The 56,443-nt window shown below is 73.0% G+C and carries 52 protein-coding genes and 1 riboswitch (2 of these 53 only partly in view); of the genes, 27 read left to right on the top strand and 25 right to left on the bottom strand.

Annotated elements, in window-relative coordinates; genetic code table 11:
- Positions 1-104: the end of a carboxylesterase/lipase family protein gene (locus OG294_RS08830; RefSeq protein ID WP_327065878.1), read on the top strand. 1,264 nt of this gene lie to the left of the window's left edge; the window shows 104 of its 1,368 coding nt (coding positions 1,265-1,368); its start codon lies beyond the left edge, outside the window; it ends in the stop codon at positions 102-104.
- Between the two features lie 61 nt (positions 105-165).
- Here the strand turns inward: OG294_RS08830 and OG294_RS08825 are convergent, their stop codons facing one another.
- Positions 166-1,023 carry an NAD-dependent epimerase/dehydratase family protein gene (locus OG294_RS08825; protein ID WP_327065877.1) on the bottom strand — a complete coding sequence of 286 codons (858 nt, stop codon included), beginning with the start codon at positions 1,021-1,023 and terminating at the stop codon, positions 166-168.
- Between the two features lie 45 nt (positions 1,024-1,068).
- On the bottom strand, positions 1,069-2,304 hold the full coding sequence (locus OG294_RS08820; protein ID WP_327065876.1) for an MFS transporter: 1,236 nt from the start codon (positions 2,302-2,304) through the stop codon (positions 1,069-1,071).
- A gap of 100 nt (positions 2,305-2,404) precedes the next feature.
- On the opposite strand from OG294_RS08820, the gene pdxR reads away from it, so the two are divergent.
- From pdxR to OG294_RS08800, 4 genes are all read left to right on the top strand, one after another.
- A complete protein-coding gene (pdxR, locus tag OG294_RS08815) occupies positions 2,405-3,862 on the top strand; it encodes a MocR-like pyridoxine biosynthesis transcription factor PdxR (RefSeq protein WP_327065875.1) in 1,458 nt (485 codons plus the stop codon).
- A gap of 360 nt (positions 3,863-4,222) precedes the next feature.
- A complete protein-coding gene (locus tag OG294_RS08810; RefSeq protein ID WP_327065874.1) occupies positions 4,223-4,801 on the top strand; it encodes a DUF4865 family protein in 579 nt (192 codons plus the stop codon).
- A 49-nt stretch (positions 4,802-4,850) separates the two neighbouring features.
- Positions 4,851-5,285 carry a carboxymuconolactone decarboxylase family protein gene (locus OG294_RS08805; RefSeq protein WP_327065873.1) on the top strand — a complete coding sequence of 145 codons (435 nt, stop codon included), beginning with the start codon at positions 4,851-4,853 and terminating at the stop codon, positions 5,283-5,285.
- Positions 5,282-6,226: a phosphotriesterase family protein gene (locus tag OG294_RS08800; protein ID WP_327065872.1), complete on the top strand. Its 945-nt coding sequence runs from the start codon at positions 5,282-5,284 to the stop codon at positions 6,224-6,226. Before OG294_RS08805 ends, OG294_RS08800 begins: the two co-directional genes overlap by 4 nt.
- A gap of 28 nt (positions 6,227-6,254) precedes the next feature.
- On the opposite strand, the gene OG294_RS08795 is transcribed toward OG294_RS08800, so the two are convergent.
- Positions 6,255-7,019, bottom strand: a complete 765-nt coding sequence (locus OG294_RS08795) for an SDR family NAD(P)-dependent oxidoreductase (protein WP_327065871.1) — start codon at positions 7,017-7,019, stop codon at positions 6,255-6,257.
- Positions 7,020-7,158: 139 nt separating this feature from the next.
- Between OG294_RS08795 and OG294_RS08790 the strand changes: the two genes are divergently transcribed.
- Positions 7,159-7,818, top strand: a complete 660-nt coding sequence (locus OG294_RS08790) for a TetR family transcriptional regulator (RefSeq protein WP_327065870.1) — start codon at positions 7,159-7,161, stop codon at positions 7,816-7,818.
- Between the two features lie 198 nt (positions 7,819-8,016).
- Here OG294_RS08790 and OG294_RS08785 read toward each other — a convergent pair whose 3' ends face one another.
- Complete coding sequence (locus OG294_RS08785) at positions 8,017-8,352, bottom strand: MoaF-related domain-containing protein (protein WP_327065869.1); 336 nt, start codon at positions 8,350-8,352, stop codon at positions 8,017-8,019.
- A 189-nt stretch (positions 8,353-8,541) separates the two neighbouring features.
- On the opposite strand from OG294_RS08785, the gene OG294_RS08780 reads away from it, so the two are divergent.
- The 3 genes from OG294_RS08780 to OG294_RS08770 all read left to right on the top strand — a co-directional run bounded on the left by OG294_RS08780 (position 8,542) and on the right by OG294_RS08770 (position 10,768).
- On the top strand, positions 8,542-8,736 hold the full coding sequence (locus OG294_RS08780; protein WP_327065868.1) for a DUF1059 domain-containing protein: 195 nt from the start codon (positions 8,542-8,544) through the stop codon (positions 8,734-8,736).
- A 127-nt stretch (positions 8,737-8,863) separates the two neighbouring features.
- Positions 8,864-9,922: a class I SAM-dependent methyltransferase gene (locus OG294_RS08775; RefSeq protein ID WP_327065867.1), complete on the top strand. Its 1,059-nt coding sequence runs from the start codon at positions 8,864-8,866 to the stop codon at positions 9,920-9,922.
- Positions 9,923-10,039: 117 nt separating this feature from the next.
- On the top strand, positions 10,040-10,768 hold the full coding sequence (locus OG294_RS08770) for a helix-turn-helix transcriptional regulator (protein ID WP_327065866.1): 729 nt from the start codon (positions 10,040-10,042) through the stop codon (positions 10,766-10,768).
- Between the two features lie 89 nt (positions 10,769-10,857).
- Here OG294_RS08770 and OG294_RS08765 read toward each other — a convergent pair whose 3' ends face one another.
- Entirely contained in the window at positions 10,858-11,250 is a 393-nt protein-coding gene (locus tag OG294_RS08765) for a ribonuclease domain-containing protein (RefSeq protein ID WP_442789125.1), read from the bottom strand.
- Between the two features lie 303 nt (positions 11,251-11,553).
- A riboswitch (cyclic di-AMP (ydaO/yuaA leader) is annotated at positions 11,554-11,685 on the top strand.
- Between the two features lie 3 nt (positions 11,686-11,688).
- Between OG294_RS08765 and OG294_RS08760 the strand changes: the two genes are divergently transcribed.
- Positions 11,689-12,888, top strand: a complete 1,200-nt coding sequence (locus OG294_RS08760; protein WP_327065865.1) for a glycoside hydrolase family 16 protein — start codon at positions 11,689-11,691, stop codon at positions 12,886-12,888.
- Here the strand turns inward: OG294_RS08760 and OG294_RS08755 are convergent.
- Together OG294_RS08755 and OG294_RS08750 are read right to left on the bottom strand one after the other, a co-directional pair.
- Complete coding sequence (locus OG294_RS08755) at positions 12,885-14,417, bottom strand: MFS transporter (protein WP_327065864.1); 1,533 nt, start codon at positions 14,415-14,417, stop codon at positions 12,885-12,887. The genes OG294_RS08760 and OG294_RS08755 overlap by 4 nt on opposite strands.
- A 148-nt stretch (positions 14,418-14,565) precedes the next feature.
- Entirely contained in the window at positions 14,566-15,018 is a 453-nt protein-coding gene (locus OG294_RS08750; RefSeq protein WP_327065863.1) for a MarR family winged helix-turn-helix transcriptional regulator, read from the bottom strand.
- Between the two features lie 121 nt (positions 15,019-15,139).
- Between OG294_RS08750 and OG294_RS08745 the strand changes: the two genes are divergently transcribed.
- Positions 15,140-16,045 (top strand): alpha/beta hydrolase, encoded by a 906-nt coding sequence (locus OG294_RS08745; RefSeq protein ID WP_327065862.1) that lies wholly within the window; start codon positions 15,140-15,142, stop codon positions 16,043-16,045.
- Positions 16,046-16,113: 68 nt separating this feature from the next.
- The gene (locus OG294_RS08740) at positions 16,114-17,637 is read left to right on the top strand and encodes an MFS transporter (RefSeq protein ID WP_327065861.1); all 1,524 of its coding nucleotides are present in this window, start codon (positions 16,114-16,116) and stop codon (positions 17,635-17,637) included.
- 28 nt (positions 17,638-17,665) lie between these two features.
- Here OG294_RS08740 and OG294_RS08735 read toward each other — a convergent pair whose 3' ends face one another.
- Complete coding sequence (locus OG294_RS08735) at positions 17,666-18,463, bottom strand: IclR family transcriptional regulator (RefSeq protein ID WP_327065860.1); 798 nt, start codon at positions 18,461-18,463, stop codon at positions 17,666-17,668.
- Between the two features lie 193 nt (positions 18,464-18,656).
- Between OG294_RS08735 and aceB the strand changes: the two genes are divergently transcribed.
- The 3 genes from aceB to gcl all read left to right on the top strand — a co-directional run bounded on the left by aceB (position 18,657) and on the right by gcl (position 22,817).
- Positions 18,657-20,333 (top strand): malate synthase A, encoded by a 1,677-nt coding sequence (gene aceB / locus OG294_RS08730; RefSeq protein ID WP_327065859.1) that lies wholly within the window; start codon positions 18,657-18,659, stop codon positions 20,331-20,333.
- Between the two features lie 79 nt (positions 20,334-20,412).
- Positions 20,413-20,802, top strand: coding sequence for an allophanate hydrolase-related protein (locus OG294_RS08725; RefSeq protein ID WP_327065858.1), 390 nt, complete (start codon positions 20,413-20,415; stop codon positions 20,800-20,802).
- A 227-nt stretch (positions 20,803-21,029) separates the two neighbouring features.
- Complete coding sequence (gcl, locus tag OG294_RS08720; protein WP_327065857.1) at positions 21,030-22,817, top strand: glyoxylate carboligase; 1,788 nt, start codon at positions 21,030-21,032, stop codon at positions 22,815-22,817.
- A gap of 80 nt (positions 22,818-22,897) precedes the next feature.
- Here gcl and OG294_RS08715 read toward each other — a convergent pair whose 3' ends face one another.
- The 8 genes from OG294_RS08715 to OG294_RS08680 all read right to left on the bottom strand — a co-directional run bounded on the left by OG294_RS08715 (position 22,898) and on the right by OG294_RS08680 (position 30,595).
- The gene (locus tag OG294_RS08715) at positions 22,898-24,544 is read right to left on the bottom strand and encodes an MFS transporter (protein ID WP_327065856.1); all 1,647 of its coding nucleotides are present in this window, start codon (positions 24,542-24,544) and stop codon (positions 22,898-22,900) included.
- Between the two features lie 243 nt (positions 24,545-24,787).
- Positions 24,788-26,170: an 8-oxoguanine deaminase gene (locus tag OG294_RS08710; protein WP_327065855.1), complete on the bottom strand. Its 1,383-nt coding sequence runs from the start codon at positions 26,168-26,170 to the stop codon at positions 24,788-24,790.
- Between the two features lie 8 nt (positions 26,171-26,178).
- Positions 26,179-27,573, bottom strand: coding sequence for a nucleobase:cation symporter-2 family protein (locus OG294_RS08705; protein WP_327065854.1), 1,395 nt, complete (start codon positions 27,571-27,573; stop codon positions 26,179-26,181).
- 269 nt (positions 27,574-27,842) lie between these two features.
- Positions 27,843-28,763 (bottom strand): factor-independent urate hydroxylase, encoded by a 921-nt coding sequence (gene pucL, locus OG294_RS08700; RefSeq protein WP_327065853.1) that lies wholly within the window; start codon positions 28,761-28,763, stop codon positions 27,843-27,845.
- 17 nt (positions 28,764-28,780) lie between these two features.
- Positions 28,781-29,116: a hydroxyisourate hydrolase gene (gene uraH, locus OG294_RS08695; protein WP_327065852.1), complete on the bottom strand. Its 336-nt coding sequence runs from the start codon at positions 29,114-29,116 to the stop codon at positions 28,781-28,783.
- Between the two features lie 96 nt (positions 29,117-29,212).
- Positions 29,213-29,743 (bottom strand): 2-oxo-4-hydroxy-4-carboxy-5-ureidoimidazoline decarboxylase, encoded by a 531-nt coding sequence (gene uraD / locus OG294_RS08690; protein WP_327065851.1) that lies wholly within the window; start codon positions 29,741-29,743, stop codon positions 29,213-29,215.
- A 190-nt stretch (positions 29,744-29,933) separates the two neighbouring features.
- Positions 29,934-30,317, bottom strand: coding sequence for a helix-turn-helix domain-containing protein (locus OG294_RS08685; RefSeq protein ID WP_327065850.1), 384 nt, complete (start codon positions 30,315-30,317; stop codon positions 29,934-29,936).
- Positions 30,314-30,595 (bottom strand): thiamine-binding protein, encoded by a 282-nt coding sequence (locus tag OG294_RS08680; RefSeq protein ID WP_327065849.1) that lies wholly within the window; start codon positions 30,593-30,595, stop codon positions 30,314-30,316. Before OG294_RS08680 ends, OG294_RS08685 begins: the two co-directional genes overlap by 4 nt.
- Positions 30,596-30,810: 215 nt before the next feature.
- Between OG294_RS08680 and OG294_RS08675 the strand changes: the two genes are divergently transcribed.
- From OG294_RS08675 to OG294_RS08620, 12 genes are all read left to right on the top strand, one after another.
- Positions 30,811-31,653: a hydroxypyruvate isomerase family protein gene (locus tag OG294_RS08675; RefSeq protein WP_327065848.1), complete on the top strand. Its 843-nt coding sequence runs from the start codon at positions 30,811-30,813 to the stop codon at positions 31,651-31,653.
- A 69-nt stretch (positions 31,654-31,722) separates the two neighbouring features.
- The gene (locus OG294_RS08670; RefSeq protein ID WP_327065847.1) at positions 31,723-32,616 is read left to right on the top strand and encodes a 2-hydroxy-3-oxopropionate reductase; all 894 of its coding nucleotides are present in this window, start codon (positions 31,723-31,725) and stop codon (positions 32,614-32,616) included.
- Between the two features lie 311 nt (positions 32,617-32,927).
- Positions 32,928-34,067 (top strand): glycerate kinase, encoded by a 1,140-nt coding sequence (locus OG294_RS08665; protein ID WP_327065846.1) that lies wholly within the window; start codon positions 32,928-32,930, stop codon positions 34,065-34,067.
- Between the two features lie 133 nt (positions 34,068-34,200).
- Positions 34,201-35,571: an allantoinase AllB gene (gene allB, locus OG294_RS08660; RefSeq protein WP_327065845.1), complete on the top strand. Its 1,371-nt coding sequence runs from the start codon at positions 34,201-34,203 to the stop codon at positions 35,569-35,571.
- A 30-nt stretch (positions 35,572-35,601) separates the two neighbouring features.
- Positions 35,602-36,882, top strand: coding sequence for an allantoicase (gene alc / locus OG294_RS08655; protein WP_327065844.1), 1,281 nt, complete (start codon positions 35,602-35,604; stop codon positions 36,880-36,882).
- Positions 36,883-36,963: 81 nt separating this feature from the next.
- Positions 36,964-38,424 carry a catalase gene (locus OG294_RS08650; protein WP_327065843.1) on the top strand — a complete coding sequence of 487 codons (1,461 nt, stop codon included), beginning with the start codon at positions 36,964-36,966 and terminating at the stop codon, positions 38,422-38,424.
- A 281-nt stretch (positions 38,425-38,705) separates the two neighbouring features.
- A complete protein-coding gene (locus OG294_RS08645) occupies positions 38,706-39,458 on the top strand; it encodes an IclR family transcriptional regulator (RefSeq protein WP_442789320.1) in 753 nt (250 codons plus the stop codon).
- 187 nt (positions 39,459-39,645) lie between these two features.
- Complete coding sequence (locus OG294_RS08640; protein WP_327065842.1) at positions 39,646-40,380, top strand: polyprenol monophosphomannose synthase; 735 nt, start codon at positions 39,646-39,648, stop codon at positions 40,378-40,380.
- Positions 40,381-40,568: 188 nt separating this feature from the next.
- On the top strand, positions 40,569-41,453 hold the full coding sequence (locus OG294_RS08635) for a metal-dependent hydrolase (protein ID WP_327065841.1): 885 nt from the start codon (positions 40,569-40,571) through the stop codon (positions 41,451-41,453).
- A 49-nt stretch (positions 41,454-41,502) separates the two neighbouring features.
- Entirely contained in the window at positions 41,503-42,627 is a 1,125-nt protein-coding gene (locus OG294_RS08630) for a PDR/VanB family oxidoreductase (RefSeq protein ID WP_327065840.1), read from the top strand.
- 3 nt (positions 42,628-42,630) lie between these two features.
- On the top strand, positions 42,631-43,488 hold the full coding sequence (locus tag OG294_RS08625; RefSeq protein WP_327065839.1) for a M24 family metallopeptidase: 858 nt from the start codon (positions 42,631-42,633) through the stop codon (positions 43,486-43,488).
- Positions 43,485-45,212 (top strand): SDR family oxidoreductase, encoded by a 1,728-nt coding sequence (locus OG294_RS08620; protein WP_327065838.1) that lies wholly within the window; start codon positions 43,485-43,487, stop codon positions 45,210-45,212. The genes OG294_RS08625 and OG294_RS08620 overlap by 4 nt, the downstream gene beginning before the upstream one ends.
- A gap of 43 nt (positions 45,213-45,255) precedes the next feature.
- Here the strand turns inward: OG294_RS08620 and OG294_RS08615 are convergent, their stop codons facing one another.
- The 9 genes from OG294_RS08615 to OG294_RS08575 form a co-directional block, all read right to left on the bottom strand.
- The gene (locus OG294_RS08615; RefSeq protein ID WP_327065837.1) at positions 45,256-46,488 is read right to left on the bottom strand and encodes a globin domain-containing protein; all 1,233 of its coding nucleotides are present in this window, start codon (positions 46,486-46,488) and stop codon (positions 45,256-45,258) included.
- 19 nt (positions 46,489-46,507) lie between these two features.
- The gene (locus tag OG294_RS08610; protein ID WP_327065836.1) at positions 46,508-47,128 is read right to left on the bottom strand and encodes a pyridoxamine 5'-phosphate oxidase family protein; all 621 of its coding nucleotides are present in this window, start codon (positions 47,126-47,128) and stop codon (positions 46,508-46,510) included.
- Between the two features lie 562 nt (positions 47,129-47,690).
- Positions 47,691-48,797: a hypothetical protein gene (locus OG294_RS08605; protein WP_327065835.1), complete on the bottom strand. Its 1,107-nt coding sequence runs from the start codon at positions 48,795-48,797 to the stop codon at positions 47,691-47,693.
- The gene (locus tag OG294_RS08600; protein ID WP_327071477.1) at positions 48,794-49,426 is read right to left on the bottom strand and encodes an RNA polymerase sigma factor; all 633 of its coding nucleotides are present in this window, start codon (positions 49,424-49,426) and stop codon (positions 48,794-48,796) included. Before OG294_RS08600 ends, OG294_RS08605 begins: the two co-directional genes overlap by 4 nt.
- A 258-nt stretch (positions 49,427-49,684) precedes the next feature.
- Entirely contained in the window at positions 49,685-50,878 is a 1,194-nt protein-coding gene (locus OG294_RS08595) for an XdhC family protein (protein WP_327065834.1), read from the bottom strand.
- Between the two features lie 116 nt (positions 50,879-50,994).
- Complete coding sequence (locus OG294_RS08590; protein ID WP_327065833.1) at positions 50,995-52,473, bottom strand: NCS2 family permease; 1,479 nt, start codon at positions 52,471-52,473, stop codon at positions 50,995-50,997.
- 258 nt (positions 52,474-52,731) lie between these two features.
- Positions 52,732-55,092: a xanthine dehydrogenase subunit D gene (pucD, locus tag OG294_RS08585; RefSeq protein ID WP_327065832.1), complete on the bottom strand. Its 2,361-nt coding sequence runs from the start codon at positions 55,090-55,092 to the stop codon at positions 52,732-52,734.
- Entirely contained in the window at positions 55,089-55,577 is a 489-nt protein-coding gene (locus OG294_RS08580) for a (2Fe-2S)-binding protein (protein WP_327065831.1), read from the bottom strand. The genes pucD and OG294_RS08580 overlap by 4 nt, the downstream gene beginning before the upstream one ends.
- Positions 55,574-56,443, bottom strand: the 3' portion of a protein-coding gene (locus tag OG294_RS08575; RefSeq protein WP_327065830.1) for an FAD binding domain-containing protein. 18 nt of this gene lie beyond the right edge of the window; 870 of the gene's 888 nt are visible here — the last part of the coding sequence; its start codon lies beyond the right edge, outside the window; its stop codon occupies positions 55,574-55,576. The genes OG294_RS08580 and OG294_RS08575 overlap by 4 nt, the downstream gene beginning before the upstream one ends.

The raw sequence follows: 56,443 nt of genomic DNA, 5'->3' as shown, positions 1-56,443 counted from the left end.
GCGAGTCCTTCGCCCGCGCCCTGGCCGCCTTCACGGCCACCGGCGCCCCGGACGGGGGCTGGGCGCCGTACCGGAGCGAGGCCGACGTCCGGCGCTTCGCCTGACGGTCTCGCCGGCCGACCCGCGCCACCCGCGTCGGCCGTGGCCCCGGCCCCGCTCCCGGCCTCAGCCTCGGCCGAGCTCCGTGAAGCCCTGTCGCCAGGAGGCGCGGGTCGGCCGCCAGCCGCGGGCGGTCCTGGCCAGCGTGCCGTCCGCACCGCGCTCCCAGGCGGCCCGCCCGGCCGCGGCCGGCGGCGTCGGCGCCCCGACGGCGGCGGCCAGCACCGGGACCCAGAGCCGGGCGGGGGCCGGGTCGTCGTCCACCACGTTGACCGTGCCGCTGGGCCACTCCAGCGCCGCGAGCGCCGCCCGGGCGGCGTCCTCGACGTGCAGGAAGGAGTTCACCGCCTCGCTCGCGGCCAGCTCGCCCCGGTGCAGCCGCTCGGCCATCAGACCGTCCTCGGCGTACCAGGTGCCCGGGCCGTAGAGGGTGCCGTAGCGCAGCACCACGTGCTCGGGAAGCTCGGTCACAGCCTCCTCCAGCGCGCGCACGCCACCGACCGTCGCGGCGCGCGGCTGCTCGGTGGTGGGGTCCAGCGGGGTGGCCTCGGTCGCCGGGGTGTCGCCGCCCTGGTAGGCCCAGGAGATGGACTGGGCGACGATCCGGCGCACCCCGGCCCGGTGCGCGGCGTCCACCAGGTTGCGGGTCCCCTCCCGCCGGATCCGGGCGTTCTCGGTGAGGTCGAGACCGCTCAGCGCGGTCAGCTGGTGCACCACGGCGTCCGGCGCGGCCGCCGCCACGGCCCGTTCGACCACCGCCCGGTCGAAGACGTCCAGCCGGAGCGCCTCGGCTCCCTGCGCGCGCAGGGCCCGGGCGCCCTCCTCGCTGCGCGAGCCGGCCACCACCTGGTGGCCGGCGGTCAGCAGCAGCGGCAGCAGGAGCCGGCCGATGGCGCCGGTTGCCCCGGCGAGGAAGACGCGCATGTGGATCTCCGATGAGCAGACGGTGGAACGGGGTGGGGTGAGTGGTCAGTTCGCGGCCCGCCGGTCGCCCAGCCAGAGCGCGCCGGCCACCGCCGTGAGCCCCAGCCCGGTCAGGCAGCTGCCGAGCCATCCGGCCGCGGCGTACAGCGTCGCGGCGGCGGTGGCGCCGACCGCGCCGCCGAGGAAGTAGGCGGTCATGTAGGCGGTGGTGACCCGCGACCGCAGCGCCACTGGGAACGTGTAGATCCGCGCCTGGTTGAGCACGTTGAGGCCCTGGGCCCCGACGTCCAGCAGCAGGATCCCGGCGATCAGCGGGAGCAGGTGGTGGCCGCCGGCCAGCGCGGCCCAGGCGAACGCGAGGGTGAGCAGCAGCAGCCCGGTGGCGGGGTGCGCCGACCCGCGGTCCTGCAGCCGCCCGATGGGCCGGGCCCCGAGCGCACCGGCGGCGCCGAGCAGGCCGAACAGGCCGATGGTGGCGGCCGAGTAGTGGTACGGACGGTCGCTGAGCAGGAACGGCAGGCCGGTCCAGAGGAGTTGGAAGCAGCCGAAGGCGAGTGCCCCGCTGGCCATCCGGCTGCGCAGCAGCGGCTCGGTGCGCACCAGGGTGGCGACCGAGGCGAGCAGGCGCGGATAGCTCTGCCCCTGGCGGGCCGGCAGTTTCGGCAGGCGCAGCCGCAGGGCCAGCGCGAGCAGCCCGGTGGCCGCCGCCGCGAGGCCGTAGACCGCGCGCCAGCCGGCCAGTTGGTCGAGCGCGCCGGAGGCGGTCCTGGCCAGCAGCACCCCCAGCAGCAGGCCGGTCATCAGGATGCCGACCACCCGGCCGCGCTGGTCCTCGCGGGCCAGCGAGGTGGCGAGCGGGATCAGCACGCTGGCGGCCGAGCCGGTCAGCCCGACCACGGCCAGCGCGGCCAGCAGGCTGCCCGCGCCGGGGGCCAGCGCGGCCGAGGCCAGCGCCAGGGTGTCCACGGCGAGCATGGTGACGACCAGTCGGCGCGGGGCCAGCAGGTCGCCGAGCGGCACCAGGAAGACCAGGCCCAGCGCGTAACCGAGCTGGTTCAGCGTGATGCAGAGCCCGGCCACGCCGCTGGAGACCCGCAGGCTGCCGGCCAGCGCGGGCAGCAGGGGCTGGGCGTAGTAGTTGTTCGCCACCACCAGCCCGCAGGCCGTGGCGAGCAGCAGCACCAAGGGCCGCGACAGACCGGGAGTGGCAGCGGCGCTGGAGGCGGCGGGGGCGCCGGTGGTGCCGAGTTCCCCCGGGTCGGCGGTCCGATGTGTGGTCACCTGCTCAAACTAGAAGCAGAAAGGACCATCATCATGGACCAAAAACACCCCCGCGAAGTGAGCCAATCCCGTGCCTCCAGCCACACCCCCGGATGAGCCCGTGCCCGGCCTCGACCTGCTGATCGAGCTGGTCGACACCGGCCCGCCCGGCGCCCGGGGCAGCCGCCGCCGGTCCGTCGAGGAGGCGCTGCGCACCGCGATCCGCCAGGGCCGCCTCGCGCCCGGCGCCCGGCTGCCCGCCACCCGGCACCTGGCCGAGCAACTCGGCCTCTCCCGCGGCACGGTGAGCCAGGCCTACGAGCAGCTGATCGCCGAAGGCTGGCTCACCGCCCGTACCAAGGCCGGCACCCGGGTCGCCGAGGACGCCGGGCCCGACCCGCGGCCGCCCGCGGGTCCGCCCGCCGCCGCACCCGGGTTCCGCCACGACCTGAGCCCGGGGCGCCCCGACGTCTCCGCCTTCCCCCGCGTCGCCTGGGCCCGCGCGCTGCGCCGGGCGATCCACGAGGCGCCCGCCGAGGCGTTCGGCTACGGCGACCCGCGCGGCCGGATCGAGCTGCGCACCGCGCTGGCCGGCTACCTCGGGCGGGTGCGCGGGGTCCGGGTCGCCCCGGAGCACCTGGTGATCTGCTCCGGCTTCGCCCAGGCGCTCGGCCTGCTCACCGCCGCGTTCGCGGAGACCGGTGTGCCGGCCGTGGGCATGGAGAACCCCGGGATGCCCGATCACCTGGCGACCGTCGCGGCCCGGCTGCCGGTGCTCGACCTCCCGGTCGACGACCAGGGCCTGCGGGTCGACGCGCTGTCCGGCAGCGCCGTGCGGGCGGTGCTCTGCACACCGGCGCACCAGTTCCCGCTCGGCGTCGGCCTCTCGCCCGGCCGCCGGGCGGCGCTGCTGGCCTGGGCCGAGGAGTGCGGGGGCTGGATCGTGGAGGACGACTACGACGGCGAGTTCCTCCCGCAGCCCCCGGCCGGCCGGACCCCGATCGCCCGCCGCCCGGTGGGGGCGCTGCAGGGCCGCCGCCCGGACCGTGTCGTCTACGCCGGCTCGCTCAGCAAGTCGCTGGGCCCGGCGGTCCGGCTGGGCTGGATCGCCTGCCCGCCACCGCTGTTGGAGCCGCTGACGGCGGCCAAGCGGCTGGCGGACCGGCAGACCTCCACGCTGGAGCAGCTGGCCCTGGCCGACCTGATCGGCTCCGGCGCCTTCGACCACCATCTGCGGACCATGCGCAGGAGCTACCGCCGCCGGCGCGACGCGCTGGCCGCGGCCGTCGCCGAGCGGCTGCCGCGCGCCCGGCTGACCGGGATGGAGGCCGGCCTGCACGCGCTCCTGCAACTGCCGCCGCAGCCGGACCGGGACGAACGGGAGATCGCCGCCGTGCTCCGCCGGGCCTCGGTGCTGCTCCGACCGCTGAGCGACTACCTGCGCGGTCCGGCGGCGGCCGGCACGCCGACCGCGCTGGTGGTCGGCTACGCGACCCCGCCCGCGCACGCGTACCCGGCGGCCCTCGACGCCCTGGTCGGGGCGTTGCAGGGGCTGTACGGACCGGAGCGGCGGCTCTGACGGCGGTGCGCCCGGCGCGGCCCGCCGGACAGGGAGCCGCCCGCCCGCGTGGGGGTGCGGGCGGGCGGCGGTCCGGTGGGGGGAGAGGCGGAGCAGAAGTCCGCGTCCGCATGCGCCTTGGAATCGAAGAACAATCGCCCGTCGGACCCGTAACAACGCATGAAGATTCACCTATTCCGGGGCAACTATCCCGTGTCTGCATGTCCCTGTCCAGTCTTTTGTTCATTAATGAGTAGCGAATGTACCTACTAGTATGTACATTAAGTCCCGCGGGAGATCATGCAGCGACGGATCCGCACGTCGCGCCGGGTCCGCCCGCCCGATATCGGTCGTACCCGCATAACGGACAGGGGAGCCACGATGCATGCGATGCAGTACGAGATCACGTTGCCGGCCGACTACGACATGGACATCATTCGCCGCCGGGTCGCGGAGCGCGGCCACCTGCTGGACGACTTCCCGGACTTGGCGGTGAAGGCCTATCTGGTGCGCGAGCGCGGGCGGGCGGAGTCGCCGGTGAATCAGTACGCGCCCTTCTACCTTTGGCGGGCCGTGCGGGGGATGAACCGCTTTCTCCGGGGCCCCGGTTTTCAGGGCCTGAGCCGGGACTTCGGCCGGCCGCGGGTCCGCTCCTGGCTGGGCCTGGCCGTCGAGGACGGTCCGGCGCGAGCCGGCGAGGCGATCGCCGCCACCCGGCTGCTCGAACCGCTCGCGCCCGACGCCGACCCGGCCGCCGAGATCGAGCGGGCCCGCGCCGCGCTGCCGACCGGCCTGGCGGGCGTGCACACCACCGCACTGGCCGTCGACCCGGACCGCTGGGAGCTGGTCACCTTCACCCTCTGGAGCGAGCCGCCCGGCCCCGGGCACGGCGAGCGCTACCAGGTTCTGCACCTCAGTCGGCCCGAGCTGTCCGAGCTGCCGCGCGGGCAGCACTGGTGACGAACCGTCAGATGACTGCCGCGACCCGACCACGCCTGGAGACGTCCCCGTGAACGACACCGAAACCACCGCCCTGGCCGACCAGTTGGCCCGCGCCGTCGTCGACCGCTCGGCCGGCTACCGCCTGCTGGACGAGCTGCAGGACCGCCCGACCCAGCAGGCGGCGCTCCCTGCGCTGGAGCAGCTCGCACCCGGCTTCGCGGACTGGATCGTGACCAGCCTCTTCGGCGGCACCTACCAGCGCGCGGGCCTGGAGCACCGGGACCGCCAACTGCTCAACCTGGCCGCGCTGGCCACCCTCGGCGGGGTGGACCCGCAGCTCGCCGGGCACATCCGCAGCAGCCTGCGGGTCGGGCTGACCCGGCAGCAGGTGGTCGAGGTCTTCGTCCACCTCGCCCCCTACATCGGCACCCCCAAGGCGCTGGCGGCCCTGCGGGTGGCGGCTGCCGCCTTCGCCGCGCTGGACGAGGCGGCCGCCGCATGAGCACCCGACCGGCCGGCACGGCGGCGAAGGTCCGCACCGTCCTCGGCGATCTGGACCCGGCCGAGCTCGGGGTCTGCGACGCGCACGACCACCTCTTCTTCCGCAGCGTCCGGCTGCCGGGGCAGGAGCTGGACGATCCGGTGGCCGCGGCGGCCGAGCTGGCGGCCTTCCGGGCGGCGGGCGGGCAGGCGGTGATCCAGTGGACGCCGCACGGGCTGGGCGGCCGGCCCGACCAGCTGGTGCGGCTGGCCGCCGAGAGCGGTGTGCACCTGGTCGCGGCCACCGGCCTGCACCAGGCGGCGCACTACGCGCAGCTCCCGCCGCTGGACACCCTCGCCGACCTCTTCGTCGCCGAGCTGACCGAGGGCATCGCCGCCCACGCTCCGACGGACCGCCCCGGCCCCCGGGCCGGCCTGATCAAGGTGGCCGGCGGCTACCACGGCCTGGACGAGCACGCCCGCCGCACGATGACCGCGGCCGCCGACGCGCACCACGCCACCGGCGCCCCGATCGCGGTCCACCACGAGCTGGGCACCGGCGCGGCCGACGTGGTGGAGCTGCTCTGCGACCGCCTCGGCGTGCCGCCGGCCGCCGTGGTGCTCGGCCACCTCAACCGGTTCCCGGACCCGCTGCTGCACCGGGACCTCGCGGCCACCGGCGCCTACCTGGCGTTCGACGGACCGTCCCGGGTCAACCACGCCACCGACTGGCGGCTGCTGGAGACGCTGGCCGAGCTGGCCGGGGCCGGGCACGGCGACCGGCTGCTGCTGGGCGGCGACACCGTGGTGGCCAGTGCCCGCTCCACGGCCGAGGGTCCGGGCATGCCGTTCCTGCTCACCGGCCTGCGCCCGCGGCTGCTGCGGGAGCTGGGGGAGGAGCAGACCGAGCTGATCCTGCGCCACAACCCGGCCCGCGCCTTCGCGGCCCACTGGCGGGGCTGACCCGCGGCCGGGCGGCACCGGGTGCTACCTACATGTGGGTGCCGCCGTCGATCCGGATCTCGGTGCCGGTGACGAACGCGCCGTCCTCGCTCGCCAGCATCGCGATCACCCCGGCCACCGTCTCCGGGCCCGCGAAGCCGGCGCCGAGGGCGGGCGCGAGCTTGGCCAGCAGGCTGAAGTCGGCGTCCGTGGGCAGGCCCGGATTGTTGGTCATGCCGCTGTCGATGCTGCCCGGCGCCACGCAGACCGCGCGCAGCCCCTGCTTGCTGTACTCCTGCGCGATCGCGTGGGTGAAGGACTGGATGCCGCCCTTGGTCGCGGCGTAGGCGGCCATGTACGGGTGGGCGAAGCTCGCCGAGGTGGAGCTGAAGTTGACCACCACGCCGGAGTCCGAGGCGAGCAGCGCGGGCAGCGCCTCGCGGGTCATCAGGAAGGTGCCGGTCAGGTTGACCTTCAGCAGGGTGTTCCAGAACTCCAGGCTGGTCTCGTGGGTGTGCGAGGAGCGCAGGATGCCGGCGGCGTTGACCAGCACGTCCAGGCCGCCCAGGGCCCGCACGGCGGCGGCCACCCCGGCACGGACCGACTCCTCCTCGGAGATGTCCAGGACGGCGGTGGTCAGCCGCTCGGCGGTGCCCTCGGCGGCGGCCCGCTCGGCGGTCTCGCGCAGGCCGGCCTCGTTGACGTCCACCGCGACGACGCGGGCGCCCTCGGCGAGCAGGCGGTGGGCGGTGGCCCGGCCGATGCCGGAGCCGGCGCCGGTGATCAGGACGCGACGGCCGGTGAAGCGCTGCATGGGGGTGCTCCGATCTCAGGGCTGTTCAGGTGCGGCGACCGCTGCCCGCGGCCACCCGAGTCACGGTACGCCGAGATGGCACATTGTGCCACTTCGTCATGGCATGCCATATGGGCCGGGTGTGGCGTAGCGTGGGGGCATGACCGACCGACCCGCCCCGACCGAGCAGGCAGCGCCGGCCGACCGGCCCTCGCTCACCGACCGCCGACGGGCCGCCACCCAGCTGGAGATCGCCACCACGGCCGCCGCCCTCTTCGCCGAGCGCGGCGCCGAGGCCACCAGCGCCGAGGAGATCGCGCGCGCCTCGGGCGTCGCGCTGCGCACCTTCTACCGGTACTTCCGGACCAAGGAGGAGGCCGTCGCCCCGCTGCTCGCGGCCGGCGGGCAGCGCTGGCTGGCATCGATCACCGCCGCGCCGGCGGGGCTCGCGGTGCCCGAGGTGCTGGAACGGGCGGCGGTGGAGGCGCTCACGCCGGCCGACGCGCGGGCCGCCGAGGCGCTGCGCTGGACGCGCGCGCTGCTCACCGATCCGGGACTGCGCCGGATCTGGCAGGCGGTGCACCAGGACTCCGAGGACGCGCTGGTCCCGATCCTGGCCGAACGCTGCGGCGCGGGTGTCGACCCGCTGGAGGTGCGGCTGGTGGCGGCGGCCGCCACCGCCGCGATCCGGGTCGCGCTGGAGAGCTGGGCGGCGGCCCCGGAGCCGGCCGAGGGCCCGGCTGCGCCGGGCCCGCTCGCCGCGCGCTGCCTGCGCGAGCTCACGGCGGGGCTGCGGCTCTTCGACGGCGCCACGGGCTGAGACGGCGCCACGGGCCGAGGTGGGGCGACGGGCTGACGCGGCGTCCGCCGAGGCGGTGTCAGGCAGGCCGCGTCAGGCGGGCCGCGGAACGCGCACCGAGCGCTGCCGGCAACGGCTCCGGACGCAACCGGCCCCGCCGGAGGAGTCCGGCGGGGCCAGGTCGGCTCGGGTGTCGCGGGTGTCGCGGGTGTCGCGGGGTCAGGCCAGCGGCTCCAGCGTGCCGGTGTGCAGCTCGCCGACCCGGCCGCCCTCGCCCTCGTAGGTCCAGAAGGCGCGCACCGTCATCGTCACCAGGTCCATCACATGGCTGACCGTCAGGCCGCTGCGCTCGGTCCAGCTGACGAAGTAGACGTCGGGGGCGACCAGTGCGACGTGCAGTGACACGTCCTCCCACTGGCCGGCCGACTCGCCGAGCCCCTCCCAGCGAAGCCGCGTGCCGTCGGCCGAGTAGGCGTTGCGGAAGGCGGCGCCGTTGTCGACCTGGAAGAGGTACGTCCGGCCGGCGAAGCCGGGCAGGGCAGCGGTCTCGGTCATGCTGGTGGAGGTCCTCGTCTGTGATCCGGGGAGCTTGGCCGGGGCATTGGTGCGCTCCCAAAGCTATCCGACCCGCGGCATGGAGGGACAATGGTTCCGCGACACGCCCCGTGCCACCGCCCGCCGGTCCTCCGGCCAGCGGGTGGCCGGCCGACGGGTGGGGCACCGTGGCTGGTCGGGAGGTCGATCATGCGCAAGGTTGTCGACTGCCGGGAGTACCCGAGCGAGATGAACTGCACCCTGGCCATCTCCGGCGAGGAGGAGGAGGTCGTGCGCGCCGCCGCCGAACACGCGGTCTCGGTCCACGGCCACCAGGACACCCAGGAGCTGCGCGACCAGATCCGCGCCACGCTCAAGGACGAACTGGTCCTCCAGCACACCTGACAGCAGAGCTGACAGCACACCTGACAACAACACCCTCACCCCGTCCCGGGCCGTACGGAGAATCCCGTATGGCCCGGGACGGGTGCGCTCTGCTGGAGTGAGGGGGAGTGCCGAGGAGGTGGCCGCGATGGCGGTCGACGAGGACAAGGTGATGGAGTTCCTGGGCCGAGTGGTGTCCGACGGCGCCGCCGCGATGGCCGGGCTGTGCACCTCGCTGGGCGACCGGCTGGGCCTGTACAGCGCGATGGCCGGCGCCGGACCGATGACCGTGGCCCAGCTGGCCGAGCGCACCGGCCTGCACGAGCGCTACCTGCGCGAGTGGCTGGCCGCGCAGGTGGCCGGCGAGTACGTGGAGTACGACCCGGCGACCGACGGCTACCTGCTGCCCGACGAGCACGCCGCCGTGCTGGCCGACCCCGGTGCGCCGACCTACGCGGCCGGCTTCTTCACCATGATGCAGGCGCTCTACGGCACCGAGGACGTGCTGATGGAGGCGTTTCGGACCGGGCGAGGGGTGGGCTGGGAGGAGCACGGCGACGCGCTCTTCGCCGGGACCGCCAAGTTCTTCCGCCCGGGCTACGCGGGCGCCCTGGTCCCCGAGTGGATCCCCGCGATGAACGGCACCGAGCGCAAGCTGGCCGCCGGCGCCGAGGTCGCCGACGTGGGCTGCGGCTACGGCTGGTCCACCATGCTGATGGCCAAGGCCTACCCGGCCTCGCACTTCCACGGCTTCGACTTCCACCGGCCCTCGATCGAGGCGGCCAACGAGCTGGCCAAGGAGCAGGGGCTGGCCGACCGGGTCAGCTTCGAGGTGGCCGGTGCCCAGGACTTCCCCGGGGACGGCTACGACCTGATCACCTTCTTCGACTGCCTGCACGACATGGGCGACCCCGGCAGCGCGCTGCACCACGCCGAGCAGTCGCTGGCCCCCGACGGCGCCTGCATGATCGTCGAACCGAACGTCTCGGCCGACGTCCGGGCGAACGCCAACCCGATCGGCCGCGCCGTGGTCTCCGCCTCGGTCGCCATCTGCCTGCCCTCCGCGCTGGCCCAGCACGGGCCGCAGGCGATGGGCAACCACGCCGGTGAGGACGCGATGCGCCACCTCGCCGACGACGCCGGCCTGCACCACTGGAAGCTGGCCGCCGAGAGCCCGCTCAACCGCGTCTACGCCGCCAGCCGGTAGCCGACCGGTCACCGTTGCTCCTCTCCCACATGATCGCCTCGTTGGGCGGGCGGTCCGCAGCCGGGCTTGTCGGGGCCCGGCTTGACCCGGCCTCCCCGGTGGGCGCACGCTCGATGCGTGACTCCGTCCGGGGAGGCCGGCTTGCGGCGGATCTGCGCCGTGATCGACCTGCTGATCGACGCCGTCGACGAGGAGACCCTGCTGCCGGCGCTGTTTCCGGTGCTGCTCCGCGCCGTGCCGGGGGACAGCCTCACCTGGTCCACCCGCACCCCCACCGGGCGCCATCCGGTCACCCTGCCGCAGGCGCTGTTCAGCCCGCAGACGCTGGCCGCGTTCTTCCGGTACGCCCCGGCGGACCCGCTCTTCGTGCACACCAACGGCGGCAGCGGCGTCCCGCTGCGCCGCAGCGACCTGCAGTCCCGGACCGAGTACCACCGGCTGGGCACCTACGGCGAGGCGCTGGGCCCGGCCGGTGCGGAGTACCAGCTGGCGATGGCCTTCCCGGCCGGCTGGACGAGCGCCGGGCGGCGCACCGTGGCGCTGATCGTCAACCGGTCCGGCAGCGACTTCCCGGACGCCGACCTGGCCTCGGCCACCCTGCTGCGGGCCCGGCTCACCCACGCCCTGGAGCGGCTGGCACCCCCGCCGCGGGCGCCGGCCGCCGACCTCACCGCGCGCGAGGCCGCCGTGCTGGACCTGCTCGCGGACGGCCTGACGGACCAGCAGATCGGCCGCCGTCTCGCGGTCTCCACCCGCACCGTGGACAAGCACCTGGAACACGCCTACGCCAAGCTGCGGGTGCACAGCCGGGTGGCCGCCGCGGCGGCCTGGCGCGGCACCGGCTGAGCCCCGGTCCCCGCGTGCTTGCGGGGACCGGGGCTCAACGGGGGCTCGACGGGCTCAGACCCGCTTCGGGGTCCGCTTCAGCGCCGGTTTCAGCAGCTGAAGTCGATCAGCGAGAACGACTCGTAGTGGTCGGAGGTGTAGTAGTCCGACCCGTCCTCGCCGGTGATGATTCTGCGCGTGCCGCGGGTGGGCGCACCCGGCGTGACGACCGTGTACTCCTGGTAGTAGCCGTTCGGCTCGCTGGGCAGCACGCCCTCGCGGTTCTGGAAGGTCTCGCCGTCCTCGGAGTACGGGAACGGGCCGCCCTGGGCGATCAGGTTCAGCGTGTCGTCCGCCTGGCTCGGCAGCGCCGACTGGCAGATCGAGCCGCTGACGTCCGCGTGGGCGTCGGCGGCGAAGACGGCGGTGGGGGCCAGGGTGAGCATGCTCACGGTGACCACGGAGGCGGCACGCGACTTCAACGCGCGTAGAAGAGTCTGCATGGCAAGCAGTCTGGGGGAGCGTCAGGAAGTCTGGGAAGGTGCTGGGAGCACGCCAAGAGACTTTTCATGTCCATGTAACTGGATGGCGGTCCAGGTGATGCGATGGCGTCGCTTTCGGTGCTGGTGTGACAGGTGTGACTCGCCTGACATTGATGATGATCATGTCATCTGCCTACCCTGCTGGCGCCCGCCACCCAGCGGCGGGCCCAGCCCCCGGGACCGCCGAGTCCTGCCTGCCGGTGGCCGGCCCCGGAGCACCGCACCAGGCAGGAGCGGGGGACCCAGGTAGTGCCAGCCGTGCCCCGCCCGCCTGCGCCCGCAGGCCCACCAGGCACGCCCGGCTAGGGGTGAAGCCGCCACCGGAATCCGTCGGTGGCCGGGCCATCTTGCGGCCCGAACCCGACAGCTCACCTCGTAGGCGTCGCAAGAGGACTCCCCGTGATACCCACCTCCACCCCGCTGCGCCTCGGCGTCGTCGTCGGAGCGCTCGGCCTGCTCGCGGTGCCCGTCGTCGGCCAGGCCGATGCCTGGGCCCGTACGTCCGGCACCGCCGTGCCCCAGGTCACCCAGGACCGGCTGGCCCCCGCCACGGCCACCGCCGGCGCCTCGACCACCGCCGCGCTCACCCTGCACGCCGCCTCCTGCTTCACCGCGAAGACGGTGGGGGTCGGGGTGCGCGACGCCGCCGGCAACAACCTGGACTTCCCCGGGAACCTCGGCAACCAGCAGATCTGCCCGAGCGGCCTCTCGCTGACCACCGGCGCGCGCAGCTTCCCGGCCGGTGCGTACCAGATCTTCGGCTTCTTCCAGGACCAGGCGGGTGCCTGGCACAACCTGACCACGCAGACCCTCACGGTCTCGGCGGCCGGCACCCCCACCTCCACCCCGGCCCCCGCCCCGACGCCCGCGCCTTCGCCGTCGCCGAGCACGCCGCCCGCCACCGGCGGCTCGCCGGTCGCCGGCAAGACGCTGACCTGGTCGGACGAGTTCAACGGCCCGCTGGACGCCACCAAGTGGAACGACAGCACCACCACCGCGTACAAGTACGGCACCCACAACCCGGACGACAACAAGCTCGACTGGCTCGACCCGTCCGACGTCTCGGTGGCGAACGGTGTGGCCACCTTCACCGCCCAGCCCTCCAGCCACACCCTGGAGAACGGCAAGCAGGCCTGGACCACCGGCCTGCTCACCACCGAGGGCACCCAGCAGGGCTTCAAGGTGAAGACCGGCGACTACGCCGAGGCCCGGGTGCAGATGCCCTCCGCGCCCGGCGCCTGGCCCGCGCTGTGGACCTGGGCGAACGGCGGCAGCGAGATCGACTCCTTCGAGTACCACCCGGACAACCCGAACCTGCTGGAGCTGACCAACCACGTCAACCCGGCGCACGACTACCTGACCGACGCCACCGACGTGAAGCCCGGCCAGTGGGTCACCATCGGCACCTACTACGGCGCCAACTCCGTCGACTGGTACGTGAACGGGGTCAAGGTCTACTCGGACAACACCGGCGTCGGGGCCAACTGGTCCGCCAACCTGATCCTCAACCTGTCGATCAGCGCCGGGCAGTACCACCCCGGCCCGAGCGGCTCCGCCCCGATCACCTTCGCGGCGGACTACGTGCGGGTCTACCGCTAGGCCTCGGCGCCGGCCTCCTGCCCCTGGACGGCGGAGAGCGGAGCGGCCAACTCCTCCAGGGAGAGCCGCTCCGCCCGGACGCCGATCGCCGCCTCCACCAGCCCGGCCGCCGCCATCAGCGAGGCGCCGATGCAGAAGGCGAGCGTGGTGTCGGCGGGCTTGCCGCTGTTCACCAGGCCGTTGAAGAGCAGCGGCCCGGTGATGCCGCCCAGCGCGGTGCCCACCGCGTAGAAGAACGCGATGCACAGCGCCCGCACCTCCAGCGGGAAGACCTCGCTCACCGTCAGGTAGGCGGCGCTCGCGCCGGCCGAGGCGAAGAACAGCACGCCCACCCAACAGGCCGTCATGGTGGTGGCGTTGAGCAGGCCCTGCTGGAAGAGCGCGGCCGTGCCGAAGAGCAGCACCCCCGACAGCAGGTAGGTCCCGGCGATCATCGGCTTGCGGCCCACGCTGTCGAAGAGGTGGCCGAGCAGCAGCGGGCCGCAGAAGTTGCCCACCGCGATCACCGCGAAGTAGTAACCGGTGTCGCCCTGCGGGACGTTGAAGAAGGTCGTCAGGATCACCGCGTAGCCGAAGGTGACCGAGTTGTAGAGGAAGGCCTGGCCGACGAAGAGCGCCAGGCCCAGGACGGTGCGCTTGGGGTAGCTGCGGAAGACCGTGCGGGCCACCGTGGTGAAGCTGACCGGTCCCTGCTCGCGCACCGTCACCCAGCCCTCGGGGGCCGGCAGCGGCTCGCCGGTCTGCTCGGTGACGGTCCGCTCGATCTCGTCGACCAGCTGGTCGGCCTCCTCGCCGCGCCCGTGGGTGAAGAGCCAGCGCGGGCTCTCCGGCACGTGCCGGCGCACCAGCAGGATCACCAGGCCCAGGGCCACGCCGATCGCGAAGGCCAGCCGCCAGCCGATGTCCGTGGCGAAGAGCGCGGTGTTCAGCAGCGCGATCGAGGCGAAGGCGCCGATCGCCGCGCCGACCCAGAAGCTGCCGTTGATGATCAGGTCGACCCGCCCGCGCACCCGGGCCGGGATCAGCTCGTCGATGGCCGAGTTGATCGCCGCGTACTCGCCGCCGATGCCGAAGCCGGTGAAGAAGCGGCAGAGGAAGAAGAACCACGCCGTCCAGGAGAACGCGGTGACGGCGGTCGCGGTGAGGTAGACCACGAGGGTGAGCATGAAGAGCTTCTTGCGGCCGAACCGGTCGGTGAGCCGGCCGAAGAAGAGCGCCCCGCAGCAGGCGCCCGCCACGTAGATGGCGGCTGCCCAGGTGGTGACCTGGCCGGTGCTGATCGCCAGCCCGCTGCCGTGCTCCGACAGCCGCCCGGCGACGTTGCCGACGATGGTGACCTCGAGGCCGTCCAGGATCCAGACCGTGCCCAGGCCGATCACGATCCGCCAGTGCCACCGCGACCAGGGCAGCCGGTCGAGCCGGGCGGGGACCTGGGTGCGGATCAGCCGCTCGGGGGCGGCGGCCGGCCCGGCGGGGACTGCTCCTGCGCCCCTCCCGGACCCGGCATCGGTGGTCGGCTCGTGCGGCATGGCGGCTCCCTTTCCAGGCCGGCGGGCGTCGGCTCCCCGCCCTCGTCAGGCTTGCGCGCCTACCCCGAGGCCGCGAGCACGAACCCGTGACCGGCCGCCCGTCGCCCGAAGGGGTGACAGGAGGCGAGGCCGGACGCCGAGCGCCTGGTCACCCCGTCGGCATGCCCACCCGCGCCTGCTCCAGGGTCTGGCGCAGCAGGGCGACGGTGGTGGCCAGCTGGTCGAGCGACTGCGCGCCCAGCGGCTCGGTCAGCCAGCTGCGCAGCCCGTCCTCGAAGGTCGCGGTGGCGGCGGCCAGCAACTGCTCGCCGGCCGCGGTCAGGCCGAGCAGGGAGGAGCGGCGGTTGCTCGGGTTCGGGCGGCGGCTCACCCAGCCCGCGGCTTCGAGCCGGTCGACCCCCTTGCTGGTCGCGCCGACGGTGATCGCGACCTCGTGGGCGAGGTCGTTGACCCGGCAGTCCTCGCGCCCGCCGATGATCCGCAGGAACTCGAACTGGCTCGTGGTCAGTCCGTGCTCGGCCCGCAGCCGCTCCCCGAGGGCGTTGTAGAGCCGGGTCTCGTACCGGACGAGGTCGGCGAACACCTGTGCGGGATCGGTCATCCGGATCACACCTTCCCAGGAAGTACATTCCATGGAATATTATTCGTCGAGGGCCAGCCCCTCGCGGATCCATGATCTCCCACCCGACCGATCCCATCCCACCCGACGCTGGAGAACCCCCATGAGCAAGGAACAGCGCACCGCCGTCGACGCCTTCTACCGGTCGACCCGGTTCGACGGCGCCCGCTCGCCCCAGGAACAGCGCGAGGCCTTCGAGGCGATGATGGTGGGCGGCCCGCCGCCGCTCGGCGTCACCTCGGCCCCGAGCACCCTCGGCGGCCGCCCGGCCCTGCAGTTCGAACCCGAGGCCGGCGTCACCGGTGGCACGATCCTCTACTTCCACGGCGGCGGCTGGATCTTCGGCTCGCCCGCCACCGCCCGGCACCTCACCGCCGCGCTCGTGCGGCGCACCGGCGCCCGGGCCCTGTCGGTCGACTACCGGCTCGCCCCGGAGCACCCGTTCCCGGCCGCCGTCGAGGACGGCGTCGCCGCCTACCGCGACCTGCTGGAGAGCGGGGTCGCGCCCGAGCAGATCGTGCTGGCGGGCGACTCGGCCGGCGGCGGGCTCTGCGTCACGACCCTGCTCGCGGCGCGCGACGCCGGTCTGCCCATGCCGGCCGCGGCGGTCGCTTTCTCGCCGTCGACGGACAGCACGCGCAGCGGCGAGAGCATGACGACCAAGCACGGGATCGACCCGCTGTTCACCCGCGAGTCGCTGCTGGCCCTGAGCCCGCACTACCTGGCCGGCCAGGACCCGCGGCAGCCGCTGCTGAGCCCGGCGATCTGCGCCGACCTCGGCGGGCTGCCCGCGCTGCTCCTCCAGGTCGGCGGCAACGAGGTGCTGCTGGACGACTCGACCCGGCTGGCGACCCGCGCGGCGGCGGCCGGCGTGGACGTGATCCTGGACGTCACGGCCGACGTGCCGCACGTGTTCCAGTCCTTCACCGGCTCGCTCGACGAGGCGGACGCGGCCCTGGACCGGGCCGGGCGCTTCATCCTCGACCAGTGGGCGCTCGCGGTGCGTTAGCCGCGCGCCGCGGCCGAACGGGTTAACGCCGCTGCCCCGACCCCGCGGGATGGGCCAGGCTAAGGAGGATGAGCGAGTCCAAGCCGTCCGTCGGCGCCGTCGACGGCGGTTCCCATCCCCTGGCGGGCGATCGCGCCGAGCAGCGGCGCCGCTGGCAGGCGCTGGCCGTCTGCCTGCTGGTCGGCTTCATGACCCTGCTGGACGTCTCGATCGTCAACGTGGCGCTGCCCTCGATCGAGCGCGGCCTCCACGCCAGCTCCGCCGACCTGTCCTGGGTGCTCTCCGGCTACGCGCTCACCTTCGGCCTGACGCTGATCCCGGCCGGGGTGCTGGGCGATCTGTGGGGGCGGCGCACCGTCTTCCTGGTCGGGCTCTGCCTGTTCACCGCCGCCTCGGCCGCCTGCGGCCTGGCGCCGACCGCCACCGTGCTGGTGCTCGCCCGCCTGGTCCAGGGGGCGGGCGGCGGGCTGCTCGGCCCGCAGATCTCCGGGCTGATCCAGCAGATGTTCACCGGCGCCGTGCGGGCCCGGGCGTTCGGCTACTTCGGTACCACGGTCGGGCTGGCCACCGCGGTCGGGCCGCTGGCGGGCGGGCTGCTGATCAACGCGGCGGGGGAGCAGACGGGGTGGCGCTGGGTGTTCTTCGTGAACCTGCCGATCGGGGTGGTGGCCTTCGTGCTCGCGCTGCGGCTGATCCCGCGCGGCGCGGGCCCCGGGGTGGGTGCCGGTCCGGGGGCGGGCCTCGCCCCGGGAGGCCGCCCCGCCCGCCGGATCGACTGGGTCGGCGTGCTGCTGCTCGCGCTGGGGCTGGTGGCGATCCTGCTGCCGCTGGTGCAGGAGCAGCAGTGGCACGGCGCGGCCAAGTGGCTGCTGCTGCCGACCGGTGTGCTCGTGCTGGCCGGCTTCGCCGGCTGGGAGCGGCGGGTGGCGGCCCGCGGCCGGCGCACCCCGCTGGTGGACCTGTCGCTCTTCGCGATCCGCTGCTACACCTTCGGCGTCACGCTCGGCCTGCTCTACTTCGCCGGCTTCACCACGGTCTTCTTCATCTTCACGCTCTACCTGCAGAGCGGTCTGGGCTACAGCGCGCTGGCGGCGGGCCTGGCGATCACCCCGTTCGCGCTCGGCTCGGCCGTCTCGGCGATGGTCGGCGGGCGCTGGGTGAGCAGGGCCGGGCGCACGGTGATCCTGGTGGGGCTGGTGGCCGTGCTGATCGGGACGGGGCTGGCCGCCCTCGCCGTCCAGCTGGTGCCCGGCCACGGTGCGGGGTGGGCGACGGCCGCGCCGCTGCTGGTGGCCGGGATCGGCTCCGGCCTGGTGATCGCGCCCAACCAGAGCCTGGCGCTGGCCGATGTGCCGGTGGCGCGCGCCGGGACGGCGGGCGGCATCCTGCAGACCGGCCAGCGCCTGGGCAGCTCGCTCGGCATCGCCGTGGTCGGCGCGGTCTTCTTCGGCCGCCTGGGCGCCGGCCACGACTGGGCCGGCGCCTTCAAGCTGGGGCTGCTGGTCGCGCTCGGTTTCGAGGCGGCGGCCCTGTGCTGCGCCCTGGCCGACCGGCGCCTCGGCGGCAAGAAGCCTGCCGGCAAGCGCGATTGACGGCAGGACCGGCCGGGCGCCCCCGACCTCAGGGTGCCAGGACCGCGCCCAGCCGCTGGGCGATCTGGCTCATCACCGGGACCAGGGCCGAACTGCCGCTCTGCTCCTCCAGGGCGCGGATCCGCGCCTCGGGGCCGGAGACGGAGAGCGCGGTGGGTGTCGGCGCGCCGGGCACCGCCACCGCGATGCAGCGCACGCCGATCTCCTGCTCCTGGTCGTCCACCACGTAGCCGGCCTCGCGGGCGGCGGCCAGCTGCGCGAACAGGGCCTCGGGGTCGGTGACGGTGAACTCGGTGTGCGCGGGCAGCGGCTGGGTGCCGAGCACGGCGCGGGCCTCGGGCTCGGGCAACTGGGCGAGCAGTGCCTTGCCCACGCCGGTGCAGTGCGGCTGGACCCGGCGGCCGACCTCGGTGAACATCCGCATCGAGCGGCGGGACTGGACCTGGCCGACGTAGACCACCTCGCCGCCTTCCAGCACGGCCAGGTTGGCGGTCTCGCCGGTGGCCTCCATCAGCTCCGCGAGGTAGGGGCGGGCCCAACTACCCAGCAGCCGCCCGGCCGTCTCGCCGAGCCGGATCAGTCTGGGGCCGAGCGTGTAGCGCCGCGCGGTGTCCTGGCGGACATATCCCTGCTGTGCGAGGGTACGAACCAGCCGGTGGATGGTGGGCATCGGCAGGCCCGAGGTGGTGGACAGCTCGCTGAGGGTGGCGACGCCGTTGGCATCGGCGAGCGCTTCCAGGAGCTGGAAGGCGCGTTCGACGGACTGCACGCTCCCTGCGGAGGAGCGCTCGGATCCGGTCGAGGCTTGGGCGGGGGTGCTGGCCACCGGCGTTCCCTTTGCTGTCGGGGGAGGAGTAGAGTCCCTGCGATCTACCTCAACAAACCGTTGAAATTCTGTATCGCGGAAACTAGTGTCCACCTTACAGAATCGAACTCGCCAGTAGGTGGGTCGGATCAGATGAGGGAAGCCCCATCGGAGCTCCCTACACAGGTTCTACCGTCCAAGGAGTGTCCTGCCCATGGCTACAGACCAGGGACCCGCCCCCACCCTCCGGCCGGAGGCGTCCTCAGGTACCGCTGCCGCCCCGCTCGTCACCATCGCGGGGGAGCGCGTCGCCCGGGCGGAGGAGGTGCTCACCCCCGAGGCGGTCGCCTTCGTGGTCGGCCTCCATCGGACCTTCGAGGGCCGTCGGCAGGAGCTGCTCGCCCGCCGCCGCACCCGCCGCGCCGAGATCGCCCGGGCCGGCACGCTCGACTTCCTGCCCGGGACCGCCGAGATCCGCGCCGCGGACTGGCAGGTCGCCCCGGCACCCCGGGCGCTGCAGGACCGCCGGGTCGAGATCACCGGGCCCACCGACCGCAAGATGGTGATCAACGCCCTCAACTCCGGGGCCAAGGTCTGGCTGGCCGACTTCGAGGACGCCACCTCGCCCACCTGGCACTCGGTGGTCACCGGCCAGCTCAACCTGATCGACGCCTACGAGGGCCGGATCGACTTCACCTCGCCCGAGGGCAAGGCGTACACGCTGCGGCCCGCCGCCGAACTCGCCACCGTGGTGGTCCGCCCGCGCGGCTGGCACCTGGACGAGGCCCACCTGCTGGTGGACGGCACCCCGGTGTCCGGCGCGCTGTTCGACTTCGGCCTCTACTTCTTCCACAACGCCGCGCGGCTGCTCGCCAAGGGCCCCGAGGACCCCAACTCCGGGCCGTACTTCTACCTCCCGAAGACCGAGAGCCACCTGGAGGCGCGGCTCTGGAACGAGGTCTTCAGCCACGCGCAGGCCCAGCTCGGCATCGAGCACGGCACCATCCGGGCCACCGTGCTGATCGAGACGATCACCGCCGCCTTCGAGATGGAGGAGATCCTCTACGAGCTGCGCGACCACGCCGCCGGGCTGAACGCGGGCCGCTGGGACTACCTCTTCTCGATCGTCAAGAACTTCCGCGACGCCGGCGAGCACTACATCCTGCCGGACCGCAACAGCGTCGGCATGACCTCGCCGTTCATGGCCGCCTACGCCCGCCTGCTGGTGCAGACCTGCCACAAGCGCGGCGCCCACGCGATCGGCGGGATGGCCGCCTTCATCCCCAGCCGCAAGGACCCCGAGGTCAACGCGGCGGCGCTGGCCAAGGTCAAGGCGGACAAGGACCGGGAGGCCGCGGGCGGCTTCGACGGCTCCTGGGTGGCCCACCCCGACCTGGTCCCGGTGGCCCGCGCCAGCTTCGACGCGGTGCTCGGCGAGCGGCCCCACCAGAAGGAGAACCCCGGCTCCCCGGAGCAGGTGACGGCTGCCGAACTGCTCGACATCGCCGGCGCCGGCGGCTCCTGCACCCAGGCCGGCCTGCAGAACGCGGTCGCCGTCGGCCTGCGCTACTGCGAGGCCTGGCTGCGCGGGCTGGGCGCGGTCGGGATCTTCAACATGATGGAGGACGCGGCCACCGCCGAGATCTCCCGCTCGCAGATCTGGCAGTGGATCCACAACGGCGTGGTGCTCGCCGACACCGGTGAGAAGGCCACCGCCGAGCTGACCCGCCGTCTGGTCGCCGAGGAACTGGCCGCGATCAAGGCCGAACTCGGGGACGAGGCCTACGCGGCGGGCCGGTGGGCCCAGGCGCGCGAACTCTTCGAGCAGGTCTCGCTCGCCGAGGACTTCGTCGACTTCCTGACGCTGCCAGGCTACGCACTGCTCGGCTGAGTCCGTAGTGCCGTTTCGTACGGTCCGCCGGGGCGAACACTCCCCGGCGGACCATGCACTTTCCCGAAAGGCCCCTCCCATGGTCCGCATGTTCCTCAACGGCCAGGCGATGCGCGGCGGCGAGTTCCACCCGCTGCTCGGCGATGCGCCCTTCCTCGGCGTGGTCCGCACCGCCCCCGGCCACCGCTTCTTCTCCATCCGCGACGTCTGCCCCGGCCTGCTGCCCGACCCGGCGGTCGACACCGCCATCGAGGGCGAACTGTACGAGGTGTCCCTGGAGTTCCTGCGCGACGTGCTGCTCCCGGGCGAGCCGCCCGAGCTGGCGTTCGGCGTGATCAAGCTCGCCGACGGCAGCGCCTGCTTCTCGATGGTGCTCGCCCCCGGTGAACTGGAGCGCGGCGTCCACAAGGAGATCACCGAGTTCGGCGGCTGGCGCGCCTGCCTGGCCACGCTGGGCCGCGAGTTCTGATTCCCGACCGCCGATGGCCGCGGTGCCCCCGCGGCCGTCGGCAGTGTGCGCCCTAAAAGTCTGCATACGAAGAGGTCTCTCGGGTCGTCGACCCTCGCTTCAACGAGTTGTTGAAGTTCTCCCCCTCGAACCCTTGACGCCCGCTCGGCCTGCCGCCTACCGTCATTTTCGCATCCTAAAAGCAATATTCCGCATCATGGAATACGAGCCGACGCAGGAGTTCCCCGATGCCTCGAATGACAGCCGCCCGCGCGGCAGTTGAGATCCTCAAGCGCGAAGGCGTCGAGGTCGCGTTCGGCGTGCCGGGCGCCGCGATCAACCCCTTCTACGCCGCGCTCAAGGCCGGTGGCGGGATCCGGCACACGCTGGCCCGGCACGTCGAGGGCGCCTCGCACATGGCCGAGGGCTACACCCGGACCCGGGCCGGCAACATCGGCGTCTGCATCGGCACTTCGGGGCCGGCCGGCACCGACATGATCACCGGGCTCTACTCGGCGATCGCCGACTCGATCCCGATCCTGTGCATCACCGGGCAGGCCCCGGTCGCCAAGCTGCACACCGAGGACTTCCAGGCCGTCGACATCGCCTCGATCGCCAAGCCGGTCACCAAGGCCGCGACGACCGTCCTGGAGGCCGCACAGGTTCCCGGCGTCTTCCAGCAGGCCTTCCACCTGATGCGCTCCGGCCGTCCCGGCCCGGTCCTGATCGACCTGCCGATCGACGTCCAGCTGACCGAGATCGAGTTCGACCCGGAGACCTACGAGCCGCTGCCGGTCTACAAGCCGGCCGCGACCCGGGCCCAGATCGAGAAGGCGATCGGCTTCCTGCTGGAGTCGCAGCGACCGCTGATCGTCGCCGGCGGCGGCATCGTCAACGCCGACGCGGCCGACCTGCTGGTCGAGTTCGCCGAGCTGACCGGCACCCCGGTCATCCCCACCCTGATGGGCTGGGGCACCATCGCGGACGACCACGAGCTGAACGCCGGCATGGTCGGCGTGCAGACCGCGCACCGCTACGGCAACGCCAACTTCCTGGCCTCGGACTTCGTCCTGGGCATCGGCAACCGCTGGGCCAACCGCCACACCGGCTACAAGCTGGACGTCTACCGCGGCGAGCGGAAGTTCGTCCACGTCGACATCGAGCCCACCCAGATCGGCCGGATCTTCGCCCCCGACTTCGGCATCGCCTCCGACGCCAGGGCCGCGCTGCAGCTCTTCGTCGAGGTGGCCAAGGAGCTCAAGGCCGCCGGCCAGCTGCCGGACCGCACCGAGTGGGTCGCCGCCACCCAGGAGCGCAAGGCCACCCTGCAGCGCCGCACCCACTTCGACGACATCCCGATGAAGCCGCAGCGCGTCTACGAGGAGATGAACAAGGCCTTCGGTCCTGAGACCCGCTACGTCACCACCATCGGCCTGTCCCAGATCGCCGGCGCGCAGATGCTGCACGTCTACAAGCCGCGCCACTGGATCAACTGCGGCCAGGCCGGCCCGCTCGGCTGGACCATCCCGGCCGCCCTCGGCGTCGCCACCGCCGACCCCGAGACCCCGGTCGTCGCGCTCTCCGGCGACTACGACTTCCAGTTCATGCTGGAGGAACTGGCGGTCGGCGCCCAGCACCGGATCCCCTACGTCCACGTCCTGGTGAACAACGCCTACCTGGGCCTGATCCGGCAGGCGCAGATCGGTCTGGACATCAACTTCCAGGTCAACCTGGAGTTCGAGAACCTCAACTCCCCGGAGCTGGGCGTCTACGGCGTCGACCACGTCAAGGTCGTCGAGGGCCTGGGCTGCAAGGCGATCCGGGTCACCGACCCGAACGAGCTGGGTGCCGCCTTCGAGCAGGCCAAGAAGCTCGCCGCCGAGCACCGCGTCCCGGTCGTGGTCGAGGCGATCCTGGAGCGGATCACCAACATCGCGATGAGCCGGACGGCCGACATCAGCGACGTCAGCGAGTTCGAGGAGCTGGCCACCGAGCCCGGCCACGCCCCCACCGCGATCAAGCCGCTGAAGGTCTGATCCGCATACCGTGATGCCCCTGCCGGCTCGGGGCCGGCAGGGGCATCAGGCTGCCCGGGGCCGACCCCGGGCGGGCCGGGTCAGCGGGCCTTGGCGAGCTGGCCGGCGGGGCAGGGGTTGCCGCGCAGGAAGGAGTAGCTGGCGGTGATCCGGTAGGTGCCGGGGTTGGGGGCGTAGAGCGTCGTCCACTCGCCGGCCGAGGCCAGGCAGCCGGCCGTCGCCGAACCGGAGCGGTCGCCGGCGATGCCCAGCCAGGGGGACCAGGGCAGCAGCAGGTGCACCCGTCCCGGCACCGGGACGGAGACGGTCAGCTCGGCCGGTCCGGCCTGCTGCACCACGGCCGGCGGCGCGGCCAGCGGGGTCGCGTCGGTGAAGCGGTACAGGCGCCAGCCGCCCTGCTGCCAGATGGGCTGCAGCCAGGGCTGGCCGGCCGCCACCAGGGCGGCCTCGTCCACCGCGGCGTCGTCCGGCCGGTCGCTGGAGAGCGCCACGAAGCCCACGCCCCAGCGCTGCAGCCAGGCGTGGTAGTCGGTGGGGGCCAGCTTGTCGGTGTAGAAGAGCGGGTTGCGGGTGACGTCCGCCTGCCGGTTCCAGCCGCGCGCCAGGTCGACGTACGGGGCGATCCCGCTGGCCTCCCAGTGCGAGGCGAGCGGGACCACCTCGACCCGGCTGCGGTCGGCGCCGACCCGGTGCAGCTCGTTGATCAGCGCGGTGCTGTCCGTGGCGGCCTTGGACACCGGCACGGTCACCAGCAGGTCGCCCAGGGTGCGCCCGGCCAGCCAGCAGGCCACCGCGGTGAAGGCGAGCGCGGTGGCCACCGCCCGGCGCCGGGACTGGCGGGAGTTCAGCAGCACGGCGAGCAGCACGGTGCCGGCGAAGAGCAGGCTGAGCCGCTCCACGTTGCTGCCCACCGGCGAGGGGATCAGCCAGACCAGCACCACCCCGAGTGCGTAGACCAGCGCCCCGCGCCGCACCGCCGTCCAGCCGCCTGGCACCACGAAGGCCACCGCCACCGCGGCGGCCACCACCGGCGCCGCCGCCCACCAGTCGAAGGGCTGCACCCCGGAGAAGGGGAAGAGCAGCGTGGTGGCGGCCACCACCACGACCGGGGCGACGGCCAGCGGGTAGCTGTCCCGGCGCCGGGCCGTCAGGAACAGCGCGGCGGCCACCACCTCCAGGAAGAGGCCGACCACCGGACTGCCCATGGTGGCCAGCGCCGAGAGGGCGAAGAGCGTGGTGCGCCGCAGCCGCGGCCCGCCGGCGCTGAAGGCGACCACCGTGGCCGCCAGCCCGAAGGCCACCCCGATCGCGAAGGTCACCCGCCCCGAGGCGACGTCGCACCAGAGGGCGAACGCCGTCCACAGCGCGGGCGCCATCGGGCGGGCCAGGCCGGAGCGGGTGAGCAGCGTGGCGGCCAGCGCGGCGGAGGCGGTGCCGGCCAGCATGCCGGTGGTGCGCACCCCGAGCAGGCCCATCAGGTAGGGCGACAGCACGCTGTAGGAGGCGGGGTGCATCCCGCCGTACCAGGACAGGTTGTAGGCCGAGTCCGGGTGCTGGCGGGTGAACTCGGTCCACGCGTACTGGGCCGCCAGGTCGCCCGCGTCGTTGGCCAGCGCCAATGCCCAGACCAGGTGCAGCATTCCGGCCAGCAGGGTGGCGGCGAACACCGGGTGGCGCAGCGCGGCGGGCAGGCGGGCAGCGGGGATCGCTGGCCCCACGGTGGTCATATGGTCTCTTTCGGCCGTCGAGGAGCGGTGTGCGGTCAGCGGTGCTGAACACCAGTAACCTACGGTGCCTCACCTCACGACGCGCCACAGCCCCGGACCCTCGCCGTGGGTCCGGGGCTGCGGTCCGTCCGCCGGGAGGCGGACGGAGTCCGGGTCACGCACCGTCCCTGGGCGGCCCGGAGTCTGGTGGATGCGTGGATGCGTGATGCGTGATGCGTGGATGCAGCCAGTGGTGCGCGGGCGTCAGTCCCGCGCGGCCAGCTCCCGGGCGGCCCGGGCGCAGGTGAGCGCGATCTGGTCCTCGTTGACGGTGGTCAGGGTGTCCTTCTCCACCACGGCGTTGCCGTTGACGAAGAGCGCGGTCAGCGGCGGCAGGGCGCCCATGGTCAGCGCCGCCACCGGGTCGGCGATCGAGGAGTGCAGGAGGCCGTCGACCTTCCACAGCGCCAGGTCGGCGAGCTTGCCCGCCTCGATCGAGCCGATCTCGTCCTGCCGGCCCAGCACCCGGGCGCCGCCCATGGTGCCCAGGCGCAGCGCACCGCGCGCGGTCAGCGCGTCGGGGCGGCCGTGCAGCCGGTTGATCAGCAGCGCGTTGCGCAGCTCGGTGCCCAGCTCGCCGGACTCGTTGGAGGCGGTGCCGTCCACGCCCAGGCCCACCGGTACCCCGGCCGCCAGCATGGCCGGGACGCGGGCGATGCCGGCCGCCAGGCGTGCGTTGGAGGAGGGGCAGTGCGCCACACCGGTGCCGGTCTCGGCGAACTTGGCGATGTCGGAGTCGTTCATGTGCACGCAGTGAGCCATCCAGACGTCCTCGCCCAGCCAGCCGGTGGACTCGAAGTAGTCGGTGGGGCCCATGCCGAACAGCTCCTTGCAGAACTGCTCCTCCTCGGCCGTCTCGGAGCCGTGGGTGTGCAGCCGCACGCCCTTGCGGCGGGCCAGCACGGCGGTCTCGCGCAGCAGCTCGGTGGAGACCGAGAAGGGCGAGCAGGGCGCGATGGCGACGTGCAGCATCGAGCCGAAGGAGGCGTCGTGCCAGCGGTCCACCGCCGCCTCGGAGGCGATCAGGATCTCCTCGGTGCTCTCCACCGCGTGGTCCGGCGGCAGGCCGCCGTCCTTCTTGCTGCGGTCCATCGAGCCGCGCAGCGCGGTGAAGCGCAGGCCCAGCGACTGGACGGCCTCGATGGAGGCGCCCAGGATGTCGCCGCGGCCCTTGGGGAAGACGTAGTGGTGGTCGCTGGCGGTGGTGCAGCCGGACTTGAGCAGGGCGGCGGCCGAACCGAGGCTGGCGGCGTGCACCAGCTGGTCGTCGATCCGGGCCCAGGTCGGGTAGAGCGCGACCAGCCAGTCGAAGAGGATGTTGTCCTGGGCCAGCCCCCGGGTGATCCACTGGTAGAAGTGGTGGTGGGTGTTGACCAGGCCCGGGGTGACCAGGTGGCCCTCGGCGTTGATCCGGCGCACCACGTTGTCCAGCCACTGCGGCGCGGGACCGTCCCCGACCGACTCGATGAGGTTGCCCTTGATCACGACGTGGCCGCGGGCGTACTCGGTGTCGGTGGCGTCGACGGTGGCGATCGCGGCGTTCTCGATCACGATCCGCTGATCGGCGGGCGGGGGCTGGACTGCCATGGTGACTCCTAGGGAGTGGGGGAGGGTTGGGCCGCTCGGGCGCGCGGGCCCAGATGGTGGAAGAGCAGGTTGAGCAGGACCGCGCTGACGCAGCCGACCGAGATGCCCGAGTGCAGCAGGGTGCGCAGCGCCGGCGGGAAGGCGTCGTAGAAGTCCGGTACGGCGATCGGGATGATTCCGACGCCGAGCGAGACCGAGACCAGCAGGACGTTGGACCCGGACTCCAGCCCGGCCTCGGCCAGCGTCCGCACGCCGCTGGCCGCCACCGTGCCGAAGAGCACGATCCCGGCGCCGCCGAGCACCGGCTGCGGCACCAGCGAGACCACCGCGCCCAGCCGCGGGAAGAGCCCCAGGACCACCAGGATCCCGCCGGCTGCGGCCACCACGAAGCGGCTGCGGACCTTCGTCAGCGCGACCAGCCCGATGTTCTGGGCGAAGGCGCTGCAGGCGAAGCCGTTGAAGACCGGGCTGAGCGCGGTGGCCAGGCCGTCCGCGCGCAGCCCCGCGGCCAGCACGGCCTCGTCGGCCGGGCGTTCGACGATCCGGCCGAGCGCCAGCATGTCCGCTGTGGACTCCGTCATCGAGACCACCATCACGATGCACATCGAGATGATCGCCGCGGGGTCGAGGACCGGGGCGCCGAAGTGGAAGGGGGCGGGCAGCGCGAAGAGCTGTGCGTCCCGCACCGCGCCGAAGTCGGCCAGGTGCAGCGGGAAGGCCAGCAGGGTGCCGGCCAGCAGGCCCAGCAGCAAGGAGAGTTGCTGCCAGAAGCCGCGCAGCACCCGGTTGAGGAGCACCACGACGGCCAGCGTGAGCGCGGCCAGCACGATGGCGTGCACCGAGCCGTAGCCCGGTGCTCCCGGACTCTCCCCGCCGCGCGCCCAGTTCACCGCCACCGGCAGCAGCGACACCCCGATCAGGGTGATCACCGTGCCCTGCACGACGGGCGGGAAGAACCGGATCAGCCGGCAGAAGTACGGCGCCGCCAGGAAGCACAGGGCTCCCGCGACGATCACCGCCCCGAAGACGACCGGCAGGGCGTCCTTCGGGCTGTGCTCCTTGGCGATCGCGAGCACGGGGGCCACGCCCGCGAACGAGACGCCGTTGACGAACGGCAGCCGGGCGCCGATCCGCGAGCGGGTCCGGCCGCCCAGGCCGAGCGTCTGGAGCAGGGTGGCCAGGCCTGCGGTGAACAGGCTGGCCGAGATGAGCAGGGCCAACTCGCCGGGCCCGAGCCCGACGCCGGCGCCGATGATGAGCGGGGGTGCGACCACGCCCGCGTACATCGCGGCGACGTGCTGCAGACCGGTGCCGAACAGGCGCACCGGGGGCAGGAGTTCGTCCACGGGGTGGACGAGCTGGGAGGATCCGCCGTCGGTACTGCTGGTGGAGCGGAGTGCCATGTCGAGCTCCTCTGGTGCTCGCGGCTCTCGGCGCGCCCGTGGCGCTGGGGACGTGGTGGTGGAACCGGGCCCGAGGGCGGGACGGCGGGTCGAGGATCCCTCGGGCTGCGTCTCCAGCTCCCCGGGCCGGCCGCCGTGGGGCGAGCACGATCTCCGGTGGGTGGGGGTGGAGAGACAGGTGGAACGGGTGGAGCTGCTGGTGGCGCTGCTGCCGCAGGCGGAACCGGGCGCCCGGCGCGGGGGGTTGGGACGCAGGGCGCGGTTCACGGTCAGGCCACCGGGATGACCGGGGTGACGCCCTCGCGGTGCACGGTGCCCTCGATGAGGCCGTACATCCGGTCGGCGGCGTAGTAGACCTCGTTCTCGTTCTTCAGGTCGAAGGGCGAGAGGTCGACCAGGAAGTGGTGCTTGTTCGGCAGCTCCAGGCGGACCTCGTCCACCTCGGCGCGGTTGTTCAGCACCCGGGTGCCCATCGCGTGCAGGGTCTGCTGCAGCGAGTAGGAGTAGGTCTCCGCGAAGGCCTCCAGCAGGTGGCGGCGCACGTGCTGGTAGGAGCGGTTCCAGTTCGGCTGGGCCTCGCCCTCCTGGCCGCGGTAGTTGTAGGCCCAGCGGGCGGTCACCTGGGTGGCCAGGATCCGGTCGTAGGCCTCCTGCAGGGTGGTGTACTTGTCCTTGATGTAGCCCCAGAACTCGGAGTTGGTCGTGTTCATCACGATCAGGTCCTTGAGGCCGGAGATCACCTGGACGGACTCGCCGTCGTAGACGATCTCGCTGGTGCGCACCTCGCCGCCGTCCCGGACGAAGGAGTGGCCGACCTCCTCCGAGCCGATGAAGCGCGAGGTGTTGTCCGGGGTCTTGATCCGGTTCCAGGAGTACTCCTCGATCCGGATCCGGGCGCCGTGCACCACGCCGCGCTCGGTGTCGTCGACGAAGTGCCGCGCCAGCGTTATGCCGAAGGCCTCGGCCGACTCGATGCCGTACTCCTTGGCGAAGGCGTAGACGGTGTTCTTGGTGGTGTCGGTGGGCAGGCAGTTGGCGTTCGAGCCGGTGAGGTGGACGTCCTCGAACTCGCCCTGGAGGGCGACCGAGACGTTGAGGTCCTTGATCTCGTGACGAGTGCTGTCACGGTAGACCCGGACGATGCGGTTCTCCGCCTTGCCGTACTGGTTCTGACCGAGCACGTGGGCCATCGTCGGCTCCTAGCTGTCTAGCTTCCGCGGTAGACGGAATATCCGAAGGGGTTCAGCAGCAGCGGCACGTGGTAGTGGTGCTGCGCGGGCGCGACCGTGAAGACGATCGAGACCTCGGGGAAGAACGGCGTCTCGCTGGACTTCTGCCGGTAGTACGCGGCGGTGTCGAAGCGGAGCCGGACGACCGAGCCCGCCTCCACGGCCGGCAGGTCCTTGGCCCGGCCGTCGGAGTCCGTGGCGCAGGTGCCGAGCACCTGCCAGCCACCCTCGGTGGTGAGTGCGAGCTCGACCGGAACGCCCTCGGCCGGTCGGCCGAGGCTGGTGTCGAGCACGTGGGTGGAGATGCCAGTCATGGCGGAAGTGACCTTACTGGTAATGGATGTGACGGACCGTCAGATCTCTGCTTGTGGGCGACAGGGGTCGACCGGTCATCATTGTCCGACGTGACGTCAGTTGAGCGGCTCATCCAGCAGTCGGTTGAGCCGGATGTCGTTGATCCTGCGCAGCTCGTCCCGGACGATCCCGGCCTCGGCGGCCGCGGAGTTGGGGTGGCGCTCGCGCAGTGCGGCGAGCATGGTGGCCGCGGTGCGCCCGGTGGCGCAGATCAGGAACACGTGGCCGAACTTCGCCTCGTAGGCGGCATTGGCCTCGTCCAGTTCGGCAAGGAGTGCTTGGTCCACTCCCTGGATGCCGGCCTGCTCGCGCTCGGAGGTGGCGTCGCCCGCCTTGGGCTTGCCGATCCGGGCGTGGCCGGCCATGGCGTCGTTCAGATCGGCGACCGACAGCTCCCGCATCGCCGCCTCGTTGGCGGCCAGCAGGGCCGAGCGGTCGGGCCAGGGGCGGCTGCCGGCGACGGCGGCGGCCCAGCGGGGGCTGGAGCAGACCTCGAGCAGCGTCCGCTCCAGCTCGGCGTCCGGGGTCTTGGCCAGCGCCGCGAGGGCATCGGCCGCGTCAGCGGTCGCATGGGGGTGGTTGGTCACGGGTGGACCTCCTGAAGAGTGGTGCCACCCGCAAAAACTAGATCCACCACCCCGGGGCGTCAACAGTTTGTTGAAGCCTTGGTGGTTACGTTTCGAACCGCCCGCGGTCCGGGACCGCTTTCGTGTGCGATCCACCAAGTGTGCCCGGCTTGCCCGTCGATGAGACTGGCCCGACCGGGCAGTCCCGGTCTCAGCCGGACTTCGGTCCCTCGACCTGGCGGTTCAGGTAGTTGTACACCGTGAACCGGCTGACGCCCAGGGCGGAGGCGACCGTCTCCACCCCGTGCCGCACGGTGAAGGCGCCGCGCTCCTCCAGCAGGGCGACGACCCGCTGCTTCTCCAGCCGGTCCAGCTCGCTGAGCGGACGGCCGTCGAACTGGCGGGTCATCTCGGCCAGCAGGCGGTCGAGCGCGCTGCTCAGGTGGGGCAGCCGCACGGCGAGGGCCGGGTGGCCGTCCCACTCCAGGACCACGTCGTCCTGCTTCGCCTGCGCGACGGCGAGCGGGGTGGCGCCCACCGCGTCCAGCAGTGGCTTTATCGCTCGGGCGAGCGGGTGTTCCAGGGCGTCGCTCACTGCGTATCCACTCCTTCGGGCGCCTCGGGCTCGGTCTTGGTCCCGGGCAGCACGCTGACCTGGACGGAGATCCGGTTCGCACCGGCGTCCAGGGTGTCGTGCAGCAGTCGGGCGACCGCGGCGAGCACCTGCTCGGCCTCGCCCTCGGCGCTGGTCCCGAAGGGGCCGACCGAGACGGCCAGGCCGGCCTCGTCGACCGCCCGGCGGGCCGCCGCGGCGTGGTCGGGGAAGGTGACCAATTCGAACGGTTCTGTCGTGAACTCCACCATCAATCGCACCAGCTCACTCTAGCGAGCGGCGCGTCGCGCAGGGGGGCGCGGCGGGGGTCGATGGTGCGGCGGCGGCCAGCGGGTTCAACAAACTGTTGCAGGAGTCTTGACACTCCCTCGGGTGCTCATGGCAAGCTTCCACCAAGCAGAATCCTTCTTCCGCATGATGGAAATCGTGAGGTGAAGGCCCCGCCGGCCGACCGTCGGGGGAGAAGAAGTGAAAGGTGAGGGACGTGACAGCCGCTTCCGAGCACAGCTACACGGTCAACCTGTCGATCCTGTTCAGCGAGCTCCCGTTGCTGGAGCGCCCCGCCGCCGCGGCTGCCGCCGGCTTCACCGCGGCCGAGCTGTGGTGGCCGTTCGGCACCGAGGCCGCGCCGTCCGACGGCGAACTGGACGCGCTGCGCAAGGCCTTCGACGACGCCGGGGTCCGGCTGACCGGCCTGAACTTCCTGGACGACCTCACGGTCGGCGCCAAGGGCACCGTCTCGCTGCCCGCCGAGCGCGACCGGTTCCGGTCGAACATCCCGGTGGCCACCGCGCTCGCCCGGTCGCTGGGCGCCGGTGCGCTCAACGCGCTCTACGGCAACCGGGTCGCCGGCGTCCCGGCGGCCGAGCAGGACGCGCTCGCGCTGGAGAACCTCACCCTCGCCGCCCGGGCCGCCCACTCGATCGGCGCGATCCTGCTGATCGAGGCGCTCAACAGGGTGGACGCACCGGACTACCCGCTGCACACCGCCAAGGCCGCGGTCGAGGTGGTCGACCGGGTCAACGAGGCCACCGGGCTCGGCAACGCCAAGTTCCTCTGCGACTTCTACCACCTGGCCGTCAACGGCGAGGACCTGGCCGCGGTCGTCGCCGACCACGCCGACCGGATCGGCCACGTGCAGATCGCCGACAACCCGGGCCGCAACGAGCCCGGCACCGGCGGGCTGGACTTCGAGGACCTGCTGGGCCGCCTCACCGCGGCCGGCTACCGCGGCCGGATCGGCCTGGAGTACAAGCCGTCCACGGGCGTCAGTGCCGACAGCTTCGCCTGGCTGCCGCGCGAGCTGCGCGCCGGCTGACCTGCCGCCGGCCCACCCGCACCCGCCCTCCCTGATTCAATCTCCCCTCGTACAAAAGGATTCAACGCGATGAGCGCCTCCCGCAAGATCGCCTTCATCGGCCTCGGCATCATGGGCAGCCCGATGGCCGCCAACCTGGTCAAGGCCGGGCACCACGTGACCGGCTTCAACCTCACGCAGCCGCAGATCGACGCCCTGGTGGCGGCCGGCGGCCACGGTGCGAGCAGCATCGCGGACGCGGTCAAGGACGCCGAGGTGGTCATCACCATGGTCCCCGCCGACCCGCAGGTCGAGCAGGTCGTCCTCGGCGAGGGCGGCGTGCTGGAGCACGCCAGGCCCGGCTCGCTGGTGATCGACATGTCCTCGATCACCCCGCAGACCTCGATCAAGGTCGAGGCCGCCGCCAAGGAGAAGGGCATCCGCACCCTGGACGCCCCGGTCTCCGGCGGCGAGGCGGGCGCGGTCGAGGCGGTGCTCTCGATCATGGTCGGTGGCGCTGCCGAGGACTTCGCCGAGGCCAAGCCGCTCTTCGACGTGCTCGGCACCACCGTGATCCACGTCGGCCCCAGCGGTGCCGGCCAGACGGTCAAGGCCGCCAACCAGCTGATCGTGGCGGTGAACATCCAGGTGGTGGCCGAGGCCGTGGTCTTCCTGGAGAACGCGGGCGTGGACCTGCCGGCCGCGCTGGACGTGCTCGCGGGCGGCCTGGCCGGCTCCACGGTGCTGAACCGCAAGAAGGCCAACATGACCGAGCGGCAGTTCGCCCCGGGCTTCCGGATCGACCTGCACCACAAGGACATGGGCATCGTCACCGCCGCCGCGCGCGCCGTCGAGGCGCCGCTGCCGGTGGGCTCGCTCGTCGCCCAGCTGGTCGCCTCGGCCCGCGCCAACGGCGACGGCTCGCTCGACCACTCGGCGCTGCTGCGCGGCGTGGAGCGCCTGGCGGGCCGCGAGGTCAAGTAAGCAGACCCCGCTCATCACAGACTCCTCCTGGTGGCGTGTACCTGTCCGGTCGTGCCCGCGTCACCAGGAGGGCCCTTTCGACCAGCGGGCGAGCTGGGGCGAGAATCCGCTCCCCGCTGGTCGTGCCAACCGGCGGCGCGGGCGCACTTCGGTCGTGCGCCCGGCCGCCCGGCCCCCTCCCGCCGAGGGGAGCCCCCCGTACGTCGGAAGCGGGACGGGGGGAAACGGCGGGAGGGGGTCGCACCCTGCTTCGATCATGGAGCATGTGATCGACCGTCAGTTCAGCTCGACTCGGAAGTGAGGCCAGCACCATGCCCGCCACCCCCACCCAGGGCCACGTGGTCGTAGCTCCCGACAAGTTCAAGGGCACCCTGGAGGGTGCCGAGGTCGCCGCGCGGCTGGCCGCGGGCATCCGCCGGGTGGTGCCCGGCGTCGAGGTCCGTGAACTGCCGGTGGCCGACGGCGGCGAGGGCACGCTGGCCGCCGCACTGGCCGCCGGGTTCACCCGGATCCCGGTCAAGGTGGCCGGCCCCACCGGCCTGCCGGTGGACGCCGCGATCGCCGTCAAGGGCAGCACCGCCGTGGTCGAGCTCGCCCAGGCCTCGGGCCTGGCCCGGCTCCCCGGCGGACGCACCGCCCCGCTGGCGGCCGGCTCCTTCGGGGTCGGCCAGCTGATCGGCCGGGCCGTGGGCCTGGGCGTCAAGCGGGTCGTGCTGGGCCTGGGCGGCAGTGCCTGCACCGACGGCGGTGCGGGCATGGTCCAGGCGCTCGGCATCGGCCTGTACGACGCCGAGGGCGGCGAACTGCCGCCGGGCGGTGCGGCCCTGCGCCGGCTGCACCGCCTCGACCTCGGCTCGCTGGCGGACACCCTGAACGGGGTCGAGGTCGTGGTCGCCTGCGACGTGGACAATCCGCTGCTCGGCCCGCGCGGCGCCACCGCCGTCTACGGACCGCAGAAGGGCGCGGACGGCGCGGAGCTGGTGGTGCTGGAGGCGGGCCTGACCCGGTGGGCCGAGGTGGTCGGTGCGACCATCGGCGCCGACTTCCGGCAGGCTCCCGGCGCCGGGGCGGCGGGCGGGGTCGGCTTCGCCGCCCTGGCGCTGCTCGGCGCCACCATGCGGCCCGGCATCGAGCTGCTGCTCGAACTGCTGGGCTTCGACGAGGCCGTGCGTGGGGCACGCCTGGTCGTGACCGGCGAGGGCTGCCTGGATGCGCAGACGCTCCACGGCAAGGCCCCCGCCGGGGTCGCCGCCGCGGCCACCGGGGCGGGGGTTCCGGTGGCCGCGGTGGCCGGCCGGCTCGAACTGGCCGAGAGCCAGTGGCGCCGGGCCGGGTTCGTGGCCGCGTACGCGCTGACCGACCTGGCCGAACAGCCGGGGGACAGCCTCACCAAGGCCGCCGAACTCGCCGAGGTGGCGGGGGAGCGGCTGGCCCGGGACCTGCTCCGCTGAGACCGCCCGAGCGCCCACCGGGACCGCTCCTGCGGCATTCATTCATCGTATTTTCCTACATTGACGTTTTGTTGAAGGCGGGCCTAGGCTCCGAGCCACCCCCACAGCAGCGCAAGCCCAGTCGGAGGTCCTGATGCAGCAGTTCGGCACCCCTCACGCATCGACTGAGGTGATCCGCTCCCGGCGTGTGGTGCTCCCCGACGGCGAGCGCCCGGCCGACGTCCTGGTGCGCGAGGGCCGGATCGAGCGGATCGCCGCCCACGGCTCGCTCGCCGAATCCGGTGCCGCGCTCACCGACCTCGGCGACCTCGCGCTGCTGCCCGGCCTGGTCGACACCCACGTGCACGTCAACGAGCCGGGCCGCACCGAGTGGGAGGGCTTCGCCAGCGCCACCCGGGCCGCCGCGGCCGGCGGGGTCACCACCGTCATCGACATGCCGCTCAACTCCATACCGCCGACCACCACGGTGGCGGGCCTGGCGGCCAAGCGGGGCATCGCCGAGGGGCAGGCCTGGGTGGACCTCGGATTCTGGGGCGGTGCCGTCCCCGGCAACACCGGGGACCTCGAAGCGCTGCACCGGGCCGGGGTGTTCGGCTTCAAGAGCTTCCTGTCGCCGTCCGGCGTCGACGAGTTCCCGCACCTCGAACAGCCCGAGCTTCAGGCGGCGCTCACCGAGCAGGCCAGGCTCGGGGCGCTGGCGATCATCCACGCCGAGGACCCGGCGGTGCTCGCCGCCGCCCCGCAGGTCCCCGGCGTGCACTACCGCGACTACCTCGCCTCGCGGCCCGACGACTCCGAGGCCGCCGCCGTCGCCCGGCTGCTGCGGACCGCCGAGCGCACCGGCGCCCGGGTGCACATCCTGCACGTCTCCTCGGCGGCGGTGCTGCCGCTGCTGGCCCAGGCCCGGGCGGCCGGTGTACGGGTCACGGCCGAGACCTGCCCGCACTACCTGACGCTGGCAGCCGAGGAGATACCGGACGGCGACACCGCCTTCAAGTGCTGCCCGCCGATCCGCGACGAATCCAACCGCGACCGGCTCTGGGAGGCCCTGGCGGCCGGCGAGTTCATCGGCGTGGTCTCCGACCACTCGCCGTCCACCGCAGATCTGAAGCTCCGTCAGGACGACGGCGGCAGTGGCGACTTCGCGCTCGCCTGGGGCGGCATCGCCTCGCTCCAGCTCGGCCTGCCGGCGATCTGGACCGAGGCCCGCCGCCGCGGCCACACGCTCGGCGACGTGGTCCGCTGGATGGCCGCCGGGCCGGCCTCGCTGGTCCGGCTGGACGGCGTCAAGGGCGCGATCGCGGTCGGGCACGACGCCGACCTGGTCGCCTTCGACCCGGACGCCGAGTTCGCCGTCGACCCCGCCGAGCTGCACCACCGCAACCCGGTCACGCCCTACGCGGGCAAGAAGCTGACCGGCCAGGTCGTCACCACCTGGCTGCGCGGACGGGTGGTCGACGTGGACGCGGCCCCGTTCGGCCGGCAGATCCTCCGTCATCACTGACCCTTCACCACCGCTGAGGAGCGAGACGATATGAGTACCAGTCAGACCCCGGCCGCTCCCTTCACCGAGCTGGTCAACCTCGCCTCCCGGCTGCTGGGCGCCGGCGTGGTGGCCACCAACGAGGACACCTTCGCGGACGCGGAGAACCTGCTGGTGGCCGAGCCCGCCGAGTTCCGGCCGCACACCTTCGGCCACAAGGGCCAGATCATGGACGGCTGGGAGAGCAAGCGCCGGCGCGGTGCCAGCGCCGAGCAGCCGCACCCCACCGACCAGGACCACGACTGGACGATCGTCCGACTGGGCGTCGCGGGGCGGATCCACGGCGTGATCGTGGACACCGCGCACTTCACCGGCAACTACCCCGAGAGCGCCTCGGTGCAGGGCGCCTCGATACCCGGCATCCCCTCGGCCGCGGAGCTGGCCGGGGCCGCCTGGACCGACCTGGTACCGCGCACCGCGCTGCGCGGCGACACAGCGCACGAGTTCGCCGTCGAGGACCGCACCCGCTACACCCACGTGCGGCTCAACATCTGGCCGGACGGCGGGGTGGCCCGGCTGCGGGTGCACGGTGAGGTGCTGCCCGACCCGCGCGACCTGGACGGGCTGACCTTCGACCTGGCCGCGCAGGAGTACGGCGGCGTGGCCGAGGCCGCCTCGGACCGCTACTTCTCCTCCCCGCACAACCTGAACGCTCCCGGCCGCGCCTCCGTCATGGGCGAGGGCTGGGAGACCCGGCGTCGGCGCGACAAGGCCAACGACTGGGTGCGGATCGCCCTGGCCGGGGGCGGCGAGGTGCTGGCCGTCGAGGTGGACACCACCCACTTCGTGGCCAACGCCCCCGGCTGGGCCGACCTGCTGGGATACGACGCCAGCGGCGGCGGCGACCCCGAGGGCGACGCCGCCGGCTGGTTCGAGATCCTGCCGCGGACCCGCCTCGAACCCGACACCCGGCACCGGCTGCGCCTGCCGGCCGGCGGCCCGAACGTCGGCCGCGCGGCCACCCACGTGCGGCTGAACGTCTACCCGGACGGCGGGGTGGCCCGGCTGCGGCTGACCGGCCGGCTCACCGAGGCGGGGCGTGCCGCGCTCGCGCTGCGCTGGTTCAATGCGCTGCCCGCCGGCGAGGCCGCCCAGGCGCTCACCGAGGCCGGGCTGACCGCCGCCGAGGCGGCCGAGCTGGCCGCGGCCCGTCCGCTGGCCGCGCCCGCCGCGGTGACCGGTGCCGTCGCCGCGCTGCGCCCGGCCGACGGGCCGGACGGGACCGAGACCTCGCGCCGGGCCGCCGCGATCTGGCGCCTGCTGGGCGTCTGACCTCCCGCCGTTCCCGCACCTGATCCCGCCCCCGCCCCTGCTCACCGGCAACTCCCGTACCTGAAGGACTGAAGGACCCCCATGCCCAAGAACCTGACCACCGAGTCCGGCGCCCCGATCGCCGACAACCAGAACTCGGCCTCGGCCGGCGAGTACGGCCCGCTGCTCATCCAGGACCAGCAGCTGCTGGAGAAGCTCGCCCGGTTCAACCGCGAGCGCATCCCGGAGCGGGTGGTGCACGCCCGCGGCTCCGGCGCGTACGGCTACTTCGAGGTGACCGACGAGGTCGCCAAGTACACCCGCGCGGACTTCCTCGCCGAGGTCGGCAAGCGCACCGAGGTCTTCCTGCGCTTCTCCACCGTGGCCGGCAACCTGGGCGCCAGCGACGCGGTGCGCGACCCGCGCGGCTTCGCGCTGAAGTTCTACACCGCCGAGGGCAACTACGACCTGGTCGGCAACAACACCCCGGTCTTCTTCATCAAGGACCCGCTGAAGTTCCCCGACTTCATCCACTCGCAGAAGCGCGACCCGTTCACCGGCATCACCGAGGCCGACAACGTGTGGGACTTCTGGGCGCACGCCCCCGAGGCCACCCACCAGATCACCTGGCTCTTCGGCGACCGCGGCATCCCGGCCTCCTACCGCCACATGAACGGCTACGGCTCGCACACCTACCAGTGGGTCAACGAGGAGGGCGAGGCGTTCTGGGTCAAGTACCACTTCAAGACCAACCAGGGCGTGCGCTCGCTGGACGGCGGCCAGGCCGCCGAGGTGGTGGGCGGCGACGCCGACAGCCACCAGCGCGACCTGCACCAGGCGATCGAGCGCGGCGTCTTCCCGTCCTGGACCCTGTACGTCCAGCTGATGCCGGTGGCCGAGGCGGCCGATTACCGCTTCAACCCCTTCGACCTCACCAAGGTCTGGCCGCACGCGGACTACCCGCTGGTCAAGGTCGGCCGCCTGGTGCTGAACCGCAACCCTGAGAACGTCTTCGCCGAGGTCGAGCAGGCCGCCTTCTCGCCCAACAACTTCGTGCCCGGCATCGGCCCCTCGCCCGACAAGATGCTCCAGGGCCGGCTGTTCGCCTACGCGGACGCCCAGCGCTACCGCCTCGGCGTCAACCACACGCTGCTCGCCGTCAACGCGCCCAGGGCCACCGAGGCGCACAACTACGGCCGTGACGGCTTCTCGGCCGTCAACAAGGCCGGGCGCGGCAAGAACTACGAGCCCAACTCCTACGACGGCCCGGCCCAGACGGACCGGCCGCTGGCCGCCCCGCTCGCGCTCGGCGGCCACACCGGCACCTACAGCACGCCGGCGCACACCAAGGACGACGACTTCTTCCAGGCCGGTGAGCTGTACCGGCTGATGTCCGAGGGCGAGAAGTCCCGGCTGATCGACAACCTCGCGGGCTTCCTCGCCCAGGTCACCCGCGACGACGTGATCGAGAAGAACCTGGCGCACTTCCACGCCGCGGACGAGGAGTACGGCAGCCGCCTGGCGGCCGCCGTGGCCAAGCTCCGCGCGGGCGACGAGGGCTGATCCCCTCCGGTACCTGCTGACGCGACCCTCGGACGGGCCGCCTCCCCGGGCAGTGGGGAGGCGGCCCGTCGTGCTGGCGGTCGCCCCCGGCCGGCCGTCAAACCCCGCGGCCCCGATCGACCGGCCGGCGACCGTCTGGCATATGCCATTCGGCCATTACCCGTCACCCGTGGGATTCTCGCCGGACCTGGGGGTGCGCTGGGCGTTCGGTGGATAGGCTGTGGAGGATACCCGGGGCAGCGGAAGGGGAGGCCATGCCGGCACACGGTCAGGGTCATCAGATCATGCTGGACCAGGGCGAGTTCGGGCCGCACACCTCGCTGCGGCGCGCGCTGCGCCTGCTGGAGGCCGCCGACCGCCATCCGTACGGAGCGGGCCTGGCCGACCTGGCCCGGGAGACCGGCCTGCCCGAACCGGTGGTGCGTGACCTGGTCAATCTGCTCTGCACCGAGGGGTACCTCCAGTCCACCGACGTCGGCTGGGTGCTGGGCGGCACCTTCGCGATGCTCGGCCAGTACAACCGCGAGCAGCTGATCCGGATCCGCCTCCAGCACAAGCTGACCGAGCTGCGCGACGAGCTCGGTGCCGCCGTCTACTTCAGCCGCTACCACGACGGCGAACTGCGCGTGGAGGCGGTCGCCGCGGGTGAGCACGCGCCGGCGGTCCACGAGTGGGTCGACTTCAAGGCCACCGCCCACGCCAGTGCCATCGGCAAGTGCCTGCTCAGCCAGCTCGACCACGACGGCCGCCTGGACCACCTGGCCCGCCACCCGATCGCCCGGCTCACCTCGCGCACCATCACCGACGCCGAGCAGCTGATGCAGCACCTGGAGCGCCAGCCCGCCACCATGCCGGTGCTCGACCTCCAGGAGTACGCCCTCGGCACCGTCTGCGCCGCCGTCCCGGTGACGGCCGGCACCACGGTGGGCTGCCTGGCGATGTCGTTGCCGGTGGCCAACGCGCACCGGCTGCGCGCGGCGGCCGAGCTGCTGGCGGAGCGGGCGGCGCCGCTGATGCTGGCGATGGCGGTCTGAGGAAGCGGACTGGTTCGGGAACGATCGAGGGTGTGCTCGGGGCCTGCTGAAGGGCTGTTTTCTCGGTGACTTGGCCGGTGTGATTAGCTCTCAGCTGTCCTTGCGAACATGTGAGTTAGATGGCGCGGTGGGCCGCCCGGTCCGCGGCCAGCGAAACCAGCTGACTCCCGCTGAACGGAGCGCACCCGTGACCACCAACACCGTTGTGGTGATCCCGACTTACAACGAGGTCGAGAACCTCCCCCGGATCGTGCAGGAAGTGCTGAACCTGGAAATCGACGGCCTCGGCATCCTCGTGGTGGACGACGGGAGCCCCGACGGCACCGGTGAGGTGGCCGACAAGCTGGCCGAGACGCACCCCGGGGTGATCTCCGTGATGCACCGGACGACCAAGGACGGCCTGGGCCGCGCCTACCGTGCCGGGATGAGCAAGGCGGTCGCCGACGGTGCCGACCTGGTGGTGCAGATGGACGCCGACTTCTCGCACCCGCCGACGGCGCTGCGGGACATGATCGAGGCGGCCAAGAACGGCGCCGGCGTGGTGATCGGCTCCCGGTACACCGCCGGCGGCTCGCTCGACGACGCCTGGGCCGCGCACCGCCGGCTGCTGTCCAAGTGGGCCAACTTCTACGTGAAGACGATCCTGAGCGTGCCGGCGGCCGACGTCACCGCCGGGTACAACCTGTGGTCCAAGGAGGCGTTGGCGGCGGTCGGCCTGGAGCGGATCGAGTCCAACGGCTACTCGTTCCAGGTGGAGATGAAGTACCTGGCCGCCAAGGCCGGGGTGCGCATCGTCGAGGTGCCGATCCGGTTCGGGCAGCGCGCTTCGGGCGAGTCGAAGATGTCGATCAACACCCAGCTGGAGTCGGCCTGGATGCCGTGGCGCCTGCGGGCCAAGCACCGCGGGAGCGAGCAGGGCTGAAGCCTGCCGGAGTGACCCCAGGGGTGGGTGGTGGCCGTGGCCACCACCCACCCCTGGGGCGTTCCTGGAGCACGGAAGTCTTATTAGACTCATTGTCGATAAGACCTGCCGAACCTCTTGTGGCCTGCGATACCCGCCAGTAGTTTGAAGTGCTGACGCCCACCCCCGCCGCCCAGGAGGGTTCCCCCATGCCCAGAAACGCCCCCGAGGTGCACGCGGACCTCGTGCTGGAGCCGCGTGACGTGAAGTTCGACTGGAGCGCGCTCCCGCTGCACTGGATCCCCGACGAGCCCGTCGCCACGCACACCATCAACGTGCTCCACCTGCTGCTGCCCGAGGGCGAGCGCTGGTTCATCAAGGTGTTCAAGGACGCCCTGCCGCTGATCACCGACGAGCAGCTGCGCGAGGAGGTGCTCGGCTTCATCGGCCAGGAGTCGATCCACGCCGAGGCGCACCAGGAGGTGCTCGACCACCTGATCACCCAGGGGATCGACCCCAGGCCCTACGTGCGGCAGATCGCCTGGCTCTTCCAGCGGGTGCTCGGCGAGAAGCCGCGGCTGAGCCCGCGGCAGCGGCGGGAGAACATCATCGAGCGGGTCGCCTTCGTCGCGGCGATCGAGCACTTCACCGCGTTCCTGGGCAACTGGGCGCTCAACTCGCCGGGCCTGGACCGGGCCAAGGCCGACCCGACGATGCTGGACCTGCTGCGCTGGCACGGCGCCGAGGAGGTCGAGCACCGCAGCGTGGCCTACGACCTGATGGTGCACCTGGACCCGGGCTACCTGCGGCGGGTGCGCGGCATGACGGTCTCCGGACCGCTGCTGGTGCACCTGTGGGTGCGCGGGGTGCGCTACCTGCTGGCGGCCGACCCGACGCTGGCCGGGCGGATCAGGCCGACCTGGCGCCAGGCCTGGGAGATCTCCCAGCGCGGGCTGCTGCCCGACCCCCTCGCCTCGCTGCGCTCGGGGCTGCGCTACCTCAGGCCCGGCTACCACCCGACCCAGGAGGGCTCCAGCGCGCAGGCGCTCGGCTACCTCGCCACCTCGCCGGCCGCCCGCGCCGCCGCCCACTGACGCCGCCGACGCCACCGACGGCCGCCCGCCTGATCCCAAGGACCGCCTGATGGAGACCCCTCCCGCCCCCACCACCGTCTTCCACCGCACCACGCGGCTCGACGTCGACACGCCCCCGCCGGACCTCTACGGCCGCCCCCGGCTGGACCGGTTCATGCACGCCGTCACCGTCTTCGGCGACGTCTACACCCCCGCGCTGGGCCGCCCGCTGCTGCGCCGCAACCCGCGCCTGCCCGCCCCCCGCTCACGGGCCCCGCTCTCGCTGGTGGTCACCGCCCACCGCGCGGTCGCCGAGGACGTGGTCGAGCTGCGCCTCGCCGACCCGTCCGGCGACCGGCTGCCCGCCTGGCAGCCCGGCGCCCACCTGCGCCTGACCCTGCCCTCGGGCCGCGAGCGCCACTACTCGCTCTGCGGCGACCCGGCCGACCGCACCGGCTACCGGATCGCGGTGCGCCGGATCGCCGACGGCGGCGGTGGCTCGCGCGAGATCCACGACGAGCTGCACCTCGGCGCCCGGCTGACCGTGCGCGGCCCGCGCAACGGCTTCGCCTTCTGCGGCGAGCGGCGGCTGCTGCTGGTGGCCGGCGGGATCGGCATCACCCCGCTGCTGCCGATGGCCCGGGAGGCCCAGCGGCGGGGCCTGGACTGGCAGCTGGTGCACGCCGGGCGCAGCGAGGCGTCGATGCCCTTCAGCGAGGAGCTGCGCGCGCTGGACCCCGCCCGGGTCACCCTGATCAGCGGCACGGTCCCCACCGGCGCCGAGCTGCTGGCCGCGGCCGGCCCCGGCAGCGCCGTCTACTGCTGCGGCCCGGCCCCGATGCTGGCCGCCGTCCAGGCCGCCTTCGAGGCCTCGCCCGCCACCGCCCTGCACTACGAGCGCTTCGGCGCCGCCCCGATCCAAGGCGGCCGCCCGTTCACGCTCCAGCTCGGCGAGGGCGGCGAGCAGCTGCCCGTCCCCGCGGACCGCTCGGCGCTGGACGTGCTGCGCGAGGCCAGGCCCGACCTGCCCTACTCCTGCCACCAGGGGTTCTGCGGCACCTGCCGGGTCCAGCTGCTGGCCGGCACCCCCGAACACCGCGACCGCCGGCTGACCGCCGAGGAGCGCGCGAGCGGTGCCCTGCTGCCCTGCGTCTCGCGTGCGGCCGAGGGCGAGACCCTGGTCCTGGAGGTCTGACTCATGAGCCCCACCGTTGCGCGCACCCCCGGCTTCGCCTACACCGCCCAGGACCTGGACCGCTTCCGCGAGGTCCAGCAGCTGGCCTACCACTGCGCCGAGCAGGTCGCCGCCTGGATCGAACCCGGCGTCACCGAACGCCAGGCCACCGCCCAGCTGCGCCGCTGCCTGGTCGCCGCCGGGGTGCGGGACTTCTTCCACATCCCGTTCGCCTGGTTCGGCGACCGCACCGCCTTCCGCCACTTCCACACCCCGCTGCAGTTCTTCGCCGGCTCCCGGGTGCTCCAGGAGGGCATGCCCTACGTGCTGGACTGCGCCCCGGTGGTGGACGGCTACACCGCCGACATCGGCTACGGCGGCAAGGTCGGCGACAACCCGGTCTGGGACCGCCTCGCGCTGGACCTGCGGGTCTACCGCGAGCTGATCCTGCGCGAGGTGCGGGCCCGCAAGCCGCTGAACGAGGTGTACGCGGCCGTCGACGCGCAGATCGCCCGGCACGGCTACGACAACCGCCACCAGGTCTACCCGGGCCGGGTGATCGGCCACCAGGTGACCCGCAACACCAGCCGCGCGCCGATGGGGGTGAACCTCTTCGGCTTCGGTGTGCGCACCCTGCAGACCCTGGGCCGGGAGCTGATCAGCGAGCGCCTGCACGGCCGCTCCCCGCTCTGGGCCGACGGCCGCTCCTCCCACCACGCGCCCACTCCCGGGCTCTGGGCGGTGGAGCCGCACATCGCCTTCCGCGCGGTCGGCATCAAGTTCGAGGAGCTGCTGGTGGTGACCGAGGACGACGCCTACTGGTTGGATGACGACCTGCCGCACGTGCGGCGCTGGACGAGGCTCGAGGAGACCGCCGCGTGAGTGAGAACCCCGCTGTCCGCCGTCGCACCGTGCACAGTGCCGGTGTCGACCTGGCCGTCTTCGAGCAGGGCGACCCCGCGGCGCCCACCGTGCTGCTGGTGCACGGCTACCCCGACACCCACCGGGTCTGGGACGACGTGGCCGCCGAGCTCGCCGCCGACCACCACGTGGTCCGCTACGACGTGCGCGGGGCCGGCGAGTCCTCGGTGCCGCGCAGCCGTGCGGAGTACCGGCTGCCGCTGCTGGCGGCGGACCTGTTCGCGGTCGCGGACGCGGTCAGCCCCGAGCGCCCGGTGCACGTGGTCGCGCACGACTGGGGCTCGCTGCAGTCCTGGGAGGCGGTCACCGAGCCGGGTGCCGGGCGACGGCTGGCCTCCTACACCACGATGTCCGGGCCCTGCCTGGACCACATGGGCCACTGGATCCGCCACCGGATGCGCCGCCCCACCCCCCGCCACCTGCGCCAACTCCTGCTCCAGGGCGTGCACTCCTGGTACATCGCCGCCTTCCACCTGCCCTTCCTGGCGCCCGCGACCTGGCGGCTCGGCCTGGCCCGGGCCTGGCCCCGGGTGCTGCGCGACCTGGAGGAGGTCCAGCCCAGGGCCGGCCACCCGCAACGGACGCTGCGTCAGGACGCGGTGCGCGGAATCGAGTTGTACCGCGCCAACATGCGCCCCACGCTGCGCAACCCGCGCGAGCGCCCCACCGAGGTGCCGGTGCAGCTGATCACGCTCCGCCGCGACCGCTACGTCGGCGCCTTCCTCTCCGAGGGCCTGGAGCGCTGGGTGCCCAGCCTCACCCGGCGCGAGCTGAACGCCACCCACTGGTCCGCGCTGCTCGAACAGGGCCCGGTGGTGGCCCAGATGGTGCGCGAGTTCACCGGGCGGATCGAGAGCGGGGGTGAACCGGCAGGGCCGGCGCAGCAGTTGGTGGTCGTCACGGGCGCCGGCAGCGGCATCGGCCGGGCCACCGCGCTGGCCTTCGGCGAGCAGGGCGCCACCGTCGTGGTCTGCGACCTGGACCGGGAGGCCGTCGAGCGGACCGCCGAACTGGTCGCCCTGGTGGGCGGGGTGGGCCACGCCTACCAGGTGGACGTCAGCGACGGTGCGGCGGTCGACGACTTCGCGCGGCAGGTCGCGGCGGCGCACGGGGTGCCGGACGTGCTGGTCAACAACGCCGGGATCGGCCACTCGGGCACCTTCCTGCAGACCACCGAGAAGGAGTGGCAGCGGGTGCTGGACGTCAACCTGTGGGGCGTGATCCACGGTTGCCGGGCCTTCGGCGCGCTGATGGTCGAGCGGGACCAGGGCGGGCACATCGTCAACCTGGCCTCGGCCGCCGCCTACCTGCCCTCCAAGGTGCTGGCCGCCTACGCCACCAGCAAGGCCGCGGTGCTGATGCTCTCCGACTGCCTGCGGGCCGAACTGGCCGACAGCGGCATCGGGGTGAGCGCGATATGCCCCGGCATCGTCAACACCAACATCACCCGGACCTCGACCTTCTCCGGCACCTCCGGCAGCGAGCAGGCCGCCAAGCAGGCCCGGGCGGCCAAGCTCTACGCCCGGCGCGGCTTCCCGCCGGAGAAGGTGGCCGCCGAGATCGTCCGCGCGGTGCGCACCGGCAAGCCGGTGGTGCCGGTGACGGTGGAGGCGAAGGCGGCACGCTGGATCGGCCGGCTGGCGCCCGGACTGCTCCGGCGGGCGGCCCGGATCAACGCGGGCTGAGCCAGGGCTCGTCCGGCGATCCGCGGCGGATCGGCGCGCGGGGTCAGCGGCCGGCGGGCTCGCCGCCCTCCGGCCGGCCCGTGCGGCTGCCCAGCAGACCGCCGCCACCGTCCAGCAAGCCCGCGCTGCCCTCCAGCAGGCCCGAGGTGATGTCGAGTTCGGCGGGCGTGGTGCTCAGGTCGTAGTGCAGCCGCTCGGCCGGCACCCCGTCGCGCTGGAACCGCTCGACCATGCTGACCACCATGTCGTCCGGGCCCGCCACGAAGACCTCGTGCTCCGGCCAGTGGCCCTGGTCCGGCACCACCTCGGGCAGCCGGCCCTGCACGCCCGGGTAGCCGATCTCCGCGGAGATCACCGGGACGAGCAGTAACCGGGGGAAGACGCTGGCGAGTTGGCGCAGGCTCTGCAGATCGTAGAGGTCGCTCTGCTGGCGGGCACCGACGAACAGGTGCAGGGTGAGCGGCCGGTGGCGCGCGATCATCTCCTCCACCAGCGCCTTGACCGGGGCGAGCCCGGTGCCGCCGGCCACGCAGACCACCCGGCGTGAGGGCCGTTCGGGCAGCGTCATGGAGCCGCGCCCCGGGCCGAGCCTGACCACGTCACCGACCCGGGTGTGGTGCACCAGCGTGTTGCTCACCCAGCCGGCCTGCACGGCCCGCACGTGCAGGGTCAGCAGGCCGTCCCGGCGCGGGGCGTTGGCGATCGAGTACGGGCGCCAGACGCGCGGCCAGCGTGCGGTCTCCACCGTGGTGTACTGGCCGGCCCGGTAGGGGAACGGGGCGTCGGGGCGCAGCGTCAGCACCGCGAGGTCCGGGGTGCGCTGCTCGTGCCCGACCACCTCGGCCAGCCAGCTGGAGGGGCTGCGCCCGGCCTCCGCCTCGGCGGCGCCGCTCATCGCGCCGGCGATCAGCCGGTAGGCCTCGCTCCAGGCGCTCTCGTGCGCGGGCGTCCAGGCCTCGCCGGCGAACCGGCGCAGGGTGGCCAGCAGCGCGCTGCCGACCGCCTCGTAGTGCTCGGTGCGCACCCCGTACTTGCGGTGGTCGCGGCCCAGCTGCTCCAGGAACGAGGTCAGTTCGGCGGGGCGGTCGAGCATCCGGACGGCGCCCGCCAGGGCCCGGAAGAGCCGGTCGCGCTGCACGTCCATCGCTGGCGGGAAGAGCTCGCGGACCTCGGGGTTGTGCAGGAAGAGCGTGGCGTAGAAGTGGCCGGTGAGCTTGTCCGAGTGCTGCTGCACCAGCGCGAAGCTGTCCCGGATCAGAGTCGGATTGTCGGTCATGGTGGTGGTTGACGCTCCGTCAGAGGACGTGTTGGCTGGTTTCCTTGGCGCCGAAGAAGTCGCCGCCCTTGCGTCGGGTGTCGTCGGTGCCCCAGGAACGGGTGCGCGGTGCGGGGACGAACCGCGGGATGTGCTTGGCGCAGTGCAGATAGGCCTCGTCGATGTCGACCAGGACCCAGTGCTCGGCGCGCCGGCCCGGGATCGTCTCCAGCGGCAGGCCGGGGACGTACGGGCGCAACTGGGCGTCCGTCAGCACCCGGGCCCGTCCGTTGATGTGCAGGCCGATCACGTCGTGGACGAAGTCCACCAGCAGCAGGCCGACATGGCCGTTCTCGCTGATGTTGCCCAGGCTCGCCATCACGCCGTTGCCCCGGTACTCGGGGTAGGCCAGCGTGTGCGGGTCGATCACGTGCAGGAACCCGGGCGGCCCGGCCCGGAAGCTGGTGTCGCACTCGCCCTTCGCGTCGGAGGTGGCGACGAAGGCCATCTCCTGGCGGGCGACGAACTCCCGCATCCGCGGGTTGAGGTGGTCCAGCACCTGTTCGCGGTAGAAGCGATCGGCGCGCTCCGTGGAGCCGTAGGCCTCCTGCAGCAGGTGCTCCCCGGTCGAACCGGGGCGGTGGAGGAGGGGGTTGGCCATCGGGTCTCCGCGTCGTGAGGAAGGGAAGTCGGATGAACGGTCTATGTCAAGCGCATGACAACATTCCCCCCGGAACTTCACAACTTCGGTCAAACGCACCGCCGTTCGACCGTCCCTCGCACCCTACACGTAGGGCGACCAATGGTCACCCGGAAGTGTGCCGAGACTGTGTCGGACTCATGGGAGGATTCCGAACTGCGCCGGTCAGCGGGCCGCGTGGGGCAGGCGGCCGGTGCAGGGGCGGTGCAGAATCGGTGAGCCGCGAGGCGGCCGGGACCGGCGGCCAGGTCCTCGCCGTTCATCCAGGGCGTGAGCGCCACGGCGGACCGGCAGATGCCGGGGAGTTGCGACGAAGAGCCTGGGCCCGGCCCGGCCGACCCCAACCTTGCCGGGCCCAGACTCGTACCGCGGGGTGACGGACCCGGGGGAGTCCGTCACCCCGTCGAGGCCGGCGACCGAGCTCATGCACAGTCAGGGCCGCCGGAGTTCCGGGAAGGTGGCGTGCCCGGGGAAGCCACCACCGTCCCGGAGTCTGAGGGGGTACCGCATCCTTCGCTGCGGCTCACTGCCTCCTGTGGCCGTTGCCGCCACCGCTGTCCTGCCCCGGCGGGACGGGGCCGCGGTTGTCCCCGCCGTCCGGCGTGCGCGCCGGCGTGGGAGCGCCGGGCAGCGGTACGGGAACGGGGGAGGCGCCGGGAGTGTCCCGGCCGCCCGGCTGGACCTGGCCCGGGGTCGGGGCCTGGCCGCCGCCCTGGCCGGAGCCCGGCAGCGCGGCGCAGTACGCCCGTACCCGGTTCGAGCCGCCCGCCGCGCGCGTCAGCGGCTCGAACCGGGAGTCGCCGGTCCCCGGCTGGCCGTCGCCCGGCCACAGCCGGCAGAGCGGCTGCAACAGGGCGGAGAGCCCCGACCCGCCAGGGGCGCCCGGGACGGCCCTGCCGGGCGGAGCGGAGCTGCCGGGCCTGGTGCTCGCCGCGCCGTCGCCCTGGCCTGCCGAGGCCCCGCCCGGGGCGCCCGGCGAGGCCGAAGCCCCACCCGATGGCCCGGCCGACGCCGCGCCCGGAGTCCCGGCCGAGCCGCCGGGCAGCGGCCGTTCGGCCACCGGTCCGCTGGAGGTCGGCCCGACGGAGGTCGAGCCGGCGGAGCCCGGTCCCGAGCCCGGCCGCGCGGACTGCTCCTGGCCGCCGCGGCGGCCGGCCGGAGCGGGCGAGGCCGATCCGGTGGCGGCCACGCTGTCGACGGGCGCCGAGTGGCCGGAACCGCCCAGCGCCGCGGGCAGGTGCCCCGTCCCGGCCGCCACCGCGACCCCGCCGATCGCCGTCACCGCGAACGCCGCGACCACGGCCTTGGCACCGAGGAACCGCGTGGGAACGCGGAACCCCTGCGGTACGCAAGCGGCCATCGGGCGCCTCCGGGAGGTGGACGGAAGGGATGCGGACGAGCGGGACGTGGACAGCTGGGACGCGGACGGGTGGGACGTGAGCCGAGCGGCCTCCCGGAACGCGGCGACCGCCGCTTCCTCCCCGGCCAGTTCGTCCGCGGTCGCAGGAGCGGCCGCGGCGGCGAGCAGTCCGAAGAGGGCGCCCGGACCGTCCGGCGAAGCGTCCGCCGCGCCGCCCAGCAGGTGCTCGGCGGCGTCGCGGTCGATCCGACGGGATCGGTTGGTGCTCATCTCATGTCCTTCAGCGTCGAGGCTCCGGCTGGTGTCACACCTTCGGCGGATTTTTTTTCGAGCCGTTTCGACGGACCGCGTGGCACGGGCACGGCGCCCGGGGATTCCAGCAGTTTGGCGAGCCTGCGCAGGCCCCGGTGGGCGGCCATCCGCACACTGCCGGCCCGCTTGCCGAGGACCTCGGCCGCGCTCTCCGCGTCCAGCTGCAGCACCACCCGCAGCAGCACCGCCTCGGCCTGGTCCTTGGGCAGCCGGGCGATCAGCGCCAGCGCCTGCTGGGTCCCGACGGTGGCCAGCGCGCTGCCCTCGGTGTCGTCCCGCGCGGGCAGCTCGGTCAGGTACTCCTCCGGCAGCTCGGCGGTCGGTCGCCGGCGCCGGGCCCGCAGGTGGTCCAGCGCCCGGTGGCGCGCGATGGTGGCGGCCCAGCCCCGGAACCCGTCGCCGTCGCCGTGGAAGGTGTGCAGGTCCCGGGCGATCTGCAGCCAGGTCTCGGAGGCGATGTCCTCGGCGTCCGGGGCGAGCGGGCCGTCCCCGCCGACCAGCACCCGCAGGTAGCGCAGCAGCGGCGGCTGTACGGTCCGGAAGACCTCCCGGAACGCCTCCTCGTCACCGGCCTGCGCGGCCCGCACCGCCTGCCCGAGCCGCTCCGGCTGCCCGGGGTCCTGCGCACCGTCGGGCCCCTCGGCGGGAGCGGTCGGTGGGGCCGGTGGCGGACCGACGGCGTCGGCGTACCCGAACTGATCTGCGTTTTGCACCGAGCCATCATCCACTCTCTGCGGGTCGGAACACGCACGATCCCGCCCGGCAGCGGGTGCCGGACGGGATCAGTGTGCGCCATCGCCGCAGGAGGCGGCGTTCCTGTGAGCTTGCTGGGGATTGACGGGGTGTCAGGCGGCCCGGCGGCGCTTGCCCGGGTCGGCGCGCTCCAGGTCGTGGTGGATCGGGCCCGAGCCGGCCGACAGCGGCAGGCAGCCGCCGCCGCGCCGGCTGGCGACGATCTCGGCGGCCACCGCGACGGCGGTCTCCTCGGGCGTCCTGGCCCCGAGGTCCAGGCCGATCGGCGAGCGGAGCCGGGCGATCTCGGCCTCGCTCAGGCCCGCCTCGCGCAGCTTCGCGTTGCGGTCCAGGTGGGTCCGGCGCGAGCCCATCGCGCCGACGAAGCCGACCGGCAGCCGCAGCGCGCGCTCCAGCAGCGGGATGTCGAACTTGGCGTCATGGGTCAGCACGCACAGCACCGTGCGGCCGTCCAGGCCGCCGGCGCCGCCGGGTGCGGTGAGCTGGGCGTCCAGGTAGCGGTGCGGCCAGTCGACCACCACCTCGTCGGCCTCGGGGAAGCGCCGCGCGGTGGCGAAGACCGGGCGGGCGTCGCAGACGGTCACCCGGTAGCCGAGGAACTTGCCGATCCGCACCACGGCGGCGGCGAAGTCGATCGCGCCGAAGACCAGCATCCGCGGCTTGGGGACGTAGGACTCGACGAAGAAGGTGACGGTGCTCGCGGCCGTCGGGTCACAGGGGCGGCCGTCCAGCGCCAGGGTGACCTTGGCGGTCTTGCCGGCGTCCAGCAGCGCGCGGGCCTCGGCGACCACCGAGCGCTCCAGCGCTGCGGTGGTCGCGGGCCCGCCGGGGGAGAGGGTGCTGTGGTGGCTGTCGGCGGTCACCGCGACGGTGGCGCCGAGCAGCGCGGTGGGCCCCTCGATCAGCCGGACCAGTGCGACCGGGGTGCCGGAGGCGATGTAGGTGATGCCGGCGTCCAGCCCGGCGTCCGCCCCGGGCACCACCGGCTGGACGAAGACGTCCAGGATCCCGCCGCAGGTCAGCCCGACGGCGAAGGCGTCCTCGTCGCTGTAGCCGAACCGTTCGAGCACCGGCTGCCCGGATGCGATCGCCTCCCGGCACAGCTCGTAGACCGCGCCCTCCACGCAGCCGCCGGAGACGCTGCCGAGGGCCTCGCCGTCCGCGTCCACGGCCAGCGCCGCGCCCGGGTCGCGCGGCGCGCTGCCGGAGACGCCGACCACGGTGGCCACCGCGAAGGAGCGCCCGGAGGCGTGCCAGGCCTGCAACTGCTCGGCGATGTCCTGCATGTCCGTGGCTCCTATCGGTGGTGTCGAGGGGCTGGCGGTGGTCCGGCGGGCGGGTGGTGGCGGAGGTGACGGCGGCGTGGTGCGGGCGGCCGGTCGGCTCCCCCCCCGCACCACGCCTAGCGGACCCCCAGCCACTCCTTGACCGGTGTGAGCGCGAAGTACAGGACGAAGACGGCGGTCAGGATCCACATCAGCGGACCCGGTTCGCGCCACTTGCCCTTGCCGGCCTTGATCACCGTGTAGGAGATCACACCGGAGGCGACACCCGCAGTGATGCTGTAGGTGAACGGCATCATCGTGCAGGTCAGGAAGGCCGGAATGGCCACGTCGCGGTCGGCCCAGTCGATGTGCCGGGCCTGACTCATCATCATCGAGCCGATCACGACCAGCGCGGCGGAGGCGACCTCGACCGGCACGATGCCGGCCAGCGGGGAGAAGAAGAGCATCAGCGCGAAGACACCGCCGGTGACCGCGGAGGCCAGCCCGGTCCGGGCGCCCTCACCGACACCGGTGGCCGACTCGACGAAGACCGTCTGGCCCGAGGCGCCGAACAGGCCGCCGATCGCGCCGCCGGCGCCGTCGATGAACAGCGCCTTGGACAGGCCGGGCATCCGGCCCTGCTCGTCGGCCAGGCCGGCCTCGGTGCCGACCCCGATGATGGTGGCCATCGCGTCGAAGAACCCTGCCAGCACCAGGGTGAAGACCGCGACCGAGGCGCTGATCGCGCCCATGCCCTTGGAGCCGAAGGCGCCGAACAGGTCGATGTGGCCGACCAGGCCGAAGTCGGGTGCGGCGACCGGGCTGCCCGGCCAGACCGGCGGCGCGCTGCCCCAGGCCTTGGCGGGGACGTGGCCGACCGCGTTGACCACGAAGGCGAGGACGGTGCCCGAGGCGATGCCGATCAGGATGGCGCCGCGCACGTTGCGGGCCAGCAGCACGAAGATGATCAGCAGCGTCACGGCGAAGCAGACCACCGGCCAGCCGGTCAGCTCGCCCTCGGGGCCGAGCGAGACCAGGGTGGGCCCGCCGCTCTGCACGAAGCCGGCCTTGTGCAGGCCGATCAGCGAGACGAACAGGCCGATCCCGATGGTGATCGCGTGCTTGAGCGGCAGCGGGATGCCGTTCATGATCTTCTCGCGGAGTCCGGAGACCACCAGCAGCACGATCAGCAGGCCGTAGATGACGCAGAGGCCGAAGGCCTGGGCCCAGGTGGTGTGCGGTACCACCAGCGCGGAGACCGCCCCGGAGACCGACAGGCCGGCGGCGACCGCCAGCGGCACGTTGCCCACCACGCCCATCAGGATCGTGGTGACGGCGGCGGCGAGCGCCGTCGCGGTGGTGAGCTGGGCGTGGCCGAGCTTGGCGCCGGTGACGTCGGCGCCGCTCAGGATGAGCGGGTTGAGCAGGACGATGTAGGCCATCGCCATGAAGGTGGTCAGGCCGCCGCGGATCTCGTTGCCGAAGGTCGAGCCGCGCGCGGAGATCTTGAAGTACCTGTCCAGAGCGTTGTTCGAACCGCCCGAGGCCGAGGTGGGGGTGCCGGCCTGGGCGGGGATTCTTTCGGTGGTGTCTGGCTCCGTGGGGATCCGGGACATGTCCACTCCCAAGGTTCAAAGGGGGTTGGGGTGGGCGAGCCGACCTGGGACGGTCAGTAGGGGCGACCGCCGAGGGGGACTGTTCGACTCACGAGGTGCACTCTGTGGTGCCTGCGGTGCGTGGGGTGGTGCGCACCGCTGCAGAGCCCCGGCGTGGGAGAGGCAGCGGAATGGTGGTGCACGGGGTACTTCCTGGTGGTGCGCCCCGGAGCGGCGGGGGAAGACGGTCCGCCGCCCCGGGGAGGTCGGGCACCGGGATCAGAGCGTCCCGGTGAGGTGCTCGGGCCGGACCGGGATCCGGTTGAGGGCGATGCCGGTGGCCTGCCGGATGGCGGCCACGATCGAGGGGGTGGCCGAGACCGTGGGCGCCTCGCCGACTCCGCGCAGCCCGTACGGGGCGTTGGGGTCGGGCAGTTCGAGCATGTCCACCGGGATCGGCGGCACGTCGAGGATGGTGGGGATCAGGTAGTCGGTGAAGGAGGCGTTGCGCACCTTGCCGTCCTTCACGATGATCTCCTCCATCACCGCCAGGCCCAGCGCCTGGGTGCAGCCGCCCTGGATCTGGCCGATCACCGAGAGCGGGTTGAGCGCCTTGCCGACGTCCTGGGCCGCCGTCAGCTCGACCACCTTGACCAGGCCCAGGTCCACGTCCACGTCCACCACCGCGCGGTTGGCGCAGAAGGTGTACTGGACGTGGCCGAAGCCCTGCCCGGTCTCCTTGTCGAACGGGACGGTGGGGCGGTGGTGGTGCTCGCGGGTCAGGTCGATCGCCTCGTCGCCGAGCAGGTCGACCATCGAGACCAGCGCGCCCTGCGAGGCGGAGACCACCTTGCCGCCGACCAGGTCCAGGTCGGGGTGCGTCCAGCCGTAGCGCTTGCGGCCCTTGGCGATCAGCGCCTGCTTGACCGCCTCGGCGGCGAGCTTGACCGCGCCGCCGGTCATGTAGGTCTGGCGCGAGGCAGAGGTGGAACCGGCCGAGCCGACCTCGGTGTTGGCCGGGTGGATGGTGACCTTCTCCACGCCCAGCTCGGTGCGGGCGATCTGGCCATGCACGGTGATCCCGCCCTGGCCGACCTCGGCCATCGCGGTGTGCACCATGGCCACCGGCTCGCCGCCGATCACCTCCAGGCGCACCCGGGCGGTGGAGTAGTCGTCGAAGCCCTCGGAGAAGCCGACGTTCTTGATGCCCACCGAGTAGCCGATGCCGCGCACGATGCCCTCGCCGTGCGAGGTGTTCGACAGCGCGCCGGGCAGCTCGCGGATGTCCAGGTTGGCCAGGTCCAGCGGCGGCGGCAGCGGCATGTCCTTGACCCGCTGCAGCAGTTCGGCCACCGGCGCGGGGGAGTCGATCTGCTGCCCGGTGGGCATGTAGTCGCCCTCCGACATCGCGTTCAACTGCCGCAGCTCCACCGGGTCCATGCCCAGTTCGGCGGCGAGCCTGTCCATCTGCGACTCGTAGCCGAAGCAGGCCTGCACCGCGCCGAAGCCGCGCATCGCCCCGCAGGACGGGTTGTTGGTGTAGAGGGCGATGGCCTCCATCCGCACGTTCGGGATGTTGTACGGGCCGTTGCCCAGCGAGGCCGCGTTGCCGACCACGGCGGGCGAGGCGGAGGCGTAGGCGCCGCCGTCCAGCACCAGGCGCACGTCCGCGTAGACCAGCTTGCCGTCCCGGGTGGCGCCGTGCTCGTAGGTCATCCTCGCCGGGTGGCGGTGCACGTGGCCGAAGAAGGACTCGTCGCGGGAGTAGACGATCTTGACCGGCTTGCCGGTGCGCAGGGCCAGCAGCGAGGCGTGGATCTGCATCGACAGGTCCTCGCGGCCGCCGAAGGCGCCGCCGACGCCGGCCAGCGTCAGGCGCACCTTCTCCTCGGGCAGGCCGAGCACCGGGGCCATCTGCTGGCGGTCCACGTGCAGCCACTGGGTGGCGACGTAGAGGTCGATGCCGCCGTCCTCGGCGGGCACCGCGAGGCCGGACTCCGGGCCGAGGAAGGCCTGGTCCTGCATGCCGACCTCGTACTCGCCGCGCACCACCACGTCCGCCAGCGCCTTGACCTCCTCGGTCACGCCCTGGCCGTGGACCAGCTTCTGGCTGTGGCAGATGTTGCCGGAGGCGTGCGACTTGTACTCGTGCGGCTCGTGCACGTAGCCGTTGAGCTCGGGGTTGAGCGCCTGCTCCTCGGTGGTGATCGGGGTGAGCACCTCGTACTCGACCTTGATCTTCTTCACCGCGCGGCGGGCGGTCTCCGGGTGGTCGGCGGCCACCAGCGCGATCGCCTCGCCGTGGTAGCGGACCTTGTCGATCGCCAGCGCCGGCTGGTCCTGGATCTCCAGGCCGTAGTACTTGGAGCCCGGGATGTCCTCGTGGGTCAGCACCGCGTAGACGCCCGGGGTCTTCAGCGCCTCGGAGATGTCCACCGAGAGGATGGTGGCGCGCGGGTGCGGCGAGCGCAGCGCCATGCCCCAGAGCATGTCCTCGTGCCACATGTCCGAGGAGTAGGCGAACTCGCCCTTGACCTTCAGCGTGCCGTCCGGCCGCAGCGGGGAGCCGCCGATGCCGTGCGGGGAGCCGGTGGTGATGTCCTGGAGGTTCTTCTGCCCCCGGATCGTCCGTGTGGTCATTCGGCCGTCCCCACCTTCTGGCACTTGCGGGCGGAGGCGAGCCGCACCGCGTCCATGATCTTCTCGTAGCCGGTGCAGCGGCACAGGTTGCCGCTCAGCGCCTCGCGGATGTCGGTGTCGCTGGGCTGCGGGGCGCGGTCGAGCAGCGCGTCGGTCTGCACCAGCAGACCCGGGGTGCAGAAGCCGCACTGCACGGCCCCGGCGTCGATGAACGCCTGCTGGACCAGGCCCAGTTCGCCGTTCTCCTCGCTCAGGCCCTCGACCGTGCGCACCTCGCGGTCCTGCACCTGGCCGGCCGCCACCAGACAGGAGCAGACCGGCGTGCCGTCCAGGTAGACCGTGCACGAGCCGCACTCGCCCTGCTCGCAGGCGTTCTTCGAACCCGGCAGGCCGACCCGCTCGCGCAGCACGTAGAGCAGGCTCTCGCCCTCCCACACGTCGTCCGCCTCGACCGGCTTGCCGTTGGCGGTGAAAGTCACCCTCATGCCGCGCTCCTGATCTGCTTGCTGTAGTCGTTCCAGGTCCACGTGAGGGTGCGCCGCGCCATCACGGCCAGCGAGTGCCGGCGGTAGTCGGCGGTGCCGCGGACGTCGTCGATCGGGGAGGCGGCGGCCTTGACCAGCTCGCCGAACCGCTGGGTCACCTCGGCGCCCAGCAGCTCGCCCGACTCCCACAGGCCGCGCTCGGTCAGCACGCCCTGCAGGTACTCCTCCGCCTCCACCGCGCGGCGCGGTGTGGGGGCGGCCGAGCCGATGCCGGTGCCGACGGTGCGGTTCTTGGGGTGCAGCGCGAAACCGAAGGCGCAGACCGCGATCACCATCGCGTTGCGGGTGCCGATCTTCGAGAACTGCTGCGGGCCGTCCGCCACCGGGATGTGCACGGCGCGGATCAGCTCGTCCTTCTCCAGGCTGTTGCGCTTGACCCCGAGGTAGAACTCGTCGATCGGGATCAGCCGGGTGCCGCGCACCGAGGCGGCCTCCACGAAGACGTCGCGGCCGGCGGCCAGCAGCGCGGGGTGCGCGTCGCCGGCGGGGGAGGCACCGCCGAGGTTCCCGCCGACGCCGCCGCGGTTGCGGATCTGCGGCGAGCCGACGGTGTGCGAGGCCAGCGCCAGGCCCGGCAGCGGGCCGGCCAGCTCGGCGATGATCCGGGCGTACGTCACGGCGGCCCCGAGCCTGACCACGCCGTCGGTGATCGACCACTCGGTCAGCTCGGTGACGCGGTTCAGGTCGAGCAGCGCGGATGGCCGGTGGACGTCGAAGTTCATCTCGACCATCACATCCGTGCCGCCCGAGATGGGCAGCGCGGTCGGGTGCTCAGCCTTCGCCGCGAGCGCCTCGTCCCAGCTTGC

The sequence above is a fragment of the Kitasatospora sp. NBC_01302 genome (assembly GCF_035976515.1).
Lineage (GTDB): Bacteria > Actinomycetota > Actinomycetes > Streptomycetales > Streptomycetaceae > Kitasatospora.
The sequence above is the reverse complement of the archived record's forward strand: the minus strand, read 5'-3'. Positions and strand labels throughout refer to the sequence as shown.

Bases quoted from the DNA above. Each gene is read 5' to 3' on its own strand.
- OG294_RS08775 (WP_327065867.1), top strand. From the start codon at position 8,864: ATGGCGGTCGACGAGGACAAGGTGATGGAGTTCCTGGGCCGAGTGGTG.
- OG294_RS08605 (WP_327065835.1), bottom strand. From the start codon at position 48,797: ATGAGCACCAACCGATCCCGTCGGATCGACCGCGACGCCGCCGAGCAC.
- pucD (WP_327065832.1), bottom strand. From the start codon at position 55,092: ATGACCACACGGACGATCCGGGGGCAGAAGAACCTCCAGGACATCACC.
- allB (WP_327065845.1), top strand. From the start codon at position 34,201: ATGCAGCAGTTCGGCACCCCTCACGCATCGACTGAGGTGATCCGCTCC.
- OG294_RS08625 (WP_327065839.1), top strand. From the start codon at position 42,631: ATGAGCCCCACCGTTGCGCGCACCCCCGGCTTCGCCTACACCGCCCAG.
- OG294_RS08810 (WP_327065874.1), top strand. From the start codon at position 4,223: ATGCATGCGATGCAGTACGAGATCACGTTGCCGGCCGACTACGACATG.
- OG294_RS08615 (WP_327065837.1), bottom strand. From the start codon at position 46,488: ATGACCGACAATCCGACTCTGATCCGGGACAGCTTCGCGCTGGTGCAG.
- OG294_RS08595 (WP_327065834.1), bottom strand. From the start codon at position 50,878: ATGCAGGACATCGCCGAGCAGTTGCAGGCCTGGCACGCCTCCGGGCGC.
- OG294_RS08710 (WP_327065855.1), bottom strand. From the start codon at position 26,170: ATGGCAGTCCAGCCCCCGCCCGCCGATCAGCGGATCGTGATCGAGAAC.
- aceB (WP_327065859.1), top strand. From the start codon at position 18,657: ATGGCTACAGACCAGGGACCCGCCCCCACCCTCCGGCCGGAGGCGTCC.
- OG294_RS08785 (WP_327065869.1), bottom strand. From the start codon at position 8,352: ATGACCGAGACCGCTGCCCTGCCCGGCTTCGCCGGCCGGACGTACCTC.
- OG294_RS08580 (WP_327065831.1), bottom strand. From the start codon at position 55,577: ATGAGGGTGACTTTCACCGCCAACGGCAAGCCGGTCGAGGCGGACGAC.
- OG294_RS08670 (WP_327065847.1), top strand. From the start codon at position 31,723: ATGAGCGCCTCCCGCAAGATCGCCTTCATCGGCCTCGGCATCATGGGC.
- OG294_RS08745 (WP_327065862.1), top strand. From the start codon at position 15,140: ATGAGCAAGGAACAGCGCACCGCCGTCGACGCCTTCTACCGGTCGACC.
- alc (WP_327065844.1), top strand. From the start codon at position 35,602: ATGAGTACCAGTCAGACCCCGGCCGCTCCCTTCACCGAGCTGGTCAAC.
- OG294_RS08610 (WP_327065836.1), bottom strand. From the start codon at position 47,128: ATGGCCAACCCCCTCCTCCACCGCCCCGGTTCGACCGGGGAGCACCTG.
- OG294_RS08740 (WP_327065861.1), top strand. From the start codon at position 16,114: ATGAGCGAGTCCAAGCCGTCCGTCGGCGCCGTCGACGGCGGTTCCCAT.
- OG294_RS08590 (WP_327065833.1), bottom strand. From the start codon at position 52,473: ATGTCCCGGATCCCCACGGAGCCAGACACCACCGAAAGAATCCCCGCC.
- pucL (WP_327065853.1), bottom strand. From the start codon at position 28,763: ATGGCCCACGTGCTCGGTCAGAACCAGTACGGCAAGGCGGAGAACCGC.
- OG294_RS08755 (WP_327065864.1), bottom strand. From the start codon at position 14,417: ATGCCGCACGAGCCGACCACCGATGCCGGGTCCGGGAGGGGCGCAGGA.
- uraH (WP_327065852.1), bottom strand. From the start codon at position 29,116: ATGACTGGCATCTCCACCCACGTGCTCGACACCAGCCTCGGCCGACCG.
- OG294_RS08790 (WP_327065870.1), top strand. From the start codon at position 7,159: ATGACCGACCGACCCGCCCCGACCGAGCAGGCAGCGCCGGCCGACCGG.
- gcl (WP_327065857.1), top strand. From the start codon at position 21,030: ATGCCTCGAATGACAGCCGCCCGCGCGGCAGTTGAGATCCTCAAGCGC.
- OG294_RS08665 (WP_327065846.1), top strand. From the start codon at position 32,928: ATGCCCGCCACCCCCACCCAGGGCCACGTGGTCGTAGCTCCCGACAAG.
- OG294_RS08715 (WP_327065856.1), bottom strand. From the start codon at position 24,544: ATGACCACCGTGGGGCCAGCGATCCCCGCTGCCCGCCTGCCCGCCGCG.
- OG294_RS08650 (WP_327065843.1), top strand. From the start codon at position 36,964: ATGCCCAAGAACCTGACCACCGAGTCCGGCGCCCCGATCGCCGACAAC.
- OG294_RS08795 (WP_327065871.1), bottom strand. From the start codon at position 7,019: ATGCAGCGCTTCACCGGCCGTCGCGTCCTGATCACCGGCGCCGGCTCC.
- OG294_RS08780 (WP_327065868.1), top strand. From the start codon at position 8,542: ATGCGCAAGGTTGTCGACTGCCGGGAGTACCCGAGCGAGATGAACTGC.
- OG294_RS08635 (WP_327065841.1), top strand. From the start codon at position 40,569: ATGCCCAGAAACGCCCCCGAGGTGCACGCGGACCTCGTGCTGGAGCCG.
- OG294_RS08725 (WP_327065858.1), top strand. From the start codon at position 20,413: ATGGTCCGCATGTTCCTCAACGGCCAGGCGATGCGCGGCGGCGAGTTC.
- OG294_RS08630 (WP_327065840.1), top strand. From the start codon at position 41,503: ATGGAGACCCCTCCCGCCCCCACCACCGTCTTCCACCGCACCACGCGG.
- OG294_RS08705 (WP_327065854.1), bottom strand. From the start codon at position 27,573: ATGGCACTCCGCTCCACCAGCAGTACCGACGGCGGATCCTCCCAGCTC.
- OG294_RS08750 (WP_327065863.1), bottom strand. From the start codon at position 15,018: ATGACCGATCCCGCACAGGTGTTCGCCGACCTCGTCCGGTACGAGACC.
- OG294_RS08825 (WP_327065877.1), bottom strand. From the start codon at position 1,023: ATGCGCGTCTTCCTCGCCGGGGCAACCGGCGCCATCGGCCGGCTCCTG.
- OG294_RS08765 (WP_442789125.1), bottom strand. From the start codon at position 11,250: ATGCAGACTCTTCTACGCGCGTTGAAGTCGCGTGCCGCCTCCGTGGTC.
- OG294_RS08800 (WP_327065872.1), top strand. From the start codon at position 5,282: ATGAGCACCCGACCGGCCGGCACGGCGGCGAAGGTCCGCACCGTCCTC.